Annotated in this window: 39 protein-coding genes (1 of these 39 cut by a window edge); 24 read left to right on the top strand and 15 right to left on the bottom strand. The window is 63.9% G+C overall.

Annotation, left to right across the window (positions count from 1 at the left end; translation table 11 throughout):
* The first annotated feature begins 206 nt into the window (after nt 1–206).
* Nucleotides 207–1,694 carry a lipopolysaccharide biosynthesis protein gene (locus BMX92_RS14915; RefSeq protein WP_093017853.1) on the top strand — a complete coding sequence of 496 codons (1,488 nt, stop codon included), beginning with the start codon at nt 207–209 and terminating at the stop codon, nt 1,692–1,694.
* A gap of 19 nt (nt 1,695–1,713) precedes the next feature.
* On the opposite strand, the gene BMX92_RS14910 is transcribed toward BMX92_RS14915, so the two are convergent.
* Nucleotides 1,714–2,142, bottom strand: coding sequence for a CBS domain-containing protein (locus BMX92_RS14910; RefSeq protein WP_093017851.1), 429 nt, complete (start codon nt 2,140–2,142; stop codon nt 1,714–1,716).
* 82 nt (nt 2,143–2,224) lie between these two features.
* Here BMX92_RS14910 and BMX92_RS14905 point away from each other — a divergent pair, with 82 nt between their 5' ends.
* On the top strand, nt 2,225–2,524 hold the full coding sequence (locus BMX92_RS14905; protein ID WP_093017849.1) for a hypothetical protein: 300 nt from the start codon (nt 2,225–2,227) through the stop codon (nt 2,522–2,524).
* Nucleotides 2,517–2,891 (top strand): acyl-CoA thioesterase, encoded by a 375-nt coding sequence (locus BMX92_RS14900; RefSeq protein WP_093017847.1) that lies wholly within the window; start codon nt 2,517–2,519, stop codon nt 2,889–2,891. The genes BMX92_RS14905 and BMX92_RS14900 overlap by 8 nt, the downstream gene beginning before the upstream one ends.
* Here BMX92_RS14900 and BMX92_RS14895 read toward each other — a convergent pair.
* The 8 genes from BMX92_RS14895 to BMX92_RS14860 all read right to left on the bottom strand — a co-directional run bounded on the left by BMX92_RS14895 (nt 2,888) and on the right by BMX92_RS14860 (nt 12,112).
* A complete protein-coding gene (locus tag BMX92_RS14895) occupies nt 2,888–4,450 on the bottom strand; it encodes a DUF4139 domain-containing protein (RefSeq protein WP_093017845.1) in 1,563 nt (520 codons plus the stop codon). The two genes, BMX92_RS14900 and BMX92_RS14895, sit on opposite strands and share 4 nt — an antisense overlap.
* A gap of 13 nt (nt 4,451–4,463) precedes the next feature.
* Nucleotides 4,464–5,924 carry a DUF4139 domain-containing protein gene (locus tag BMX92_RS14890; RefSeq protein ID WP_093017843.1) on the bottom strand — a complete coding sequence of 487 codons (1,461 nt, stop codon included), beginning with the start codon at nt 5,922–5,924 and terminating at the stop codon, nt 4,464–4,466.
* 118 nt (nt 5,925–6,042) lie between these two features.
* Nucleotides 6,043–6,939 carry a DUF4167 domain-containing protein gene (locus BMX92_RS14885; protein WP_093017895.1) on the bottom strand — a complete coding sequence of 299 codons (897 nt, stop codon included), beginning with the start codon at nt 6,937–6,939 and terminating at the stop codon, nt 6,043–6,045.
* 312 nt (nt 6,940–7,251) lie between these two features.
* Nucleotides 7,252–8,073, bottom strand: coding sequence for a peptide chain release factor N(5)-glutamine methyltransferase (gene prmC, locus BMX92_RS14880; RefSeq protein WP_093017841.1), 822 nt, complete (start codon nt 8,071–8,073; stop codon nt 7,252–7,254).
* Entirely contained in the window at nt 8,070–8,345 is a 276-nt protein-coding gene (locus BMX92_RS14875) for a hypothetical protein (protein ID WP_143066795.1), read from the bottom strand. The genes prmC and BMX92_RS14875 overlap by 4 nt, the downstream gene beginning before the upstream one ends.
* A gap of 20 nt (nt 8,346–8,365) precedes the next feature.
* A complete protein-coding gene (gene prfA / locus BMX92_RS14870) occupies nt 8,366–9,451 on the bottom strand; it encodes a peptide chain release factor 1 (protein WP_093017837.1) in 1,086 nt (361 codons plus the stop codon).
* Nucleotides 9,451–10,713, bottom strand: a complete 1,263-nt coding sequence (hisS, locus tag BMX92_RS14865) for a histidine--tRNA ligase (protein ID WP_093017835.1) — start codon at nt 10,711–10,713, stop codon at nt 9,451–9,453. The genes prfA and hisS overlap by 1 nt, the downstream gene beginning before the upstream one ends.
* 61 nt (nt 10,714–10,774) lie before the next feature.
* Nucleotides 10,775–12,112, bottom strand: coding sequence for an alginate export family protein (locus tag BMX92_RS14860; RefSeq protein ID WP_256213443.1), 1,338 nt, complete (start codon nt 12,110–12,112; stop codon nt 10,775–10,777).
* A gap of 217 nt (nt 12,113–12,329) precedes the next feature.
* Here BMX92_RS14860 and BMX92_RS14855 point away from each other — a divergent pair, with 217 nt between their 5' ends.
* The gene (locus tag BMX92_RS14855; RefSeq protein WP_093017893.1) at nt 12,330–14,261 is read left to right on the top strand and encodes a M61 family metallopeptidase; all 1,932 of its coding nucleotides are present in this window, start codon (nt 12,330–12,332) and stop codon (nt 14,259–14,261) included.
* A 37-nt stretch (nt 14,262–14,298) separates the two neighbouring features.
* Nucleotides 14,299–14,838, top strand: coding sequence for an inorganic diphosphatase (ppa, locus tag BMX92_RS14850; protein ID WP_093017831.1), 540 nt, complete (start codon nt 14,299–14,301; stop codon nt 14,836–14,838).
* 67 nt (nt 14,839–14,905) lie between these two features.
* On the opposite strand, the gene BMX92_RS14845 is transcribed toward ppa, so the two are convergent.
* On the bottom strand, nt 14,906–16,369 hold the full coding sequence (locus BMX92_RS14845; protein WP_093017891.1) for a MocR-like transcription factor YczR: 1,464 nt from the start codon (nt 16,367–16,369) through the stop codon (nt 14,906–14,908).
* A gap of 90 nt (nt 16,370–16,459) precedes the next feature.
* On the opposite strand from BMX92_RS14845, the gene BMX92_RS14840 reads away from it, so the two are divergent.
* The 3 genes from BMX92_RS14840 to BMX92_RS14830 all read left to right on the top strand — a co-directional run bounded on the left by BMX92_RS14840 (nt 16,460) and on the right by BMX92_RS14830 (nt 18,953).
* Nucleotides 16,460–17,062 (top strand): membrane protein YczE, encoded by a 603-nt coding sequence (locus tag BMX92_RS14840; RefSeq protein WP_093017828.1) that lies wholly within the window; start codon nt 16,460–16,462, stop codon nt 17,060–17,062.
* Nucleotides 17,063–17,223: 161 nt separating this feature from the next.
* Entirely contained in the window at nt 17,224–18,420 is a 1,197-nt protein-coding gene (locus BMX92_RS14835) for a hypothetical protein (protein WP_093017826.1), read from the top strand.
* Nucleotides 18,421–18,446: 26 nt separating this feature from the next.
* On the top strand, nt 18,447–18,953 hold the full coding sequence (locus BMX92_RS14830) for a DUF1993 domain-containing protein (protein WP_093017824.1): 507 nt from the start codon (nt 18,447–18,449) through the stop codon (nt 18,951–18,953).
* 149 nt (nt 18,954–19,102) lie between these two features.
* Here BMX92_RS14830 and BMX92_RS14825 read toward each other — a convergent pair whose 3' ends face one another.
* Entirely contained in the window at nt 19,103–19,597 is a 495-nt protein-coding gene (locus BMX92_RS14825) for a hypothetical protein (protein WP_093017822.1), read from the bottom strand.
* Between the two features lie 86 nt (nt 19,598–19,683).
* Between BMX92_RS14825 and gyrB the strand changes: the two genes are divergently transcribed.
* Genes gyrB through BMX92_RS14805 form a run of 4 tightly spaced genes read left to right on the top strand, consistent with a single transcriptional unit; the run spans nt 19,684 to nt 24,040 of the window.
* Entirely contained in the window at nt 19,684–22,185 is a 2,502-nt protein-coding gene (gene gyrB / locus BMX92_RS14820; RefSeq protein ID WP_093017889.1) for a DNA topoisomerase (ATP-hydrolyzing) subunit B, read from the top strand.
* A 3-nt stretch (nt 22,186–22,188) separates the two neighbouring features.
* Nucleotides 22,189–22,761 carry a DNA-3-methyladenine glycosylase I gene (locus tag BMX92_RS14815; RefSeq protein WP_093017820.1) on the top strand — a complete coding sequence of 191 codons (573 nt, stop codon included), beginning with the start codon at nt 22,189–22,191 and terminating at the stop codon, nt 22,759–22,761.
* The gene (locus BMX92_RS14810) at nt 22,758–23,264 is read left to right on the top strand and encodes a COG3650 family protein (RefSeq protein ID WP_093017818.1); all 507 of its coding nucleotides are present in this window, start codon (nt 22,758–22,760) and stop codon (nt 23,262–23,264) included. Before BMX92_RS14815 ends, BMX92_RS14810 begins: the two co-directional genes overlap by 4 nt.
* Nucleotides 23,265–23,305: 41 nt before the next feature.
* The gene (locus tag BMX92_RS14805) at nt 23,306–24,040 is read left to right on the top strand and encodes a DJ-1/PfpI family protein (protein ID WP_093017816.1); all 735 of its coding nucleotides are present in this window, start codon (nt 23,306–23,308) and stop codon (nt 24,038–24,040) included.
* Nucleotides 24,041–24,085: 45 nt separating this feature from the next.
* Here the strand turns inward: BMX92_RS14805 and BMX92_RS14800 are convergent, their stop codons facing one another.
* Together BMX92_RS14800 and BMX92_RS14795 are read right to left on the bottom strand one after the other, a co-directional pair.
* The gene (locus BMX92_RS14800) at nt 24,086–24,616 is read right to left on the bottom strand and encodes a hypothetical protein (protein WP_093017814.1); all 531 of its coding nucleotides are present in this window, start codon (nt 24,614–24,616) and stop codon (nt 24,086–24,088) included.
* Nucleotides 24,617–24,659: 43 nt separating this feature from the next.
* Nucleotides 24,660–27,083, bottom strand: a complete 2,424-nt coding sequence (locus tag BMX92_RS14795) for a ligase-associated DNA damage response DEXH box helicase (protein WP_093017812.1) — start codon at nt 27,081–27,083, stop codon at nt 24,660–24,662.
* A gap of 156 nt (nt 27,084–27,239) precedes the next feature.
* Here BMX92_RS14795 and BMX92_RS14790 point away from each other — a divergent pair, with 156 nt between their 5' ends.
* From BMX92_RS14790 to BMX92_RS14780, 3 genes are all read left to right on the top strand, one after another.
* Complete coding sequence (locus tag BMX92_RS14790) at nt 27,240–27,452, top strand: hypothetical protein (protein WP_093017810.1); 213 nt, start codon at nt 27,240–27,242, stop codon at nt 27,450–27,452.
* A 144-nt stretch (nt 27,453–27,596) separates the two neighbouring features.
* On the top strand, nt 27,597–28,937 hold the full coding sequence (locus BMX92_RS14785) for a cystathionine gamma-synthase family protein (protein ID WP_093017808.1): 1,341 nt from the start codon (nt 27,597–27,599) through the stop codon (nt 28,935–28,937).
* Entirely contained in the window at nt 28,934–29,869 is a 936-nt protein-coding gene (locus tag BMX92_RS14780; RefSeq protein ID WP_093017806.1) for a 2-hydroxyacid dehydrogenase, read from the top strand. Before BMX92_RS14785 ends, BMX92_RS14780 begins: the two co-directional genes overlap by 4 nt.
* Before the next feature lie 61 nt (nt 29,870–29,930).
* On the opposite strand, the gene BMX92_RS14775 is transcribed toward BMX92_RS14780, so the two are convergent.
* Nucleotides 29,931–30,656, bottom strand: coding sequence for a hypothetical protein (locus tag BMX92_RS14775; protein WP_093017804.1), 726 nt, complete (start codon nt 30,654–30,656; stop codon nt 29,931–29,933).
* Nucleotides 30,657–30,887: 231 nt separating this feature from the next.
* On the opposite strand from BMX92_RS14775, the gene BMX92_RS14770 reads away from it, so the two are divergent.
* From BMX92_RS14770 to BMX92_RS14740, 7 genes are all read left to right on the top strand, one after another.
* On the top strand, nt 30,888–31,334 hold the full coding sequence (locus BMX92_RS14770) for a DUF3576 domain-containing protein (RefSeq protein ID WP_093017802.1): 447 nt from the start codon (nt 30,888–30,890) through the stop codon (nt 31,332–31,334).
* Between the two features lie 99 nt (nt 31,335–31,433).
* A complete protein-coding gene (gene leuS, locus BMX92_RS14765) occupies nt 31,434–33,962 on the top strand; it encodes a leucine--tRNA ligase (protein WP_093017800.1) in 2,529 nt (842 codons plus the stop codon).
* Nucleotides 33,963–34,164: 202 nt separating this feature from the next.
* A complete protein-coding gene (locus BMX92_RS14760; protein WP_177185058.1) occupies nt 34,165–34,791 on the top strand; it encodes a DUF1796 family putative cysteine peptidase in 627 nt (208 codons plus the stop codon).
* A 94-nt stretch (nt 34,792–34,885) separates the two neighbouring features.
* Nucleotides 34,886–35,386, top strand: a complete 501-nt coding sequence (lptE, locus tag BMX92_RS14755; RefSeq protein ID WP_093017796.1) for an LPS assembly lipoprotein LptE — start codon at nt 34,886–34,888, stop codon at nt 35,384–35,386.
* Nucleotides 35,383–36,411 carry a DNA polymerase III subunit delta gene (holA, locus tag BMX92_RS14750; protein ID WP_093017794.1) on the top strand — a complete coding sequence of 343 codons (1,029 nt, stop codon included), beginning with the start codon at nt 35,383–35,385 and terminating at the stop codon, nt 36,409–36,411. The genes lptE and holA overlap by 4 nt, the downstream gene beginning before the upstream one ends.
* Nucleotides 36,412–36,442: 31 nt before the next feature.
* On the top strand, nt 36,443–36,847 hold the full coding sequence (gene msrB / locus BMX92_RS14745) for a peptide-methionine (R)-S-oxide reductase MsrB (RefSeq protein ID WP_093017792.1): 405 nt from the start codon (nt 36,443–36,445) through the stop codon (nt 36,845–36,847).
* A gap of 182 nt (nt 36,848–37,029) precedes the next feature.
* Nucleotides 37,030–39,123: a transglycosylase domain-containing protein gene (locus tag BMX92_RS14740; RefSeq protein ID WP_093017790.1), complete on the top strand. Its 2,094-nt coding sequence runs from the start codon at nt 37,030–37,032 to the stop codon at nt 39,121–39,123.
* A 42-nt stretch (nt 39,124–39,165) separates the two neighbouring features.
* On the opposite strand, the gene BMX92_RS14735 is transcribed toward BMX92_RS14740, so the two are convergent.
* Nucleotides 39,166–40,143, bottom strand: a complete 978-nt coding sequence (locus tag BMX92_RS14735; RefSeq protein WP_093017788.1) for a retroviral-like aspartic protease family protein — start codon at nt 40,141–40,143, stop codon at nt 39,166–39,168.
* 267 nt (nt 40,144–40,410) lie between these two features.
* Here BMX92_RS14735 and rho point away from each other — a divergent pair, with 267 nt between their 5' ends.
* Nucleotides 40,411–41,667: a transcription termination factor Rho gene (rho, locus tag BMX92_RS14730; protein ID WP_093017786.1), complete on the top strand. Its 1,257-nt coding sequence runs from the start codon at nt 40,411–40,413 to the stop codon at nt 41,665–41,667.
* Between the two features lie 97 nt (nt 41,668–41,764).
* Nucleotides 41,765–42,345, top strand: partial view of a YjbE family putative metal transport protein gene (locus tag BMX92_RS14725; protein ID WP_093017784.1) — the 5' portion only. 142 nt of this gene lie beyond the right edge of the window; only the first 581 of its 723 coding nucleotides appear in the window; it begins with the start codon at nt 41,765–41,767; its stop codon lies off the right edge, out of view.

Raw genomic sequence — 42,345 nt, 5'->3', positions numbered from 1 at the left:
AACTACTTCCAGGGGAGCGGCATCCCGTCTATGTTGGCGACCGTCCCAGGCGCTCCCTGCTGGCAGCGCCCCGTCCGGTGAAAAGCCCTCTAGATGCGTCAGCCAAAACCGTCAAACCCTTTTTGCAATTTTGTTTCACATTTTTTTGGGGGTTAGCCGCTACAACCGATCCTGCAGCGCTTTGGCGCACAGAGAATGGGGATCGAATGGGATTGCAGGATGCCGACGCGAATGATGCGGGTTTCGGCGCGCGCATAAGGAGTGCGATCTTCTGGCGGTCGGGCAGCCAGATCGTATCGCAGATGATGAGCTGGGTGGTGACGCTGGCCGTCATACGCCTGCTCGATCCCAAAGATTATGGCCTGTTCGCCATGACCCAGGTGATATTGAACTTCGCCACCTTCCTGAACGGCTATGGGCTGGTGAGCGCGCTGGTGCAGTCCGACAAGGTGGAACCGCACCGGTTGCGGCAGGCCTTCACCATCATGCTGTTGCTGAATGGCGGCCTTGCCTTGCTGCAACTGGCCATCGCACCGCTGGCGGCGGACTATTATGACCAGCCGATGGTTGCGCAACTGCTGCGGGTGCAGGCCCTCCTCTATCTGTCCACGCCCTTTCTCTCCGTCCCCGAAGCCATCATGGGGCGGGCGCTGGACTTCAAACGGCCGGCGCTGGTCAATCTGATCGCCGCGCTGGCCTCCGCCGGGGTCGCGCTGACCGGCGCGCTGTCCGGCTGGGGCGTATGGACTTTGGTATGGGCGCCGATCACCGGTTTCTGGGTCAAGGCAGCCGGTTATGTGCTGGCGACCGGGTTCCGGCCGATTCCCACTTTCGATTTTCGCGGGACCGGCGCGATGGTCGCCTATGGCGCATCCTTGCTGGGCGGGCAGCTATTCTGGATCGTGCAGAGCCAGGCAGACATCTTCATCGGCGGCCGCGTGCTGCATCCACACCAACTGGGCCTCTATGCCGAGGCCCTGTTCCTGACCCAGATTTTCGTCAGCAAGTTCGTGCCGCCGCTCAATGATGTCGCCTTCCCTGCCTATGCCCGGATGCAGCAGGATGTGAGCCGGGTCGCCTGGTCCTTCTGCAAAGCCGTAAAGCTGCTGCTGCTGCTGACCTGCCCCATCTATCTGGGGATGGCGGTGACGGCCGAGCCGCTGGTCGAGACATTGTTCGGGCAGAAATGGCTGGAGATGGCGCCCTTCGTTGCGATTCTCGCGCTCGCCATGCCGTTCATGACGGTGCAGGTGATGTTCGCGCCGGTGAGCAATGCGCTGGGCCGCCCCGGCACCACGGCGCGCGTCGCCGCGGTCGGCGCGGTGCTGATGCCCGCTGCCTTCCTGATCGGGATTCAGGTCGGCGCGATCGGGCTTGCCTGGGCCTGGCTGATCGCCTTTCCGATCCTCACCGCGGTGACGGCGCGACTCGCCGGCGGGCCGATGGGATTGCGCGCCGTGGACCTGATTCGCGCCGCGGCGCCGGGGCTGGGCTGCTCCCTGTTGATGGCCGGGGTGGTGATGGCGGTCGATCGGCTGCTGCCGCCGCTGGTCGCGCCGATCCGGCTGGGCGTGCTGGTGCCGGTGGGCGGCATCGCCTTCCTCGGCGCGCTGCTGCTGTGCGCGAGAGAAACGCTGAAGGAACTGGTCGCGCTGGTGATCCGTCGCACGCCGCCGGCCCAGGCTTCCGCCTGAACCGACGGCGGATTGGGCATCAAGCCGTCTGGATATAGTCGCGAAGCGAGGCGGCTTCCGATTCGATGCTGTCGATGCGAAATTTGACGAGATCGCCGATCGAGATCATGCCGACCAGCGCGCCATCCACGACGACCGGCAGATGGCGGATGCGCCGCTTCGTCATCAGCGACAGGCTGTGGATCACTGGCGTATCCTGATCGATGGTAATGGCAGGGGCGGTCATGACATCGGCCACGCTATGGTCGAGCGCCTCCGCGCCATCGAGCGCGATACGGTGAACCAGATCGCGTTCGGAAAATATACCGACCACCCGGCCATCCTCGACCACGGGCACGCACCCGATTCGCTGCCCCGCCAGCAATTTGACGACGGAGAGCAGGCTGTCGGTAGGCTGCACCTGTATGACGTCGCTTCCCTTGCGCTGCAAAATCGCTGCGATGCTCATGGCTGCTCTCTCCTTTTTCCGCCGCAAATCATTTTTTGTCCGGGCGCTTGATGATCCCACTTTCGCAGCCCAATGAAAAGAGATGACGCGCAAGCAGGCTCTGGATGATCCACAGATTGCCGCCACCGCATGGGGGCGGTTTCGGCGCATCATGCTGTGGATGGCGCTGGGCGGGGCGAGCTGCGTCGGGTTGGCGCTGACCTATCTCTATTGGCGAGTAGGTTCGCTGCCGATTCACATGGTGATTGCCACGGTGCTGGGCGTATGGCTGACCTTCATGCTGGGGACGGGGCTGATGGCGCTTGCCTTCCTGTCGAACGGGACCGGGCATGACGAGCAGGTGATGGACCGATTGAAGGACGAGGTGCCACTGGATGACTGAACGGGGCGAAGTGATTTTGCGGGTGATGCCGCAATTGTCGGATATCAACGCCAATGGCCATATCTTCGGCGGCTGGGTGCTGAGCCAGATGGATATTGCCGGCGGTATCGTCGCCTATCGAATCGCACAGGGCGCGGTGGCGACGGTAGCGATCGAGAGCATGAAGTTCATCACGCCAATCCTGCTGGGCGATATCGTATCCGTCTATGCGACCGAAGAGCGGCGCGGCCGCACATCGGTTTCGATCCGGATCGAGGTGGTGGCGACACGCGGACGCGATTGCGAGGAAGTGGAACTGACCAACGGCGTCTACACATTCGTGGCGCTGGATGCGAATCACCGGCCACGGCCGTTGCCGGTGATCTAACGCCGCCACCTTTCCACATAGGCATAGTCGATCGACTCATTGGCTGGCACGGTGACGCGCCAAATCCAGCTATCGCCGCGCCGTTCCATATCGGTGGGGCGCGGGTCGATAATGTGGGGGATGGTCACTTCGGCGGTGATGGCGAAGGGGCGGGCGTTGCTGAGCGTGAGCGTCCATTCGCGCGTCTTGTCTGACGTGCCTGTGAAGCGCGCGTTGATGCGGACGTCGGCACTGGACGCAATGTCATAATCAACGCGTTCGCCCTCTGCCTTGTCGCCGATATCGGCTTCGCCCGCGAGCAGGCGCATGGCGTCGACCTGTTCGAACACCGCCACCTGACCCGATGGCATGGGCAGGCCGAGGCCATCTTCCTTCCGGTTCTGGACGCGTAGCCGCAAAATCATCGGCTGGGACTCGCCGGTGGGGCCATAGATGGACGCGGCATAGAGACGCTCCACCTTCACATCGGGTTGGCGCAGCAAGGCGACCTGCTTCTGGCCATTGGCGGCGACATCGACGCTGACGGGCACGCGATAGAGTTTGAGGTCGCCGACATCCTCGGGAGGCGGCGGGGGAGGGGGCGGCGGTGGTGGTGCAGGAAGAGCTGCCTCCATTCGCGCCCTGCGCACGGTCGCTCGTTGCCCCGTAACGACCACATCCTCCAACGGCGTTGCCATCATCAGCGGCGGCGCGGGCATCTCCACCGGGAACAGCGCCCAACTGGGATGGGTGCTGGTAATGTCCATCGGCCAGCATTGCAGATGCAGCGGCCCGCCGGTCGGGCGCGCCTGCGCGCCGCGCCGCTGCTTGTTAGGCTGCCCCGCGATCACCGACAGGCGCGCATCGGGAAAGCCGGTGACGCCGCCATTGGCGACGGTCAGCCAGGCTATGAGGTCGATCGCCTTGCCATCATCATGCATGTCCGCGACATAATTGGCCGCCCAGTCGAACCCTTCGGCGAGATAAGTGAGTTGCAGGGTCACGCGGGTCGGCCGGTCGCTGCTCGCGATCACCGACAGGGTCGGGCGGGGGGAAAGGTCGGCGGGCGCCTGTGGATAGAGCATCCGTTCGGGCAGGCCGCTGCACCCCAGCGCTTCATAGCCCTGCGCCGTCTGGACGATGACGCCGCCATTCGGCCCGGCGCTGATGATCGCATCCTGCTCCGTCACCTTGCCGGTCTTGCGGTCGGTGCGGTGCAGAGTGACGCTGCGCTTCAAATAGGCATCCACCAGACCGGCGGGGGAGAGAAGGCGCGCGTCGCGATTCTTTTCCCGCACGCCATGGGGCATGCCGGATAGCACTGCCGTTTCGGGCATCAGCCCTTCGGCGACGCCTTCGAATCGGACGGTCGATTCTCCTTGTGGCAGGTCGACGGTGCGACTTTCGGTGATGAGCGCATATCCGCCCGGCCAGTTGCGATCGATCGCCCCCTTCGCATGGCCCGGCTGGCGATAGACGGTGACGGATACCGAATCGGCTTTGGTCGAGATGACCGTGCTCGCCTGCGCCGGGGCGAGGCAGACGCAAAGCAGGAGCAACAGGGCAAGGATGCGCGGCATCGGGCCCGACCGATCAATAGCGCGAATCGAAGGTGACGTTGAGGTCGACCGATCCGTTCGCCGGAACCGGGACGCTCCATTCGATCCGATCAGCGGAAATACGCTTGCCCTCCAGCGGCTGACCGCCGACCGTCTGCGCGGTGACGCGGGTGTCGCCCCACAGCCCCTGTTGCGCCAGATCGATCGTCACCGCTTCGGGCCGTGCGTTTGTGAGGGTGTAGCGCATCTTCGTTTCCCAGCGCGCACCACCCTTCTTCGTCCGCTGCTCCACGGTGGGGCGGACCTTCACGTCAAAGGCATCGCCGGTGCGCAGCGCCATGGAGGAACCCATGGGTGTATGATCGATGCTGTTTTCGCCGATGAACTGCGGGTCGCCCCGCGCATCGCGCATATAGACGCGAATCGTGCCCGCCGGGAGTTGATCGCCCAGGCCACCCTGTTTGCTCGTGGAGAATTTGAGCACGCTCGACGCGCTCTGCGGTTCGGCCGCACTGCCCAGCCAGCCATTGACATATTCATAGGTGGAACGGGCCGGCGCGCCCTTCACATCCAGAAAACTAACCTGCTTCTGCTGGGCGTTGGCGATCGTCGTCCGTTGGGGCAGGGGATAGAGATAATAGTCGCCCAGCCGTTCGCGCGGGCCGCTTTCGGTCCCGGCCTGATCGATAGCGCCGCTGCCGCCCCTGCCCGAATATTGCCACCAACTGCCACCACCCCGGCCATTGCGACCGCCGCCCATGGCGGGATTGCCGGCCACCAATATCGTCTTCGCGTCGGTGAAGCTGGTGCCCGTATTGTTGGTAAGCGTGACCCAGCCCTGCATGTCCATCGCCCCCTTGGCCGCGTCGAACAGGGCGACATAATCGGCGGTCCAGCCCAGATTGGGGGTCAGGTAGGACAGGCGCGCCGGCACCGTCCCGCCCTGCGCCGCCTCGACCGTGACCGACAGGGTGGGGCGGGCGCGCAAATTGGTCGGTACGCGATCGAAAATGACGCGAACCGGCAGGCCATCGTCGCGCAGCACCTCTATCCGGGCGCCGATCTGAAGCACGATGCCGCCATTGGCCGCCAATATCTTCGCCCGTTCGCGGGTTTCGACGCCGGTGGCGGGATTGGTGCGGACCAGAGTCACCTCCTGACCCACCGCCTTGTCCATCAGCTTGTCGGGGGAGAGGAGGTCATAGTCGAAATTCTGTTCGACGATGGACAGGCCGGGGCCGGAGAGGTTGACGGTTTCGGGCCGGATGCGGGCCGACACGTCGGGAAATTCGATGCGGTTGCGGCCCGCCTTCACCGGCAGTTGCCGGTCGTCCTGCACCAGCGACTGGCCGTTATTGTAAATGGTGACGGCGACATCGCCCTGCGCGGTCGCGCCGGTCGGGTCGGTCGCATTCTGGGATTGAGCGAAAAGAGGAACAGGGGTCGAAAGGGGCAGGGCGGTCAGCAGCAGGGGCAGCAGGCGCACGGCTTTCATCGATAACTCTCCAGCGATTTGCAGACCTTGTGCCGGATCGCGTTCGACTTGGAAAGCAGGCATGAAAAAAGGGACGGTGCATCGGCGCCGTCCCTTTTTTCTTTCCGATCCGAAATGCTTATTCGGCGGCTTCGGTTGTCGCGGCGCGGGGGCGACGAGTACGCTTCTTGGGCGCGTCCTCGGCCGCCGGTTCGGCGTCATTGTCGGCGCGGGCGATCGAGGGCGGCAGGACCGCCGCATCAAAGGCTTCGGCCGTTTCGGCAGGAGCCGCAACCTTGCGCGGACGACCACGGCGCGGACGGGGCGCTTCGGCTTCCGCTTCGGGCGCGGCCTGAGCGGCGATCGGTTCGGGCTGGATCTGCGGCGCGGGCGTCAGTTCCTGCGCCGGATTGCCGGTCGGTCCCTCTACGCCCATTTCCTGCGCAACGAAGCGATCCCGACGGGGGCGGTCACGGCGCGCATTGTTGCGGTTGCCATCGCGGACATCGCCGCGATAGTCACGCGCTTCGCGATCGCCACGGCCTTCACCGCGCGTTTCACGGTTGTCACGACCTTCGTCCGAACGGCGATCCTGTTCACGGGAGGCCTGCTCGCGCGGGGCCTGTTCACGTGAAGCTTGCTCTCGGGGGGCACGATCATAGACCGGCTGTTCCGTGCGGAAATCATCGCCGCCGTCATAGCCATTGTCGAAATCGTCGCCATCCTCGTCGAAATTCTCATCACGGGGACGGTAGCGCTGCTGCTGTTCTTCCTGACGCGCGCGATTGTCGGCGAGCACGCGGAAATAATGGTCGGCAAATTGCAGATAATATTCGGCGTTCACACGATCGCCGACCATCTGCGCGTCACGGGCCATATTCTTGTATTTCTCAAGAAGCTGGGTGGCGTTACCGCGAGAGCGGTTATCGATGCGGTTGCCATTGTCACCACCGCCCCGATTATTATTGCCACTGGGACGACCATTATTGTTGTTCCGGCCGCGATTGCGGCGGCCGGCCTGCCGGTTGTTGATCAAGACATGATCCTTGCGTTCGCTATGACAAAACTCACTGAAAACACTGTTCAGTCGCCATCCCCAAATGATCCGAATAATCGGATCGGATACGGCTCCGCCAGGCATGGTCCTTGTCCGGGACCATGAACCCATTGCCAGCAGCGCCTGCGCAGCGAGCGCCGTCATGACTTTTAGGAGCTTAGAAAACGGCCTTTTCTATCAATGGCCTATGCGACCATGTCACAAGAGGAAGCCGTTTCCTGCCCCGATGTAGTGGCTTTCACAGCATAAACCAAGCAATTTTCGCTTGCCCCCCGGTAAATCGGGCGTTGCTCAGCGGGAATGGGTCGCGATCAGGCAGCGATCATGGCCGGCCAGATCGCGCCGGACCGATACCGCCAGCCCCTGCGCGACCAGCAAGGCGGAGACGCTGTCCGCCTGCGCATAGCCGATCTCGATCGCGGCTATGCCGCCCGGCGCGATCAGGCGCGGCAAATCGGGCGCGATGCGGCGATAATCGGTGAGGCCATCGGCGCCGGCGAACAGGGCGCTGGGCGGATCGCGCAGCACATCGCCGGACAGCGGTTCATCAGTGCCGATATAGGGCGGGTTGATCAGCAGCAGGTCGAACGGGCCATCGACGCCATCGGCCCAGTCGCCGGGCCGGAAATCGGCCCGGGCGGCAAGGCCGAGTTGCGCCGCATTATCCTGTGCAACGGCGAGCGCGGCAGGAGAGGCGTCGACACCAAGGCCCCGCGCCTGCGGCCATTCGCTGAGCGCCGCCAGCAGCAGCGCGCCCGATCCGGTGCCAAGGTCGAGGATGGTGGCGGGTGCGCGATCGCGGAAATGATCGACCGCCGCCTCGATCAGCGTTTCGCTGTCGGGGCGGGGAATAAGTGTGTCGGGCGTAACGCGCAGGCTGATGGTCCAGAAATCGCGCGTGCCGACAATATGGGCGACTGGTTCACCCGACAGGCGACGTTCGACCAGCGCGGCAAAGGTCGCAGGCGGATCGAGATCGCGCTGGCGCAGCAGCATGTCGCCGCGCGACAGGCCCAGCGCATGGGCCATCAGCAGTTCGGCATCGAGGCGCGCCGTGTCGCTGGAGACAGCGAGTGCGACAGTTGCGGCACGCAAGGCGTCGGGAAGGGTCATTTGTTCTCGAATGAAAAAAGCCACACCAGCGCCTTAGCTGCCCGATCGCTAATCTTGGCGTCGAATCGAATTTGCCGAACAGCCCACTCGCTACCGCTGTAGAGGGAATGCGCGCTCCAATCCGGCTGCATGGATCGCAATTTCTGAATCAAAGCCAGCATTGGTATTTCTACGGCCTGCGCCCGCGCCATGCCAACGATCGCGACGACAGCCTTCCAATTTGTTTGTGGATGACTAGCCGATCCATAGCCAAGATAGGCGATGATCGCCAAGCTAAGGTCGTCCTCCAAAATTATCCCACCCCGTCCAGCTGCGCCAGCCGGGCGGCTTCATCCTCGGCGATCAGGGCGTCGACCACTTCGGACAGGCCCGGGCCTTCGAGGATTTCGGGCAGACGGTGCAGGGTCAGGTTGATACGATGATCGGTAACGCGGCCCTGCGGGAAATTATAGGTGCGGATGCGTTCGGATCGGTCGCCCGATCCCACCATCGCCTTGCGCGCGCCGGCCTGCTCGCTGTGGGTGCGCTCGCGCTCCGCTTCATAGATGCGGGCGCGAAGCACCTGCATCGCCTTGGCCTTATTCTTGTGCTGCGATCGTTCGTCCTGCTGGGTGACGACGATGCCGGTGGGAAGATGGGTGATGCGAACGGCCGAGTCGGTCGTGTTCACATGCTGGCCACCCGCGCCGCTTGCGCGATAGATGTCGATCTTGAGGTCGCCGTCGGCGATCTGGACGTCGACTTCCTCCGGCTCGGGCAGGATCGCGACGGTCGCGGCGCTCGTATGGATACGCCCGCCGCTTTCGGTCGCAGGCACGCGCTGAACGCGATGGACGCCGCTTTCGAACTTCAGCTTGGCGAAGACGCCGGCGCCGTTGACGCTGGCCACCACTTCCTTGAAGCCGCCGACTTCCGAGGCGTTGGCGGAGAGCAATTCCATCTTCCAGCCCTGCGTATCGGCATAGCGCTGATACATGCGGAACAGGTCGCCGGCAAAGAGCGCCGCTTCATCGCCGCCGGTGCCGGCGCGGATTTCCAGCATCGCGGGCCGGGCGTCGGCCGCGTCCTTGGGCAGCAATTGCAGCGCCAGCGCGCGTTCGGCGCCGGGCAACTGGCTTTTGAGGAGCTGCATTTCCTCCTGCGCCATTTCGCGCATCAGGGGATCGGCTTCCTCGCCGCCTGTCATGGTTTCCAGCGCCGCCAGCTCCTGCCGCAGCCGCCGCAGTTCATGCGCGGCATTGGCGACCGGTTCGATCTCGGCATATTCCTTGGACAGTTTCACGAACGCTTCGGGCGAAAGATCGGCGCGCGTCATCGACGCCTGCACCTCGTCCCGGCGCGCCTCGATCTGCGCGATGCGTTCGGCGGAAATGTGCATTAGAGAGCCGTCACCGTGCCAATCAGCGAATCCAGCGCCACCGCCTGCTGCTCGCCCGTGCCCAGATTGCGCACGGCCGCTTCGCCGCGCGCCAGTTCATCGTCGCCCAGGATGATTGCCCAGGCGGCGCCCGACGCGTTAGCACGCTGCATCCGCTTCTTCATATTGCCGCGATAGCCCATGTCGCAAGCGACACCGGCGCGGCGCAGATCGGCGATAATGCCCGTCGCCTTGGTTTCGGCCGCTTCCCCCATCGGGATGAGGACCACGGTGGGCTTGTCGATCACAGGCTGATCGATCAGCATAGCCAGCCGCTCGATTCCCGCTGCCCAGCCGACCGCCGGGGTCGAGGGACCACCCAGATTTTCGATCAGCCCGTCATAGCGGCCGCCGCCCAGCACGGTGCCCTGCGCGCCCAGCCGATCCGTGATGAATTCGAACGCGGTGTGGCGATAATAATCGAGGCCGCGCACCAGCCGGGCATTGCGTTCCCACGCCACGCCGGCGGCATCCAGTCCGCTCGTCACCTTTTCGAAGAAGCTGCGCGCTTCGTCGGTCAGGTAGGCGTCAATATCCGGCGCGCTGTCCGCCACCGGGCGATCGCGCGGGTCTTTACTGTCGAGGATGCGCAGCGGGTTGCGCTGAAGCCGGTCGAGGCTCTCTTCCGACAACTGATCCTTATGCGCCTCGAAATGGGCGATCAGCGCCGCGCGCCAGGCGTCGCGGCTCGGCCCGTCGCCCAGCGTGTTGAGGTTGAGTGTCACGCCATCGGAAACGCCCAGTTCCTTCAGCAACTGGTCGGCCAGCACCAGCAGTTCCACGTCTGCGCCCGGCTCGCCTGCGCCGAGGATTTCGGCGTCGAGCTGGTGGAACTGACGGAACCGGCCCTTTTGCGGGCGTTCGTAACGGAACAGCGGGCCGTGGGTCGCCACTTTGAGCGGCGCAAATTGCTGCCAGCCTTCGGTGATGTAGGCGCGACTGATCCCGGCGGTGAATTCGGGGCGCAGGGTGATGCTGTCGCCGCCACGATCCTCGAACGTGTACATCTCCTTGGAGACGACGTCGGTGCTTTCGCCGAGCGACCGCGCGAAGACGGCGGTGGATTCGAACACCGGCACTTCGACCCGCTGAAAACCGTAGAGTTTGCGCACCCGGTCGAAGGTCGCGACCACATGGGCGAAGCGTTCCTGGAACGCTTCCGCCGTGCCGCCCAACATGTCCTGCGTGCCGCGCACGGGGCGCGGCGTTTCGATCTTTGCCATGGGGCAGCGCCTTTAGCCGGTATTCATCCCTATGGAAACGCGCTTTTTTGGGACATGCAGCCTAGAAGGATGCAGTCATCGCCAGAGAGAGATAGCGCGCATCGCCCGCGCGCGGCGCATTGGGCGCGGCGTGCAGGAATCGGCCCTTGGCAAGCCAACTCGCATTGATTTCGGCGCGCAGCTTTTGCGGCTTCATCCACCAGCGCAGGCGCCCATCGACCATGTGTCCGGCAAAGCGCCCGGACCGGCCGGATGCATCGCGTACGCCGGTGGTCGAAAAGGCGTCGGTGCGCGACGCGAGCCACATGGGGTGCCAACTGGCGAACAGATCGACCCGCTTGCCGGGTGCCATCTCGATGCGCACGCCCGGCGTCAGGATGTTGGCGCGGCCGGTCTGGGCGAAAATTCCGGCGGGCACGAAATCGGCGCGGCGCATGCCGAACAGTGTGTCGAACCGGCCATAGCCGCCGCCGCGCCGATCACCGCTGGCATAGTCGAACTCGGCCGACACCCGCGCCCTGAGCGGACAAGGGACACTATAGCCCGCATCGGCATGGACGAACCAGGCAGCGACATCGAGCATCGCAGCGCCGGGCGCTGCGCCAGCCCGGATGCGCCCCATCTGCCAGATACCCTCCACCTCATAGTCGAACGCAGCGGGATGGGGATCGCGCATCAGCCGCAGGCTGACGCTGTGGAGGTGGCGATTGCGCGTCGGCCGACCGGGCATGTCCCGTTCGGCAAGGCCGATATAGCCCAGTTCGATCATTGTCCTGCGCGCGACTGTCTGCGCGGCATAGCCGCCCCACAGGCGCAGATCGAACCCTTCCCGATCAAGCTCACCATCCTGATCCAGCACGGATGCCTCGTCATCGGGTCGGCGCATCTGCGGCAGGACATAGATGAAGCTTGCCGATCCGCCCTGGGCGGTCGCGATATCGACGCGCGCACCGCTATAGCCATTGGTGGTGTTGCGATAATCGTCAGCCGCCACCAGTCGGCGCGATCCCAGATTGAGCAGGAAACGGCCAACCTGTACCGACATCTTGCTTCCCGGTCCCCATAGAGACCCCAGATCGGCGGCGACATAGGCCTGCACCGGCTCCAGCGTGTTGACCTCTCCCGTGCCGACACCTTCGCCCGGATGGCCACCCCAGGCGCGACTGTCCCACAATTCCGCACCCAGATGGATCGGGCCGGCGCGATAGTCCGCAGCGATCACGCTGCGCAGGCTGGTCAGGTCGATCCGGTCGTCCAGTCCGGCGCGCGCCTGCCCATCCAGCGCCTCATAACGGAGGCGGACTTGGCCTGAGAGCGAGAATCCGTCCGCCTGCGCCCAAGCGGGGGAGGCGCTGGCCAGCAGCAAGGCAAGGGAAGAGAGAAAGCGAAATCGATCCACGCGCAGCTCCATGGCTCCGCCCGACGGCGGGGTGATGAGGCGGCCTTTGGCGCGGAGGCGCTGACCGGGAAGGCGCTGATCCCGACGGATTGGGCATGGCCAAAAGACCCGCGAGGATCAAGCGCTTTTGCGCCGACGGGGGTGGACGCAGGCCATTCATGCCGCCATGCTGAGGCCATCCCGGCCGATCGGCCGCGCAAATTTTCTGGAGACCTTCATGATCCGCAGCCTTGCTGCCGCGCTTTGCCTGACCACGGGCCTTTCCACGGCCATCGCCAGCCCGCTTTTCGCCCAGGACGCGATCCGTTCGAAGCCGACCGCGCTGCCCGTCGACAGCGCCGCGCCTGCACCAAAGGACATAGCCTATCCCGGCGGCACCATCCGTCTGGAGGTCGATGCGACCGACACGACCCAGCGCATCTTCCGCGTGAAGGAGACGATCCCCGTCGCCGCCGCCGGCCCGCTGACGCTGTTGATGCCGGCCTGGCTGCCGGGCAATCATGCGCCGCGCGGGCAGATCGAAAAGCTGACCGGCCTGACCTTCACCGCCAATGGCCAGCCAGTGACGTGGAAGCGCGATCCGCTGAACGTCTATGCCTTCCAGATCGACGTGCCGCAGGGCGTGACCGAAGTCGTCGCGCAGTTCCAGTTCCTGTCCGCCACCCAGCCCGCGCAGGGCCGCGTTGTCGTCACGCCCAAGATGCTGAACATCCAGTGGGAAAGCGTATCGCTCTATCCGGCGGGCTATTATACCCGCCAGATCCCGATCCAGCCGACCGTCACCTATCCGGCCGGCTGGCAGGCGGCGACCGCTTTGCGCGGCACGAAGACGGGCGACCGCGTCGCCTATGAGACGATCGACTATGAAGCCTTGCAGGATTCGCCCGTCTTTGCCGGGCGTTATTTTAAGCCGGTCGACCTTGGCAGTAATGTCACGCTGAACATCGTGGCCGACGATGCCGACGAACTGGATTTCAAGCCGGAGCAGATCGCCAAGCACAAGAAGCTGGTGGCCGAAGCGGGCGCCTTGTTCGGCACCTATCATTTCAACCATTATGATTTCCTTCTGGCCATCACCGACGAGATGGGCGGCATCGGCCTGGAGCATCATCGCAGCTCCGAAAACCAGGTCGAGCCGGGCTATTTCAAGAGCTGGGACAAGGGCGAGGCACTGCTGGACCGCAACCTGTTGCCCCATGAATTCACCCATAGCTGGGACGGCAAATTCCGCCGCCCCGACCTGCTGTGGACGCCCGATTTCAACGTGCCGATGCAGGATAATCTGCTGTGGGTCTATGAAGGACAGACGCAATTCTGGGGCTATGTGCTAGGCGCGCGCTCAGGCATGTTCTCCAAGCAGGAGACGCTGGACGCCTATGCCCAGATCGCGGCCAAGCTGGACACGGCGGTCGGTCGCCAGTGGCGCCCGATGGAGGACACCACCCATGATCCCATCATCTCCGCCCGCCGCCCCAAGGGCTGGACCAGCTGGCAGCGGTCCGAGGATTATTATAATGAAGGCCTGATGATCTGGCTGGAGGCGGACGCGATCATCGCCAAGGCGACGCGCGGCAAGAAGGGGCTGGATGATTTCGCCAAGGCCTTTTTCGGGATCAATCCGGGCGACTGGGGCCAGGTCGTCTATAATCGCGGCGACGTGATCAAGACGCTCAACGACATCGCCCCCTATGACTGGGCCGGCTTCTTCGCGAAATATGTCGACAGCACGACCAAGGAAACGCCCAAGGGCGGCTTCATCCTGGGTGGCTACAAGCTGGTCTATGGCGAGGAACCGGGCGCGATCACCAAGGCGGTCGAAGGCGCGCAGAAGATCGTCGACCAGAGTTTCGGCATCGGCGCGATCGTCAAAAATGATGGCGAGATCAGCAGCGTCATCTGGGACAGCGCGGCGTTCAAGGCCGGTCTTGTCACCGGCGCAAAGATCATCGCGGTCAATGGCGACGAATATTCCGGCGACGTGTGGAAAGCCGCGATCAAGGCCAAGACGCCGATCCAGATCATCCTAAAGCAGGATAAATATTACCGCACATTGTCACTCGATTATTCGGGCGGGCTGCGCTATCCGCGCCTCGAAAAGACAGGAGAGGGTGAAGGCAGCCTCGACAAGCTGCTGAAACCGAGAACATGATTCACCCGCACTTCAACGCGAAGCAGAAGGCAATTCCATGAATATCGAATTGATCCCCGTCGGCGACGATCCGCCGAACAGCCTGAACGTCATCATCGAAGTGCCCGTCGGCGGCGAACCGGTGAAATATGAGTTCGACAAGGCGTCGGGCGCGCTGTTCGTCGACCGCATCCTGCACACGCCGATGCGCTACCCGGCCAATTATGGCTTCGTGCCGCACACCCTGTCGCCCGATGGCGATCCGCTGGACGCGCTGGTCATCGCCCGCTCGCCCTTCGTCCCCGGTTCGGTCGTGCGCGCCCGACCGATCGCCGTGCTCAATCTGGAAGATGAAGCCGGCGGCGACGAAAAGCTGGTCTGCGTGCCGGACGACAAGACCTTCCCTTATTATAAGGCGGTGGGTGAGAAGGACGATCTGCCCGGCATCGTGATGGAGCAGATCGAGCATTTCTTCACCCACTACAAGGATCTGGAAAAGACCAAGTGGGTGCGGATCGGTACCTGGGGCGGGGCGGAAGACGCCAAGCAGATCACCCTGGAAGCGATCCAGCGCTACAAGGACAGCAAGACGGCGTAAGGCTGACTTGCCTATGATATAAGAAGGCCGCCCGGAACGATCCGGGCGGCCTTTTTTGTCAGAAACCTCAAATCAGCCTGTCCGCCTCCAGCGCCATCGCCAGCGAATCCCGCACCTTGGGCATGCGCGCATGGAGCCGGGCATCCGCTTCGACCAGCCGTTCGACGCCGGCCTCCAGTTGCGCCTCGTCCAGCGTGAAGGGCAGGCGCAGGAAGCGTTCGAACGCGCCCCCCACGCCGAAGCGCGGACCGGCCGCGACACGCACCCCCAGACTTTCGGCCAAGGCGGCCAGCGCAGTCGCTTCGGCGCGGGGTAGTTCGGCCCAGAGCGACAAGCCGCCGGCCGGCGATTCCACCCGCCAGTGCGGCAGGCGACGCTCGATCAGGCCCATGAGATGATCGCGCCGGCCGCGCAGCAGCCCGGCACGCTCGCCCAGCCCGACATCGGCATCGACAAGCTGCGCGACGGCGATCTGCTCCACCACCGGGCTGGCCATGTCCATCGTCGTGCGCAGGCGGCCAAGTGCGGCGACCGTTTGGGCGTCAGCTCGAATCCAGCCGACCCGCAAGCCACCCCAGAATATCTTGCTGGCCGATCCCAGCGTGATGACCTGTCGCCCCGAGGGGTCGTGCATCGCCACCGGCGGCGGCGGCGCGAAATCGAGGCCCATCGCCACCATCGTTTCATCGATGATCAGCGGCGTATGGCTGCGCGCGGCGGCCGCCACCAGCGCGCGACGGGTGGCCGGGTCCATGCTCCGCCCGGTGGGATTGTGGAAATCGGCAATCACATAGGCGAAACGGGGGGATGTCTGGCGGAAGGCCGCCTCCATGGCGTCAATGTCCCAGCCCTGCGCCGGCAGGCCGACCGGCACCGGCACGACATGGGCGCGCTGCAACGCCTGAATCGCATTATGATAGGTGGGATGGTCGATCACCACCCGGTCGCCCGGCCCGGCCAGCCATTTGAGCAGCAGCGAAAATCCCTGCTGCGCGCCGTTCGTCACCATGATCTGGTCGGGCGAGGTGGGGCAGCCGCGCCGCTCATAATGGGCGGCGATCGCCCGGCGCAGCACCATCAGGCCCAGCGGGTCATAGCCCAGATCGCCCAGATAGGCCGGCAACGCCTCCACCGCATGGGCATAGGCGCGCGCGACACCGGGCGCGGCGGGCAGCGCAGCATGGGTCCAGTTGAGCAGGTTGCCGCCACTGGTCAGATCGCGTTCTTCCTCCGGGGCCTGCGCATGGCCGACGGGCAGGCGGGTGACGCTGCCTGACCCCTGCCGGCTTTCCAGAAAGCCCTCATCGCGCAACCGGTCGAAGGCCGCCGCGACCGTGGTGCGCGACAGGCCCAGCGCGGCCGCCAGTTCCCGCTCGCCCGGCAGACGGACGTTCAGGCCTACCCGCCCGTCCAGCACCAGCATTCGCAACGCCTGCGCCAACTGGCGATAGGCCGGCTCCGCGCTGTCCTGCGCGCGCCAAGCGCCCAGCAGGCGGAGGAGGGATGGGGGACGCAACAGCGAAGTGGACATGAGATTCGTTCCATGACGGCGATCGTTACAGGCCATTTAGGCGATATTGGTCCTTTTGGAAAAGGCCAGTTGGCAGGAATAAGCCTGCCTATGATGATCCACCGTCGCCTTTTCCAACTTATCTGGGGCCTCGCCCTCTATGGTTTCGCCATGGCGCTGATGCTGCGCGCCAATCTGGGGCTGGACCCGTGGGATGTGCTGCATCAGGGACTGGCGCCGAAAATGGGCCTCAGCTTCGGCATGACCGTCAACCTGATCGGCGCGATCGTGCTGTTGCTGTGGTGGCCGCTGCGGCAGCGGCCGGGAATCGGCACGGTGGCCAATATATTGGTGATCGGGACCGTGGTGGACCTGTCGCTGATGATCCTGCCCACGCCCGAAGGCTATGCAATGCGCGCGACATGGCTGGTCGCGGGAATCATCCTGAACGGCATAGCCGGTGGCGCCTATATCGGGGCAGGGATGGGACCGGGGCCGCGCGACGGGCTGATGACCGGCCTGTGTCGCCGCACCGGCTGGCCGGTCAAATGGGTGCGCACGGGCATAGAGATTGGCGTGCTGGCGATCGGCTGGATGCTGGGCGGGACGGTCGGCATCGGCACCCTGCTCTATGCCGCGACCATCGGCTGGATCGTGCACCATGCCCTGCCCTTCTTCCGCATCGCCGATACCGAACGACAGGCCAGCGCCTGACCTCCCCAGTTTCCGGAGCCCCCTGACCGGTCGACGCTCCATCGCGTCGACCGGTTCTTTTTCCTTGCGAATGCGTCGCTTGGCCATTGACCGGAGCGGGCAGTCGGGCATGGTTCGCCGCAATCCCGACCACCATAACCGGATCAAGGAGCCAAAGTCCCATGCGCCCCTTCCTCGCCGCCTTCCTTCTGCTGCCGCTAAGCACCACCGCCCCGGCCCAGCAGGGGCCGCAACCGGCTCTGGCCCCGCTGACCTTCGAACGGATCGCGCCCGAAGGCACGAAGATGCCGCGCTTCAAGGTCGATGCCGCCTGGCCGGCGATGCCCGACGATCTGCTGCTGGGGCAGGTCAGCGGCGTGGCGGTGGGGCCAGACGATTCGGTCTGGGTCGTGCATCGCCCGCACAGCCTGACCGCGACCGACACCGGCCTTGCCCAGAGCCCGCCGATCGCCGCCTGCTGCAAGCCCGCGCCGCCGGTCGTGCGCTTCGCCAAGGATGGCCGCTATCTGGGCGGCTGGGGCGGGGCCGCGAGCGCGCCAAGCGTCGAGGGGGTCAATCAATGGCCATCCAGCCTGCACGGCATCTTCATCGACAAGGCCGGCAGTGTCTGGTTCGGCGGCAATGGGAAGGGCGACCATGTCGTCATGAACTATACGCCGCAGGGCCAATATATCCGCAGTTTCGGCCGGCGCGACAAGACCGGCGGCAATGACGCGACCGACCAGCTCGGCAATCCGTCCGACGTCAATCATTCGGACGGCATGGTGCTGATTTCCGACGGCTATGTGAACCGCCGCGTGATCGGCTTCGACGCGCAGACCGGTGGTTATAAAGGCCGCTGGGGCGCCTATGGCAAGCCGCCCAGCGGTCCGGTTTTGCAAGGCGCGTTCGACCAGAGCCATGCCGTCGACCCCAGCCGGGTCGCCGATCCCAAGGCAGCGATCTTCAACAGCATCGTCCATTGCGTGGTGCCGACGAAGGATGGCCATCTCTATGTCTGCGACCGCAACAACAATCGCGCGCAGCTATTCAAACGCGAGAAGAATGGCGGCCTGACCTTCGTGCGCGACCTGGTGATCGCGCCGGAAACGGGCGGTACGCACACCGTGACCGACATCGCCTTTTCGCCCGATCCCGACCAGACCTATATGTATGTCGCGGACATGATGAACAGCCGCATCTGGATATTGGAGCGCAAGACCCACATCGTGCTGGGCGCATTCGGCCGGGTCGGGCGACAGGCCGGGCAATTCACCTGGCTGCACAGCATTGATACCGACAGCGACGGCAATATCTATGCGACCGAGGTAAATACCGGCCGCCGCGTGCAGAAGCTGGTCTTTACCGGTATCGAATAACTGGCATCGAATAGAAGGAACGCTGCGTGGCGACCGAACTTTACGACCTGACCATACCCGTTTTCATCCGTGGCCTGCGGAACCTGGCCGCCCTGCTGGACAAGGGCGCGGCCTTCGCCGCCGAAAAGGGCATCGATCCGCTAACGCTGACCGGCGCCCAACTGATCGACGACATGAAGCCACTGACCGCGCAGGTCCAGTTCGCCTGCGACACGGCCAAGGGCACGGTGACGCGGCTGGGCGAACTGGAGCCGATGGCGATGCCGGACACCGAACAGAGCTTCGCCGAATTGCAGGCCCGGATCGCGAAGACCATCGCTCTTCTGGAGGCCGTGCCGCGCGAGAAGATCGACGGACGGGAAGAGGCGATCGTGACGCTGAAAGTGCCGGGCGGCGAAATTCCCTTCACCGGGTCCAGCCATGTGCTGACCTTCTCGCTGCCGAATTTCTATTTCCACCTCAGCATGGCCTATGCGCTGTTGCGGCAGGCGGGCGTACCGGTCGGCAAGCTGGACTTCCTGGGCGGGATTTGATGGGTTCACGCGGAGACGCGGGGCCGCGGAGGGGGATAGAGGCGCCGCAGGCCTTTCTTTCCATGTGCCGCCTATAGCCGCTGAAATGATAACGCGCGGCCGTGCGGCTTTTCCTCTCCGCGCCTCTGCGCCTCCGCGCGAACCAGAAATTATCCCGCGATCAGCCGCACATAGGCGCTGGCGACCCAGCCGCTGACGCAGGGCCCATCATAGGCCTGCTTGCGGTCAACGGGCGATGTGACATCGCAGTCGGCGGGTTCGACTGCGTTGTCGGCGGCCGGGGCGGGGGGCACCACCACGCCCAGCCATTTCTGGTCGAGGCTGCGCGTGCAGACATAGACGCGCGCGCCCTCAGCCAGCATGCCCTGCTCCTTCGCCTGCGCGAACGGTGCGGCGCGCACCGCCAGCCCCTTCGTGCCCGCGCGCATGACCTGCCCCATGCCGCCACAGGCATCGAGCTGCGGCCCATCTTCGCCGATCGTCACCGGGCGGACGATGCCGGCCTCCAGCCGGGTTTCGCTGACATCGTCGCGCGCCGCGCCGGCCAGCGAAGAGTTGGGCAAAGCCTCATACAGATCGTCGCTTTTCGAGCAGCCGGAAAGCACGATGAGCGGGAGGAGGATCAGGGGGAAGACGGCACGCATGGAAAGCGTGATAGACCGCCCCGGCCCGGCACGGAAGCCGCCATGTTTCGCTTTAGTTTCATGGCGCCTTTCCCTATATGCTCGGCATGAGCGAAGAACCCGTCAACACCCCCAACAGCAATGAATATGGCGCCGACAGCATCAAGGTGCTGAAAGGGCTGGATGCCGTGCGCAAGCGGCCCGGCATGTATATCGGCGATACCGACGATGGCAGCGGCCTGCATCATATGGTGTTCGAGGTCAGCGACAATGCTATCGATGAGGCTCTGGCGGGGCATTGCGACCTGATCACCATCACGCTGAACCCGGATGGCTCCGTCAGCGTAGAGGATAATGGCCGCGGCATTCCGACCGGCATCCACAAGGAAGAAGGCGTGTCGGCGGCCGAGGTCATCATGACCCAGTTGCATGCGGGCGGTAAGTTCGAAAATACCAGTGACGACAATGCCTATAAGGTGTCGGGCGGCCTGCACGGCGTGGGCGTTTCGGTCGTCAATGCGCTGTCAGAATGGCTGGACCTCAACATCTGGCGCGATGGCAAGGAACATTGGATGCGCTTCGCCTATGGCGATGCTACCGCACCGCTCAAGGTGATCGGCGATGCGCCAGAAGGCAAGAAGGGGACGCGCGTCACCTTCCTAGCTTCACTGGAGAAAGCGCCGGGCGACGGCGCGACCTTCAAGAACCATACCGAATATGATTTCGAGAAGCTGGAGCATCGCTATCGCGAACTGGCTTTCCTCAACAGCGGCGTGCGCCTGTTCCTGGTCGATGCGCGCCATGAGGAGAAGAAAGAGATCGAGCTGTTCTACGAAGGCGGCATCGCGGCCTTCGTGAAATATCTCGACCGCAACAAAAATGCGCTGATGCCCGATCCGATCGCGATTTCGGGCACCCGCGACGACGTGACCATCGACGTCGCGCTGGAGTGGAACGACAGCTATTATGAGAACGTCCTCTGCTTCACCAACAACATCCCGCAGCGCGACGGCGGCACGCATCTGGCGGCCTTCCGCGCGGCGCTGACCCGCACGCTCAACAATTATGCGGAGAAGTCCGGGGCGCTGAAGAAGGAGAAAGTCTCCCTCACCGGCGAGGATATGCGCGAGGGCCTGACCGCCATCGTGTCGGTCAAGCTGCCCGATCCCAAATTCAGTTCGCAGACCAAGGACAAGCTGGTGTCGTCGGAAGTGCGCCAGCCGCTCGAAAGCCTGATGGCCGACAAGATGGCCGAATGGCTGGAAGAGAATCCCGCGCACGGCAAGATGATCGTGCAGAAGGTGATCGACGCCGCCGCCGCCCGTGAAGCCGCCAAGAAGGCGCGCGAGCTGACCCGGCGCAAGGGCGTGCTCGACATCGCCAGCCTGCCCGGCAAGCTGGCCGACTGTCAGGAACGCGACCCCGCCAAGTCCGAACTCTTCCTGGTCGAAGGTGACTCGGCCGGCGGTTCGGCCAAGCAGGGACGCAACCGCCATAATCAGGCGATCCTGCCGCTCAAGGGCAAGATCCTGAACGTCGAGCGCGCGCGGTTCGACAAGATGCTGTCGTCCAAGGAAGTGGGCACGCTCATCCAGGCGATGGGCACCGGCATCCGCGACGATTTCAATCTGGAAAAGCTGCGCTACCACAAGATCGTCATCATGACCGACGCCGACGTCGACGGCGCGCATATCCGCACGCTGCTGCTGACCTTCTTCTACCGCCAGATGCCGCAGATTATCGAGGCGGGGCATCTCTACATCGCCCAGCCGCCGCTCTACAAAGCGACGCGCGGCCGGTCGGAGGTCTATCTCAAGAACGAAGCGGCGCTGGAACAATATCTGGTCGACAATGGCGTCGAGTCGATGGCGCTGGAAACGACGGGCGGCGCGCGCACCGGCGACGATCTGCGCAGCCTGATCGAACATAGCCGCCGCATGCGGGCGGTGATGCGCTATGTTCCGCGCCGCTACAATCCTGCGATCATCGAGGCGCTGAGCCTCAACGGCGCACTCGATCCCGAATTGTCTGCCGATTCGCAAGCGGAACGGCTGGCCGCGACCGTGGCCTGGATGGACGCACAGGATGTCGAGGGACGCTGGACCGGCATCGTCGCCGAAGAGGGCGGCTTCCACTTCCAGCGGCTGTGGCGCGGCGTCACCGACCATCATGTGATCGAGGGCGGCTTCATCGGATCGGCAGAGGCGCGCAAGCTGCACGCCATCGCCGGTGAGGATGCCGACAGCTATCGCACCTCCAGCCGTCTGATTACGGTCAAGGCGCTGGCTGCCGAGGCGAATGACGACGACCTGCCCGCCGCGCCGACCAAGGGCGCAGTCGTCACCCGGCCGAGCGAATTGCTCGACGCATTGCTGGCCGCCGGGCGCAAGGGGCTGGCGATCCAGCGCTACAAGGGGTTGGGCGAGATGAACGCGGAACAGCTTTGGGAAACCACGCTGGACCCGGACAATCGCTCGATGCTGCGCGTCGAGGTGGAGCAGGCGGACGTCGCCGACGAAATCTTCACCCGCCTGATGGGCGACGTGGTCGAACCGCGCCGCGAATTCATCCAGGACAATGCGCTGAACGTCGCCAATCTGGACGTTTGATCGATGAGCGACGCCGCACTGCCACGCTGTAGCTGGGTCAGTGCGGCGGACCCGCTTTATTGCGCCTATCATGACGCGGAATGGGGCGTCCCGGAGCGCGATTCGCGCATGCTCTGGGAAATGCTGATGTTGGAGGGATTCCAGGCGGGCCTGTCCTGGATCACCATATTGCGCAAGCGCGAGGGGTTTCGTGCAGCCTTTGCCGGATTCGATCCGGATCAGGTGGCCACCTTCGATTCGGATGATATCGAACGGCTGATGGGCGATGCCGGCATCGTCCGGGCGCGGGCCAAGATCGAAGCGACGATCCGGGGCGCGCAGATTTTCTGCGAGATGCGCGACCGGGGCGAAGATTTCGCCGCCTATGTCTGGGCCTTCGTCGATGGCACGCCGATCCAGAATGACGGCGTCCATTTTCCGGCAAAGACCGATCTGTCCGAAGCCATTTCGAAGGATTTGAAGAAGCGCGGCTTCAAGTTCGTAGGCCCGACCATCGTCTATGCCTGGATGCAAGCGATCGGCATGGTGAATGACCATGCGGTCGATTGCTTCCGCCGCGAGCCCCTTCGCCCATGAAGGTGATCGCCGCCCTCCTGCTCGCAACGCTGCTGGGCGGGTGCGGGAAGGGCGAGTCGGTCGCCAATCAGACGCAGCCCAAGGCGGCGGCCAAGGTCATTGCGCCGATCAATAGCAGCATTCCGGCTAATGCGGCCGACGATACTCCACCAGCGCCCCAGCCGATGGTCGAACCCAAGCCTTTGGTTTCACGTGAAACATCGAAAGCGCTTCCCACGCCGCCGGACTATCGCGCCATCGGCACCGAACCCTTTTGGGGCGTGACGCTGCGCGGATCGACGATCGTGCTGGAGCGGCCGGACAAAGCTCCGATGCGCTTTGCCGTGCGCAACCAGAGCGACGATCGCGCTATCCGCTTCGTAGGGGATGGCTTCACCCTGACCGCGACCGAAGGACCGTGCAGCGACGGCATGAGCGATGCCATCTGGTCCGACCGGGTGCAGATCGCCTTTGCAGACGGCACGCTCAAGGGCTGCGGCGGCCTGCGGGAAGACGGCCCCTGATCGTTAAGCGGGGTGAACCCCATGATTCGGAGGAAGATGCCATGACCGCCGATGCTTCTCGCCGTGACCTGCTGATCGCCGCTGCCACCCTGTCGACGCTGGCCCTGTCCGCGCAAGCCGCTGCGCAGGTGAGTGTGCAGCCGCCCGTGCCGCCCAGTGGGCCGAAGAAGAAGCTGGGCATGGTCCTGTTCGACGGGTTCGAATTGCTCGACGTGTTCGGCCCGCTGGAAATGTTCGGCATGCTGAAGGACAGGGTCGAAATTCTGATGATCGCGGACAAGGCCGGGCCGGTCAGGAGCGGAGCAGGGCCACAGGCGATTGCCGATTATAGCTTCGCCGATGCCCCGAAACTCGACATCGTCATGATCCCCGGCGGCATCGGCACCAGGCGGGAAGTCGGCAATGCCGCCTTCCTGGAATCGATCCGCGCCATCGCCGACGCCACGCCGCAGGTGGCGACCATCTGCACAGGATCAGGCCTGCTCGCGAAGACCGGCCTGATCGATGGGGTGAAGGCGACCAGCAACAAGATGGCCTGGAAATGGGCGACGGCGCAGGGCGCAAAGGTGGCATGGGTGCCGCAGGCGCGCTGGGTGGAGGACGGCAAATATATCTCCTCCTCCGGCATTTCGGCGGGGACGGACATGGCGCTGGGCCTGATCGCGAAACTTTATGGGAAGGACATGGCCCATTGGGTCGCCCATCGCACCGAATATCGCTGGAATGAGGATGCTAGCGACGATCCCTTTGCCGCGATGAACGGACTGGCCGGCTAGGCATAGCCCATCTGGGCGGACCGCGGACGGGAAGCCTTCGAGACATCAGTCCCGTGACCTGTCTTCCAGTTCCTCCATGGCAGCACGATCTTCATTCGATACGAATTCGCAGGCGAGCAGGGTCCACCCTTTGAGCGCCGGCCCCTGCCGCGCGACGATCGAGATAAGCCCCATATCCTTCATCCCCTGATCCGCGTCAGGCAATTGCCGGGAAAAGCCAAGGCTGGAACTGCCCAGCAATCGCATCGATTCTGGCTTGAGATCATAGCGCTCGGCGAGTTGAGCTGCGACTTCACCCTGTATCAGTACGCCGACGGCCATGCCGCCAAACATGACGTCCTGAGCGACAAATCCATCGCGCACGATCGGCGCCTTCAGATGATAGATGGCCGCGCCCAAGCCGGATGTATCGGGTTTGGCGATCTTCTCCGCTGCCTCGTAGAGCGCAGTGGCGTTGGCCAGCGAATAGGGCGGCTGACACAAGGCCGAACCGAAGAAATCCGCTTCGGATGCCATGGCGGGAAGGGGCGTTAAGGCGAGCAGGGCCGACAAGGATCGCAAGGAAAATATAGTCATTACAGGATCATGGACATTTTCCTACGTCCGATCAACGCAAGCCTCAGTCGGCGCGCATCGCTTCGGCCACCAGCGCTTCCGCCTCCATCAGCAGGGCATCCTCGGCCGCGCTTTGCGCGACATGTTCACGGCCGATCAGGATCAGCACCGGCACGGCGAGGGGGCTGACCCGGTCCAACGTCACATGGAGCATGGTCTGACTCGCCCGGTCGATCAGATCGCCCAGACGGCCGACATCGGTCATGCGCGCGCGCGCATCGGCCCAGGCGGCCTTCAGCAGCAGATGATCGGGCTGATATTTGCGCAGCACATCATAGATCAGGTCGGTGGAGAAGGTGACCTGCCGCCCGGTCTTGCGCTTGCCCGGATGCTGGCGCTCGATCAGGCCGGAAATCACCGCCACATCGCGGAAGGCCCGCTTCAAAAGGCTGGATTGTTCGACCCAGTCGACAAATTCATGGTCCAATATATCGGCGGAAAAGAGGCTGGCCGGATCGGTGACGGGCTTCATGCCATAGACGGCCAGCGCATAATCGTTGGACACAAAACCCAGCGGCATCAGCCCCTGGCTTTCCATCCGCCGGGTCAGCAGCATGCCCAGCGACTGATGCGCATTCCAGCCCTCGAAACTGTAGCAGACCAGATAATGGCGCCCCTCATGCGGGAAAGTTTCGATCAAGAGCTGGCCGGGCTGGGGCAGGGCGGAGCGCAGTTTCTGCATTTCCAACCATTCGCGCACATCGGGCGGGAAGCGGTGCCATTCCTCCGGCTCGGCGAGGAAGTGGCGGACCCGGTCGGCCAGCCGGGTGGACATGGCCATGCGGGTGCCACCCCAACTGGGAATGCGCGCCTGTTTGGACGTCGCGCGCACCACCAGATCGCTCGTATCCATCCGGACCACCTCCAGCGCCATGCCGGAGAAGAAGAAGCTGTCGCCCGGCCGCAGCGTGGCGGCGAAACCTTCCTCCACCGTCCCCAGCTTGCGGCCATTGGCGAAGCGTACGGCGAGAGCTGGCTGATCGACGATGATCCCCGCATTCAGCCGATGCTGCTGAATGAAACGGGGGTGGGAGACACGCCAAAGCCTATTCCCTTGGCCGTCCGCCTCCTGCGTCAGCCGCTTGAACCGGTCATAGGCGCGCAGGGCATAGCCGCCGCCCTCGATGAAGTGTAGGACATGGTCGAACGCTTCCGCCGTAAGCGCGCTATAGGGGGTGGCCGACTGCACCTCTTCCAGCAATTCCTCTGCGCGAAACGCCCCGGCGCAGGCGAGGCCCATGACATGCTGGGCCAGTACGTCGAGGCTGCCGGGACGGAAATCATCGGCGTCGCGCTCGCCCGCTTCCACCGCGTCCAGCGCCGCGCGCGCCTCCAGATATTCGAAGCGATTGCCGGGAATCAGGATCGCTTCCGACGCCATATCGAGGCGATGATTGGCCCGGCCGATCCGCTGGAGCAGGCGCGACGATCCCTTGGGCGCCCCCATCTGAATCACGCAATCGACATTGCCCCAGTCGACGCCCAGATCCAGCGACGCCGTCGCCACCAGCGCGCGCAATTTGCCCGCCGCCATCGCCGATTCGACCTTGCGCCGCGCCTCGATCGACAGGCTGCCATGATGGATGGCGATCGGCAGATTGGCGTCATTGGCCGACCAGAGTTCCTGAAAGATGAGTTCGGCAAGCCCGCGCGTGTTGCAGAAGACCAAAGTCGTCTGGCGCGACTCGATCTCGGCCATCACCTGACTGGCCGCATATTTGCCCGAATGGCCGGACCAGGGCACGCGCCCTTCGGGAATCAGGATGGCGACATTAGGCTCCGCGCCCGCTTCCCCCAGAACTGGCGTCACGGCGTCGATATCGCCATCGGGCGCCAGCCAGGCGCGATAAGCGTCGACATCGGCGACCGTGGCGGACAGGGCGACCCGGCGCAGAGCGGGGTTGATCGCCTGCAAACGCGCCATCGACAGGTTGAGCAGGTCGCCCCGCTTCTGCGTGGCGAAGGCATGGACCTCATCCACGATCACGGTCTTCAAATCCGCGAACATCAGCGCCGCGTCGGGATAGCTGAGCAACAGCGAAAGCGATTCGGGCGTGGTCAGCAGGATTTGCGGCGGCCGGGCGCGCTGGCGTGCCTTGCGGTCGGACGGCGTATCGCCTGTGCGCGTCTCCACCCGGATGGGTAGGCCCATCTCCTCGATCGGGGTCAGCAGATTGCGCCGCACATCCACGGCCAGCGCCTTCAATGGCGAGACATAGAGGGTATGCAACCCATCGACCGGATCATCGATAAGCTCCGCCAGAGTCGGCAGGAAGCCCGCCAGCGTCTTGCCCGCCCCGGTCGGCGCCACCAGCAGGGCATGCTCGCCGCGCCGCGCCGCCGCCAGCATCGCCATCTGATGCCGTCTCGGTCGCCAGCCGCGTGCAGCAAACCAGCTTTCGACAGGGATCGGGAGGTCGGCGGACATGGCATGGATGTAGGGGCGTCCATCTCCTCTGTCACGGTCCACCTGTTCTACCCCCGCGGTCGCTGCCGATGGAGGCGGCGCCGATAGCATGCTATAGGGAAGTCCGCTTCGCGCCGATGCCACGGGGCGCGCAATATCGAGAGAGGAAACGGGCGCATGACCGATCAAGACCATAGCCCCTTCATGTTCGGCACCGTGCCGACCACCCTGTTCGACGCCTGGCTGATGCCCGTCACCTTCTGGGCCAACTGGTTCAGCCTGTGCGAGGAAGCACTGCATGTTGCTCAGAAGCATCCGCACCCGGCAAGCGCCACTGGCGAAGAGGCGATACCGGCCCATATTGAGAATGAAGAAGGACTGGTCGCCTGAGCAGATCGGCGATCCCTTTCGGAATAATAATATAGCCGTAAGAAATAATCTTACGCATCCCTCTGGCTCTTTGCCGGTGCCCTGCACTACATTCCAGCGCATGAGAGCGGCGCACCAGACGCCGCCCCCGAGCAGGAGAATGACATGACCGGCGAAACTCCGCCCCCCGTCACCGAAGCCGAACTGACCGGCGTCGAAACCACGCGCAACCGCCGCCGACCCAAGGCCCCGATCATGGAGATTGACGGCCGCAAGCTGAAGCCCGCCACGCTGATGATGGGCCATGGCTATGATCCGACCCTGTCGGAAGGCTCGCTCAAGCCCCCCATCTTCCTCACCTCCACCTTCGCCTTTGAAAGCGCGGCCGCAGGCAAGCGCCATTTCGAGGGCGTGACCGGCATTCGCCCCGGCGGCGCGGAGGGCCTCGTCTACTCCCGCTTCAACGGCCCCAATCAGGAAATTTGCGAAGATCGGCTGTCCGTCTGGGAGGAGGCCGAAGATGCGCTGCTCTTTTCCAGCGGCATGTCGGCGATCGCCACCACTCTGCTGGCGCTGGTCCAGCCGGGCGACGTCATCGTCCATTCGGCGCCGCTCTATGCCGCGACCGAATCGCTGATCGGCCGCATCCTCGGCAAATTCGGGGTGCAATGGCTCGATTTCCCCGCCGGTGCGACCGAAGCGGAAATCGGCGCAGTGATCGAGAAAGCCAAGGGGCTCGGCCGTGTTGCCCTGCTCTATCTGGAGAGCCCGGCCAACCCGACCAATGTTCTGGTCGATCTGGAAGCGGTCGTCGCGCGGCGCGACTCGCTGTTCGCGGGCGAAGCCCATATCCCGCCGATCGCGATCGACAATACGTTCCTGGGGCCGCTCTGGCACAAGCCGATCGCCCATGGCGCGAATCTCGTCATCTACAGCCTCACCAAATATGCCGGCGGGCATAGCGATCTGGTTGCGGGCGGCGTGCTGGGCAGCAATGCGCTGATCAACAGCATCCGCCTGATGCGCAACACGATCGGCACGATCCTGGACCCGCACAGCGCCTGGATGCTGCTGCGATCACTGGAGACGCTGGAATTGCGGATGAGTCGCGCCGGGGAGAGCGCCGCAAAGGTCTGCGCCTGGCTGAAGGACCAGCCGCAGGTGGAGAAGATCGTCTATCTCGGCTTCCCGGAGACGGAGCGGCAGGCCGATATCTATCGCCGCCATTGCACCGGCGCGGGATCGACCTTTTCGCTTTACCTCAAGGGCGGGGAGGCGGAGGCCTTTGCCTTCCTCGACGCGCTCAAGATCGCCAAGCTGGCGGTCAGTCTGGGCGGCACCGAGACGCTGGCCAGCCACCCCGCCGCCATGACCCATCTGTCTGTGCCCGCCGAGCGCAAGAAGGCGCTGGCGATCGGGGACAATATGGTGCGCATCTCGATCGGCTGCGAGGATGCCGATGATCTGATCGCGGACTTTGCGCAGGCGCTGCGGCAAATCGGATGAGTGCGGCGCGCCCGGTCATCCTGATCGCCCAGCCGCATCTGGCGCCATTACTGGGGCTGCTGGCGGCGGATTATGACGTCTATCCCCTCTGGGAGGAGACCGGGCGCGCCCACATCGGCGAAACGCGGGCCTTGGTGACGGCGGGCGAGTTCCGACTCGATCCGGCCTTGCTGGAGGCCATGCCGCAACTGGGCCTGATCGCCTGCTTCACCGTCGGCTATGACGGGGTCGATCTGGACTGGGCGCGGGCGCGCGGCATCGCCGTCACCCATGCGGGCGACGCCAATGCGGAGGATGTCGCCGATCATGCAATCGGCCTGACTCTGGCGCATCGGCGCCAGATTGTGGCGGGCGACCGGCAATTGCGGGCGGGGCAATGGATGGCGGGCGCCAAGACCATCACCCTGTCGCTCGCGGACTCTCGGCTGGGGATCGTCGGCATGGGCGCGATCGGCGTCGCCACGGCCCGGCGGGCGGAGGTGATGCGGATGCAGGTGAACTGGTGGGGACCGCGCCCCAAGCCCGACCTGCCCTGGCCGCGTGCCGACGGCCTGATGGCGCTGGCATGGCAGAGCGACATCCTGCTGGTGGCGGCCAAGGCGGATGAGACGAATCGCGAGATGATCGACGCTGCGGTCATCGATGCGCTGGGTCCGCGCGGGTTGCTGGTTAATGTCGCGCGCGGCCAGTTGGTGGACGAGGATGCGCTGATCGCCGCCTTGCATGATGGGCGACTGGGCGGCGCAGCGCTGGACGTGTTCGCACAGGAACCGACCGATGCGGCCCGCTGGAGCGATGTGCCGAACTGCGTGCTGACTCCGCACACTGGCGGCGCCACCGACGCGGCGGTGGCGCACATGGCCCAGATGCTGCAAGCCAATCTGCGCGCTTATTTCCGCGGAGAAGCCCTGCTTTCACCGGTATCAAGCTGAAGAATGCGACGCGACCGTCAGTGCTTCACGTGAAACACCCGGCCATCACATCATCAGGCGATCAGAATTTGAAGACGGTGCCCAGATAGACGGCCTGGCTGTCCTGCCGTTCGTCGGTCATCGGGGTCAGGCGACCCGCAACGCTGTTATTGTAGCGCACACCCGCAGTCACGTTCAGGTTGCGCGTCAGCGAATAGGAGCTGGCCAGATCCAGCGTATAATCCTTGTCCGCAGACGGATTGCGCACAGTCGCGCTCGCATCGCGATGCGTTTCGATCAGTACCTTGGTGCTGAACCGATTCTTCTTGCTGTCATCCAGCGAGAAATTCTTGGCATCGACCATGGTTTCAACCGGAACCGGGTCCAACGCCTTGCGGCCGACCGAGTCGGGCAGGGCAAACTTGCGCCAGTTATGCGCGCCGTTCAGGCTGAAGGCGACCGGCTTGATATCGATCGGCGCCAGAGTACGATTGATCGTGCCCTGATCATCGGCGGCCCGCACCATCACGGTAACCGAACGCTGGCCGCTCAGCGAACCGCTGGTCGGCGTGAAGCGGAAACCCTGGCTGTTCGCCTTGGCCGCGATTCGCGCATAGGCGGCCGCCAGGCGCGGGTCCTTGATCGTCGGCGTGAAGGAAGAGATGCTGCCCAGAGCGCCCAGCGACACCGGCGCTTCCGCACGGAGCTGGACAAGGGCCGTTGCTGCGCCGATCGCGGGAGACAGCATAAAGCCAGCTACGGCAACCGCCGAGCCCGCCAATGCCAAATATCCCCTGTTCACGCGCATGATCCTGTGTCCGTCCCCGCCGACTGATATGTGATAACGCATTACACCGATAAAGCCGCCACTGGCTAGGGGCCGGGCCGCTTTTTGTCTGAGCTGTTGCATCGAATACACAGGGTAGAAGGCGTCAGGCGCCGTCTGTCCAATGTGCCGGCTCCATAGCGCCCCCTTGCCCCGCGCTGCACGGCCACTATAGAAGCGGGCAGTTTCTCGTTTTCCTAGCTAGGACATGCCCTGATGGTGCGCCTTCCCGCCTCTCTTTCCTCCGGCCTGCTGCTGGCCGCCCTCCTGCCGCTCGCGGCTTGCGGTGGCGGCTCGAAGGAGCGTCCCAAGGCGGACCTCGCCGCGTCGAAGGTGACGACGATCGGCGTCAACGCCTATCTGTGGCGCGCCACGCTCGACACACTGTCCTTCATGCCGATGGTACAGACCGATTCGAACGGCGGCGTGATCGTCACTGACTGGTATGCCAATCCGAACACGCCCAATGAACGGATGAAGCTGACTGTGTCGATTCTGGATCAGGATCTGCGCGCCGACGCGGTGCGCGTCGCCGCCAGCCGTCAGGTGAACCAGAATGGCCAGTGGGTCGACGCCCCCGTCGCCGCTGCAACCGTGCAGAAGCTGGAAGAAATCATCCTCACCAAGGCGCGCGACCTGCGCCGCACGGCGATCGGCTGAGCCACAACCTGGACGGGCGCTGATCAAAGCGCTGTTTTCACACTCTCTGGGCTGGGCTTTTACACGAGCCCAGCCCGCTTGCATTTGTAAGGACATGACATGCAAAGGCGCTTCAACCCGATGGAGGCCGACGCCCGTTGGCAGGCGACCTGGGACGAACAGCAAAGCTTCAAGGCGGACGACGCCTCGACCAAGCCGCGCAGCTATGTGCTGGAGATGTTCCCTTATCCGTCGGGGCGCATCCATATCGGTCATGTCCGCAACTATTCGATGGGCGACGTGCTGGCCCGCTTCCGCAGGATGACGGGCCATGAAGTGCTCCATCCGATGGGTTGGGACGCCTTTGGCATGCCGGCCGAAAATGCGGCGATGGAAAAGAAGGTTCATCCCGGATCGTGGACCCGCGACAATATCGCCAACATGCGCGCGCAATTGAAGAAGCTGGGCTTCGCGATCGACTGGAGCCGCGAACTCGCCACCTGCGAGCCGGACTATTATGGCCATGAGCAGGCGCTGTTCCTGGACATGCTGGAAGCGGGCCTCGTCTATCGCAAGGAATCAGCGGTCAACTGGGACCCGGTCGACATGACCGTGCTGGCCAACGAGCAAGTGATCGACGGGCGCGGCTGGCGATCGGGCGCACTGGTCGAGAAGCGCAAGCTCAGCCAGTGGTTCCTGAAGATCACGCAGTTTGCCGACGATCTGCTGGAAGGGCTTAAGACGCTCGACCAGTGGCCGGACAAGGTCCGGACGATGCAGGAAAACTGGATCGGCAAGTCGGTCGGCCTGCAATTCAGCTTCAAGCCGGTAGCGCACTTCGACACGGAAATCGAAGTCTATTCGACCCGGCCTGACACCATCTTCGGTGCCAGCTTCGTCGCGATCGCGGCCGATCACCCGGTCGCGCAGGCGGTGGCAGCGAACAACCCGGAGGCGGTCGCCTTCATCGAAAAGTGCAAGGAAGGCGGCACCACCGCAGCCGAGCTGGAAACGGCGGAGAAGCTGGGCTTCGACACCGGCCTGACGGTCGCACACCCCTTCGACCCCGAATGGCACCTGCCCGTCTTCATCGCCAATTTCGTGCTGATGGATTATGGCGCCGGCGCGGTCATGGGCGTGCCCGCGCATGATCAGCGCGACCTCGACTTCGCGCGCAAGTACATGCTCCCCGTGGAGCGCGTCGTCGCGCTGGAAGGCGAGGCCGACAAGCCGATCCACAATGAGGCCTATACCGGCCCCGGTGCGCTGGTGAACTCGCGCTTTCTGGACGGCATGGCGGTGGAAGAAGCCAAGGCCGCCGTCATCGGCCGCGCCGAATCCGAAGGCTGGGGCGCGGGCAAGACCGTGTTCCGCCTGCGCGACTGGGGCGTGTCGCGCCAGCGTTACTGGGGCACGCCGATCCCGGTCATCCATTGCGAGGGCTGCGGCGTCGTGCCCGTGCCCAAGGCGCAGTTGCCGGTCGTGCTGCCCGAAGATGTCAGCTTCGACATTCCCGGCAATCCGCTGGATCGCCATGCGACCTGGAAGCATGTCGACTGCCCGTCCTGCGGCAAGCCCGCCGTGCGCGAAACCGACACGCTGGACACGTTCGCCGACTCCAGTTGGTATTTCATCCGCTTCGCCAGCCAGCCGTCGGACAAGCCGTTCGATCGCGCCACGGTCGAACAATGGCTGCCGGTCGGCCAATATATTGGCGGCGTCGAACATGCGATCCTGCATCTGCTCTACGCCCGCTTCTGGACCCGCGCGCTCCAGCATATGGGGCAGTTGGGCTTTGCCGAGCCGTTCACCGGCCTGTTCACGCAGGGCATGGTGACGCATGAGACCTACAGCCGCGAACAGGGCGAAGGCCTGCCCCCCGTCTATTTCGCGCCCGGTGAAATCACCCGCACGTCGGAAGGCGCCACGCTGATCGCCGACAATGCGCCGGTAGAGGTCGGCCGGGTCATCAAAATGTCCAAGTCCAAGAAGAATGTCGTCGATCCCGATGACATCATCGCCCAATATGGCGCGGACGCGGTGCGCTGGTTCATGCTGTCGGACAGCCCGCCGGAGCGCGATCTGCCCTGGACCGAGGCCGGGATCGAGGGATCGTGGCGCTTCGTCAACCGCGTCTGGCGCCTGTTCGGCGAGGCGGATGCGTCGGCACAAGGCGAAGACAAGGCGCTGGATCGCAAGCTGCACCAGACCGTCGACGGTATCGCCAAAGACATCGAGGCGCTGGGCTTCAACAAGGCCGTCGCCAAAATCTACGAACTCACCAACGCGATCGAGAAGGCCAAGCCTTCGGCGAGCCGCACCGCCGCGATCCGTGGCCTCGCGCTGCTCGTTGCCCCGATGACGCCGCATCTGGCCGAAGAAGGCTGGGCGGAGATGGGTGGCGAAGGTCTTATCGCCAACGCCTCCTGGCCGACCGTCGATCCGGCGCTGCTGGTCGATGACGAAGTCACCATCGCCTGTCAGGTGATGGGCAAGCTGCGAGACACCATCACCGTGGCCAAGGGGACGCCGAAGGACGAACTGGAAAAGCTGGCGCTGGCCGCGCCCAACGTCATCCGCACGCTGGACGGCGCGACGCCCAAGAAGGTGATCGTGGTGCCCGATCGTCTGGTCAATATGGTCGTCTGAACGCACACGACAAACTGGAATCGTCTGTTGGCAATGCCTGTTCTTTTCTTCTGGAAGGAACAGGCATTGCCCCAAATGGCGGCTGCGCCGCTCTGACGCCTTGAAACATCTACGGCAATTTCATGCGATTCCCGGCAGGGCTTGCCAATAGCGCATCTTTGTTTGAAACTGGTCCTCACGGCGTGAAATGGGGTGCGAACGCATGTACGACAATTATGTATCTCTTGGAAATAACTGCGAAATTGCATTTCAAATGCGGCGCGTCAGAGGGGTGCATAAGGGCGGCTTCTTCAATTGGAACATTACCAATCTGGATGTTCTGATCGCGATTCTGCAAAATGATTTCGCTGGACTACTTCAGGAACATAATATCGTTCATTTCCAGAGCGATCTGTTCCGAGATTTGCAATACAGACATTGCTTCCACGCGGATTTCAGTACGCCGGATTTGAATGCAGATGGAAAATTCCAGGAGAAACTGGAAAATCTTCGGTCAAAGACATATCATTTCATCCATAGTTTCCGCACTCTGAAAGATAGCGGTCGTACTGTTTTCTTTTACAAGACGCATGAAACCGAAAATCTATTGGACCGGATCGTCACGGTACGAGACATTTTGACGTCCTACGTACCTTATGGACAGTTCGATCTGGTGGTGGCGCAACCTGTCGAACAGTTGCTCAAGGGGCAGGACAGGCAGAATATCTACTTTCGCCCACTTGCAAGGCTCGCGCCGGGCAATGACGCGACGGACGGCCATGTGCGTTCGTGGGACATCATCTTCCGCGAATTTCCACACCGTGAAGGCATCACCGCTGCCTTCTGGTGATATAATCTACCTGGCACAAATAGCGCGCCGTCAGCACATATTCGATTGCCGACAGGCTTAGACAAGCCCGGAGCAAACGGGTAGAGAGGCCGGGATGAAGCGCATCCTCCCTCTCCTCGCCCTTCCCTTGCTCCTCTGCGGCTGCGGGCTGCGCCCCGTCTATGGCGGCGGCGGGCATGGCGTAGTGGCGCAGACGCTCGGCAATGTCGAAGTCGAGCCGATCGAGGGCAAGGGCGGCTGGCTGGTGCGCAATGCGCTTAACGATCGGCTTTCGGCAATGCGCGGCGGCGATGGCCCCCACTACAAACTGGTGGTCAAGCTGGACGACAATATCAGCGGCTTTGGTCTGCGGGCCGACGCCGCCGTTACCCGCGAGCGGCGCACCCTGCGCGCCCGCTATCAACTGGTCGATCAGGCCACCGGCGCGCAGATACTGGACGATACGGCCGGTTCCGATTCCGGTATCGACGTGACCTCCAGCGAATATGCGACGATCGCGGCCGAAGACACGGCGCTCGAACGGCTGTCGCAGACGGTGGCCGACCAGATCGTGACCCGGCTGGCGCTGTTCTCGCGCAAGGCGGCCAAGCCTTGAAGGCCAATCGGGGCCAGATCGAAAAGGCGCTGGATGCGCCACCCCAGGATATTCGTTTCTTCCTGCTCTATGGTCCCGATGAAGCGGGCAGTCAGGCGCTGGCCCGCCGGCTGGAGCGCGCCATGGGGCCGCAGGCCGAACGGATCGATCTGGACGGCCCGACGCTCAAGGACGATCCGGCCAGGCTGTCGGACGAAGCGGCCTCCTTCTCCATGTTCGGCGACCAGCGCTGGATTCGCGTCAGCGGCATGGGCGACGAATCGCTGGCCGCGCTGGCCGCCCTGCTGGAGGCCGAGGCCGCCGGCAATCCGGTGATCGCGGTGGCCGGCGCGCTGAAACCCACATCGAAGCTGCTCAAGCTGGCGCTGGACCATAAGGGCGCGCTGGCCTTCATCTCCTACCAGCCCGACGCGCGGGAGGCGGAGCAGATCGCCATCGGCATCGCGCGCGAAAGCGGGCTGCGCTTGTCGTCCGAACTGGCGCGCCGGATCGTGGCGCTGGCCAATGGCGACCGCGCATTGATGGCGGGGGAGGTGGAGAAGCTGATCCTCTATCTCGACGCCGCGCCGGAGCACCCGCGTGAGGCCACCGCCGAAGCGCTCGATGCGCTGTCCGCCGACAATCCCGACACGGAAGTCGCGCCTTTGGTCAATGCCGTGCTGGGCGGCGACCTGAAGGCCATGCATCGCGAACTGGCCAGTCTCGCCGAAACCGGCACGGCCATGGCATCGGTCATCCGCCCCTTGCTGAGCCGCGCCATGCTGGTCGCCAATATCCGCACCGCCTTCGACAGCAGCGGCCGACTGGAATCGGCGGTCGAATCGGCGGGCAAAGCGGTCTTCTGGAAGGAAAAGGGGCTGGTGTCGCGACAGGTGCAGACCTGGAACGCGCCCGGCATCGCCCGCGTGATCCAACGCCTGTTGGAGGCCGAACGATCCAGCCGCGGGGGCAGGGGGCTGGGCGACTTGATGGTGCGCCACGAATTGCTGGCGATTGCACGACAGGCCGCGCGCGAGCGGGCTTGATCGAACGGAGGCGCAGGGCCATATTGCGCCCATGGAGAAGCTGAACCTGACCGACGCCGAGTGGCGCGCCCGCCTTTCCCCCGAACAATATCATGTGCTGCGGGAGGCCGGAACCGAACGGGCCTTCACCGGCAAATATAACAGCAACAAGACCGAAGGCGTCTATTATTGCGCCGGTTGCGGCGCCGAACTGTTCGACGCCGACGAAAAATATGACAGCGGATCGGGCTGGCCCAGCTTCACCGCACCGGTGGACATCGACGCGGTCGAGGAAATTCGCGACGCCAGCCATGGCATGATCCGCACCGAAGTCCGCTGCGCCAAATGCGAAGGCCATCTGGGCCATGTCTTCCCCGATGGACCGGGCGTCAACGGTCTGCGCTATTGCATGAACAGCGCCGGTCTGGATTTCAAACCACGCGACGAGGCGGAATAGGAAAGCCGCTTCCGCCGACCGTTCCACATCGATTTCACGGCGCCTTGACGATAGCTGCACATCGGCCGTTCATCCCGGGTAAAGCGCCGTTCCCCATGGACGGCGCGACGGTCTTTTTCCGCGCCGGTTGCAGGATTTGCGCTGGCCGGGACCGGGATTAGCGCGTATCCGGGGCGGCACAAATGGCAGGATCAAGCAAGAGCAAGGGCGCGCCACGTGGCCGCGCGAAGACATGGATGCTGCGCGGGCTGAAGATCGGCATCGCGGCGGCAGTGGCTGGGTTGTTGGCAGTCGTCATCGCGGTGGTCATCGCGATGCAGTCCCTGCCCGACTATAACAGCCTCAAATCCTCCCCCAACGGCCAGATGATCCGCGTCCACGCGGCCGACGGCAGCGTCATCGTCTCGCTCGGGCCGAGCTTTGGCCAGTGGCTGAGCTATGACCAGATACCGCAGGTCATGGTCGACGCGATGGTCTCGACCGAAGACAAGCGTTTCTACTTGCATCCCGGCGTCGATCCCATTGGCATGGCCCGCGCCGCCTGGGTCGCGGTGGAACGACGTGGCACCGGTCGCCGCTGGCAGGGCGCATCGACCATCACCCAGCAGGTGACGCGCAACATCTTCCTCAACAACAGCTATAGTTTCGGCCGAAAGATCCGCGAAATGGTGCTGGCGCTGGCGCTGGAGCGCAAATTCTCCAAGCGGCAGATCCTCGAACTCTACCTGAACAAGGTCTATTTCGGCGGCGGCGCCTATGGCATCGACGCAGCCAGCCGCAAATTTTTCGGCCACCCCGCCACCGGCCTCGACCTGCCCGAAGCGGCGGTGATCGCCGGTCTGGTCAAGGCGCCGTCCAGCTACTCCCCCACCGCCGACGCCGAAGCCGCCGTCGGCCGCGCGGGCGTGGTGCTGGACCTGATGGAGGAAAATGGCGCCATCACGGCGGAGCAACGGGCCAATGCCAATCTGGCGGGCGTCAGCATGGCGCCCGAACCGCCGCAGAACAGCGTGCGCTATTTCACCGACTGGGCGCTGCCCCAGCTCGACCTGCTGATCGACGAGCCGAACGAGCCGCTGGAAGTCTACACCACCATCGATCTGGGCATGCAGAATGCCGCAACGGCCGCGATCAAAGCCAATGTCCCGGCCGGTACGCAGGGCGCGATGGTCAGTCTGGACCGCGACGGCGCGGTGCGGGCGATGGTCGGCGGCCTCGACTATGTGACCTCCAACTATAACCGCGCCACCACCGCCACCCGCCAGCCGGGGTCCGCCTGGAAGATCTTCGTCTATATGGCGGCGCTGGAGGCGGGCTACACCCCCGACACGGCCATTACCGACGAACCGGTGACGATCAATGGCTGGAGCCCGCGCAACGCCAATGGCCGCTTCGCCGGCGACATCGACGTGCGCACCGCCTTCGCTTACTCGATCAACACGATCGCGGCCAAGCTGGGCGTGGAGGTCGGCTTCCCGACCGTTGCCGACATGGCGCGCCGTTTCGGCATCACCACGCCGGTCAACACCCATCCCTCGATGGTGCTGGGCACGTCGGACGTGCGCCTGATCGACATGACCCGCGCCGCAGCCTCTATCGCGCGCAAGGGCATTGCCGTGACCCCCTATGGCATCACCAAGGTCACGACAGCGGACGGGCGCCTGCTCTACCAGCATCAGGACGATACCAGCCGCGTGCTGGTCGCCCCTTGGGTGGCGGCGGGCATGACCGACCTGATGCAGACGGCGGTCAGCACCGGCACCGGCAAGGCGGCGCAGATCGGTCGCCCGGTGGCGGGCAAGACCGGCACCACCACCAGCAACAAGGATGGCTATTTCCTGGGCTTTTCCAGCGGCATCACGACCGGCGTCTGGATGGGACGCGACGATGCCAAGACGGTCGGCGGATTGCAGGGCGGCCGCGCGCCCGCACGGGCCTTTGCCGACTATATGAAGGTCGCCGTTGCCAAGCGGCCGGTCGAACCCTTCGACACCGAAGTCACCCTGCCCGAATGGCAGCTCGAACCCGATGAGGAAGCCTATTATGGCAGCCCCGACAACGGGATGATGGTCGATGAAAATGGCCTGCCGGTCGAACGGCCGCGTCCGGAACCGTCGGATGCGCAGGATGATCCGGACCAGCAGCAGATGGAGGTCGATCCGCAGGATCGGCCACAACCGCCCAAGCTGGACCAGCAGTGGATCGACAATGTGCTGGGCCGCGATCGTCAGCGCCAGCAACAGCCTCCGACAACACGGCCAACGCCGGGACAGTAAAAGCCACGGGCTCCTGCGAAAGCAGGGGTCCGATTTTCTATCTCACTCCTTGCCCTGATCGTTCGCCGCAAAGCGCGTCTTGTCGAGAGCACTGGCGTCCGGCATCAGGAAGTCCACTTTGCCCCGACCGAAATCGATCGCCACCCGATCGAAGATGCGCAGCGCGCTAATGCCCAGCAGCAAAGCGGGCTTGTCCTCCATCCCCAGTTCCTTGAAGGGGCTGGCGTCGGCGAACAGGACCGGCACCTCGATCATGTTGACGCGGCCCATGCGCACCGACTTGATCCGCCCCACCTGCCCGGTCAGCAGGCCGCCCGTCACACTGACCAGACTCGCCTCCAGCATCGCGGGCGCCCGCTTCTTCGCGATCAGCCGGTCCCGCAGCGCCAGATTGCCGATGCTGAAATTGGTGCCGGTGTCGAGCATGATGTTGACGCGCATCCCGTTGACCTCAGAATCGAGCAGGATCAGCTGGCCGCGCTTGCGCTTCGCCTCCACCACGATGGTATCGGGATCGGCGCGCAGCGGCCGCCGCGCGCCGCTGCTGGCAATCTCCATCCGTCCGGTCCGGAAATTCAGCGTCACCCGCTTGGCATGCAGGCTGTCGAGCCCCAGCAGGCCCGGCGCGCCCAGATTGGCGCCATCCAGCACCGGCGCCTCGATATCGTCGATCCGGTTGCCGCCAAAGCCCAGACGCGGCAGCGCCACCGTATGGGTTTCCGCCCGGCCGGTCATGCTGATGATGGTCACATTGGCGCGCGGCGGCAGTGCCAGTTGCTGGGCCAGATCGTGCGCGATCACCGTACGCTGCGATCCGGTGTCGATGATGAAGTTCCACGGCCCCTTGCCGTCGATCGAGATCGGTATGGTAACCCGCTGATCGCTGTCATCCAGCGTCCGCACCACGGATGGCGGAGTGTCCGCATCGAGGGCGGGCGCCTCCTGCGCAGCCAGTGGCGGCCCGCCGATCGCCATCGCGATTCCCAGCAGGGCCTTTGTCGAGACAGGGAGTCGTCCCATATCCTCGTCCTTCCATTATCTTATTCGCTTCTTATATCATGAAGGCCGGCCATCGCGCCAGCGGCACCACTCGCCGTCGGTACGCACAAAAGCGCGATTTTCCATGATGATCCGCTTCTATCCTGCCTTGACGAAACGGGCTGAGGATCGTTAAACGCCTTACATATTCATCCTCGCCCGTCCGGCGTGAGGATTTCCGGCCTTCCTGTCCGGCTATCTCCTTCCTTTCCGACCATTTTCTATCCACCGCATCGGACCGACTCGCAAATGCACCTCAAGGACCTCAAGAAAACTGTTCCCGCCGACCTCGTCACCATGGCCGAGGAACTGGGCGTGGAAAGCGCATCCACACTGCGCAAGCAGGACCTGATGTTCGCGATCCTCAAGGCCGAGGCGGAAAATGGCGAACAGATCATGGGCGAGGGCACGATCGAGGTGCTGCCGGACGGCTTCGGCTTCCTGCGCAGCCCCGAAGCGAACTTCCTGGCCGGTCCCGATGATATCTATGTGTCGCCCAATCAGGTTCGCAAATTCGGCCTGCGCACCGGCGATACGGTGGAAGGCGAAATCCGCGCGCCCAAGGATGGCGAGCGCTATTTCGCCCTGACCAAGCTGCTCTCGGTCAATTTCGACGATCCCGATGTCGTCCGTCACCGCGTCAATTTCGATAACCTGACGCCGCTCTATCCCGAACAGAAGCTGCGCCTCGACACGCTGGACCCCACGGTCAAGGACAAGTCGGCCCGCGTCATCGACATCGTCAGCCCGCAGGGCAAGGGTCAGCGCACGCTGATCGTCGCACCGCCCCGCGTCGGCAAGACGGTGATGCTCCAGAACATTGCCAAGGCGATCACCGACAATCATCCCGAAGTCTTCCTGATCGTCCTGCTGATCGACGAGCGTCCGGAAGAAGTCACCGACATGCAGCGCAGCGTGAAGGGTGAGGTCGTCTCCTCCACCTTCGACGAGCCCGCCACCCGCCACGTCCAGGTCGCCGAAATGGTGATCGAAAAAGCCAAGCGTCTGGTCGAGCACAAGAAGGATGTGGTGATCCTTCTCGACTCGATCACCCGTCTCGGCCGCGCCTACAACACCGTCGTCCCTTCGTCGGGCAAGGTGCTGACCGGCGGTGTCGACGCCAACGCCCTCCAGCGCCCCAAGCGCTTCTTCGGCGCCGCGCGTAATATCGAGGAAGGCGGTTCGCTCTCGATCATCGCCACTGCGCTGATCGACACCGGCAGCCGCATGGACGAAGTCATCTTCGAAGAGTTCAAGGGCACCGGCAACTCGGAAATCGTGCTGGACCGCAAGGTTGCGGACAAGCGCATCTTCCCGGCGCTGGACGTCGGCAAGTCGGGCACTCGCAAGGAAGAATTGCTGGTCGAAAAGCCGATCCTCAGCAAGATGTGGGTGCTGCGCCGTATCCTCATGCAGATGGGCACGGTCGACGCGATGGAATTCCTGCTCGACAAGATGAAGGATTCCAAGACCAACGAAGATTTCTTCGCCACCATGAACCAGTAAGGGCATGGCCGGTCCACCATCGGCCGGCCTCTGTCTTTCTCTGGCCCCTAACCGGGATCAGCCTGCATCCGATCCAGCCCGGCGGCGTTGAGGCATCATGTTCCTCTTCACCGCCGCCGCTGCTTCCGCCGTCCTTCCGATCGGCTCCTTCGCCGATATCTGGCGGCACATTCTCCATGATTTCAGCATGATCAGCTCAGCCGATGCTCTGGCGACCTTTGCCAAGGTGCTGATGATCGACCTTCTGCTGGCGGGCGACAATGCCATCGTCGTCGGCGCGCTGGCCGCCGGCCTGCCCGCAGCACAGCGGCGCAAGGTCATCCTGATCGGCATCGCCGCCGCCCTGATGCTACGCATATTCTTCGCCCTGATCGTCAGCCAATTGCTGCAAATCGTCGGCTTGATACTGGCCGGCGGCTTGCTGCTGCTATGGGTCAGCTGGAAAATGTGGCGGGAACTGCATCCCCCGCGCGACGCAGACACGCCAGACGACCGCAGCGACGACGATCATGCCGGATTGCGACCGCCCAGGAGCTTCGCCCGTGCCGCAGGTGCCGTGGCAATCGCCGACATATCGATGAGCCTGGACAATGTGCTGGGCGTGGCCGGTGCTGCCCGCGAACATCCGGGTATCCTGATCCTTGGCCTGCTCCTGTCCGTGGCGCTAATGGGCGCTGC

The organism is Sphingobium sp. YR768 (genome assembly GCF_900111125.1).
In the GTDB taxonomy this organism is placed as follows: domain Bacteria; phylum Pseudomonadota; class Alphaproteobacteria; order Sphingomonadales; family Sphingomonadaceae; genus Sphingobium.
The sequence above is the reverse complement of the archived record's forward strand: the minus strand, read 5'-3'. Positions and strand labels throughout refer to the sequence as shown.

Bases quoted from the DNA above. Each gene is read 5' to 3' on its own strand.
- BMX92_RS14915 (WP_093017853.1), top strand. From the start codon at position 207: ATGGGATTGCAGGATGCCGACGCGAATGATGCGGGTTTCGGCGCGCGC.
- BMX92_RS14910 (WP_093017851.1), bottom strand. From the start codon at position 2,142: ATGAGCATCGCAGCGATTTTGCAGCGCAAGGGAAGCGACGTCATACAG.
- BMX92_RS14905 (WP_093017849.1), top strand. From the start codon at position 2,225: ATGACGCGCAAGCAGGCTCTGGATGATCCACAGATTGCCGCCACCGCA.
- BMX92_RS14900 (WP_093017847.1), top strand. From the start codon at position 2,517: ATGACTGAACGGGGCGAAGTGATTTTGCGGGTGATGCCGCAATTGTCG.
- BMX92_RS14895 (WP_093017845.1), bottom strand. From the start codon at position 4,450: ATGCCGCGCATCCTTGCCCTGTTGCTCCTGCTTTGCGTCTGCCTCGCC.
- BMX92_RS14890 (WP_093017843.1), bottom strand. From the start codon at position 5,924: ATGAAAGCCGTGCGCCTGCTGCCCCTGCTGCTGACCGCCCTGCCCCTT.
- prmC (WP_093017841.1), bottom strand. From the start codon at position 8,073: ATGACCCTTCCCGACGCCTTGCGTGCCGCAACTGTCGCACTCGCTGTC.
- prfA (WP_093017837.1), bottom strand. From the start codon at position 9,451: ATGCACATTTCCGCCGAACGCATCGCGCAGATCGAGGCGCGCCGGGAC.
- hisS (WP_093017835.1), bottom strand. From the start codon at position 10,713: ATGGCAAAGATCGAAACGCCGCGCCCCGTGCGCGGCACGCAGGACATG.
- BMX92_RS14855 (WP_093017893.1), top strand. From the start codon at position 12,330: ATGATCCGCAGCCTTGCTGCCGCGCTTTGCCTGACCACGGGCCTTTCC.
- ppa (WP_093017831.1), top strand. From the start codon at position 14,299: ATGAATATCGAATTGATCCCCGTCGGCGACGATCCGCCGAACAGCCTG.
- BMX92_RS14845 (WP_093017891.1), bottom strand. From the start codon at position 16,369: ATGTCCACTTCGCTGTTGCGTCCCCCATCCCTCCTCCGCCTGCTGGGC.
- BMX92_RS14840 (WP_093017828.1), top strand. From the start codon at position 16,460: ATGATGATCCACCGTCGCCTTTTCCAACTTATCTGGGGCCTCGCCCTC.
- BMX92_RS14835 (WP_093017826.1), top strand. From the start codon at position 17,224: ATGCGCCCCTTCCTCGCCGCCTTCCTTCTGCTGCCGCTAAGCACCACC.
- BMX92_RS14825 (WP_093017822.1), bottom strand. From the start codon at position 19,597: ATGCGTGCCGTCTTCCCCCTGATCCTCCTCCCGCTCATCGTGCTTTCC.
- gyrB (WP_093017889.1), top strand. From the start codon at position 19,684: ATGAGCGAAGAACCCGTCAACACCCCCAACAGCAATGAATATGGCGCC.
- BMX92_RS14815 (WP_093017820.1), top strand. From the start codon at position 22,189: ATGAGCGACGCCGCACTGCCACGCTGTAGCTGGGTCAGTGCGGCGGAC.
- BMX92_RS14810 (WP_093017818.1), top strand. From the start codon at position 22,758: ATGAAGGTGATCGCCGCCCTCCTGCTCGCAACGCTGCTGGGCGGGTGC.
- BMX92_RS14805 (WP_093017816.1), top strand. From the start codon at position 23,306: ATGACCGCCGATGCTTCTCGCCGTGACCTGCTGATCGCCGCTGCCACC.
- BMX92_RS14800 (WP_093017814.1), bottom strand. From the start codon at position 24,616: ATGACTATATTTTCCTTGCGATCCTTGTCGGCCCTGCTCGCCTTAACG.
- BMX92_RS14795 (WP_093017812.1), bottom strand. From the start codon at position 27,083: ATGTCCGCCGACCTCCCGATCCCTGTCGAAAGCTGGTTTGCTGCACGC.
- BMX92_RS14790 (WP_093017810.1), top strand. From the start codon at position 27,240: ATGACCGATCAAGACCATAGCCCCTTCATGTTCGGCACCGTGCCGACC.
- BMX92_RS14785 (WP_093017808.1), top strand. From the start codon at position 27,597: ATGACCGGCGAAACTCCGCCCCCCGTCACCGAAGCCGAACTGACCGGC.
- BMX92_RS14780 (WP_093017806.1), top strand. From the start codon at position 28,934: ATGAGTGCGGCGCGCCCGGTCATCCTGATCGCCCAGCCGCATCTGGCG.
- BMX92_RS14775 (WP_093017804.1), bottom strand. From the start codon at position 30,656: ATGCGCGTGAACAGGGGATATTTGGCATTGGCGGGCTCGGCGGTTGCC.
- leuS (WP_093017800.1), top strand. From the start codon at position 31,434: ATGCAAAGGCGCTTCAACCCGATGGAGGCCGACGCCCGTTGGCAGGCG.
- BMX92_RS14760 (WP_177185058.1), top strand. From the start codon at position 34,165: ATGTACGACAATTATGTATCTCTTGGAAATAACTGCGAAATTGCATTT.
- lptE (WP_093017796.1), top strand. From the start codon at position 34,886: ATGAAGCGCATCCTCCCTCTCCTCGCCCTTCCCTTGCTCCTCTGCGGC.
- msrB (WP_093017792.1), top strand. From the start codon at position 36,443: ATGGAGAAGCTGAACCTGACCGACGCCGAGTGGCGCGCCCGCCTTTCC.
- BMX92_RS14740 (WP_093017790.1), top strand. From the start codon at position 37,030: ATGGCAGGATCAAGCAAGAGCAAGGGCGCGCCACGTGGCCGCGCGAAG.
- BMX92_RS14735 (WP_093017788.1), bottom strand. From the start codon at position 40,143: ATGGGACGACTCCCTGTCTCGACAAAGGCCCTGCTGGGAATCGCGATG.
- rho (WP_093017786.1), top strand. From the start codon at position 40,411: ATGCACCTCAAGGACCTCAAGAAAACTGTTCCCGCCGACCTCGTCACC.